Genomic DNA, 57,671 nt, shown 5'->3' on the forward strand with positions numbered 1-57,671 from the left:
AAAAAATTAGCTCAAGCCGCTACGCCAAAGGTTTATTAAAGCATGTTAGAACCTATGAACCGGCTGCGATGGTAGATAAACTTATTTGTGGCGCCTATATTGAAGCACGGTCATGCGAGCGTTTTGCCAAGTTAGCTCCGTTATTGCCAGCAAAGATTGCGGAGTTTTATATCTCATTATTACGTTCAGAAGCGCGGCACTACCAAGATTATTTAGCATTAGCCAATCAGATAGCACAACAAGATATTAGTGAGCGGATTGCGTTTTTCGGTAAAGTTGAGGCCTTACTTATTACCGATCCAGATACTGATTTTAAGTTCCACAGTGGTACGCCCATATAAAGGTATTGGGTGATTAATCTGCTAGGTTAGTAAAGTGCAACTGCCAGTGATTAGCTGTTACGGTTAAGTAACTGCTTTGCGTATACCAATCACCCAATACATAGCGTTCGGCGTTTTGGCCGTTAACGCTAAGTTGATGTACCGCTGGCCTATGTGTATGGCCATGAATTAGTTTTAGCACACCGGCGTTGGCCATAACTCGTGGCACTTCGTCTGGCGTAACATCCATTATTTGCGGTGCGGTTTGATTTATATACTGCTGTTTATGTTTTGCACTTTTCGCTCTAGCTTTACGCGCTAAATGCTGGCGATACGATAATGGTGTACGTAATAACAACCACTGCCACCAAGGCTGGTTCCACCATTTACGAAATTTCTGATAGGCAATATCTAAGGTGCATAGGCTGTCACCATGCATGATTAAAGTGGGTGTGCCGTATAGATTTATCACTTGTTGCGGCGGCAACAGCCGCATACCACAACGCTTAGCGTAAGCGTCGCGCAGCACAAAATCGCGATTACCATGAATAAAATAAACCGGAACACCGCTATTTGATAATTCATGTAGTGCTGCGGCAACTTCAGCCACTAAGGGTTCGGGGTTGTCATCGCCAATCCAGACTTCAAATAAATCGCCCAAAATATATAAAGCATCAGCATGTATTGCTTGCTGCTGCAAGAAGCGCATAAATGCTGCAGTAATATCAGGCCGGTCTGCAGCAAGGTGCAGATCGGCTATAAAGAGCGTATGCGCTTCAGGCGTTAGCATATTAATTAAGCGTGTAATTCAGCTTTTTCGATAATAACCGGTGTTACCGGCACATCGCTATGGCCATTAGTGCGGCCTGTTGCTACTTTTTTGATGCTGTCGATAACATCCATGCCTTCAACCACTTCACCAAATACACAGTAACCCCAGCCAGAGCTTGTTTCTGAACTGAAATTCAAAAAGTCGTTATCGGCAATGTTAATAAAGAACTGACAAGTTGCTGAATGTGGATCGTTAGTGCGTGCCATAGCTATAGTACCTTTAGTGTTAGGTACTTTATTGTTAGCTTCGTTTTTTATAGTAGCTTTAGTTTCCTTCTGTTCCATATCAGCAGTAAAACCACCGCCTTGGATCATAAAACCGTTAATTACACGGTGAAAAATAGTATTGTCAAAAAAACCATCTTTTACGTAACTAATAAAATTTTCTACTGTTATCGGTGCTTTATCAGCAAATAAGTTAAGTTTAATAATGCCGTGGTTAGTGTGTAAGCTAATCATAATTCGAGATCCTCAGTTAAAGTGGCGCTATTCTACCGCAGCTAAGGCAAATCATAAAGCAAGGATAGCCGCGTTAATGCGCTGGTGATACACTAACGGGCTGATCACACATCAGTATTTTGCTGGCTGACGCTCTAGGCCCTAATTAACCCGTTTCGAGGATGGCATGTTACAAATTTTTAATACCCTAAGCAGAAAAAAAGAACAATTCACGCCGATTGAACCTGGCAAAGTAGGGCTTTATGTCTGCGGTATTACAATCTACGACTATTGCCATGTTGGTCACGGCCGTACCTATGTTGCGTTTGATGTGATAAATCGCTATTTACGCTTTAGCGGCTACGATGTCACCTATGTGCGTAATATTACTGATGTTGATGACAAAATCATTAAACGCGCTGCAGAAAATAACGAAAGTTGCGATGCGTTAACTGAACGTTTTACCCAAGCTATGCATGCTGACTTTGCCGCGCTGGGTTTATTACCTGCAGATATAGAACCACGTGTCACTACACATATGGCCGAAATCATCAGTTTAATTGAGCAGCTGCTAGAAAAAGGCTTTGCTTATGTGGCTAAAGACGGTGATGTACTGTTTGATGTGAGTAAATACGCCGCCTATGGTGAGTTAAGTCAGCAAAATTTAGATATGCTTAAATCCGGTGCTCGGGTTGAAGTGGCTGACAATAAAGACGACCCACTTGATTTCGTATTGTGGAAAACCGCGAAGCCGAACGAGCCGTTTTGGCAATCGCCATGGGGTAATGGTCGCCCAGGTTGGCATATCGAATGTTCTGCCATGAGCGCTAAACATTTGGGCCAACATTTTGATATTCATGGCGGTGGTTCTGATTTACAGTTCCCGCATCACGAAAACGAAATTGCTCAGTCAACCTGTGCCCATAGTCATAAGTACGTTAATACCTGGGTACACACAGGTATGGTGCAAGTTGATAAAGAAAAAATGTCGAAATCTTTAGGCAACTTTTTTACCGTTAAAGATGTACTTGCGCAATACAATGCTGAAACCGTGCGGTATTTTCTCTTATCAAGCCATTACCGTAGCCAGTTAAATTATTCTACGGAAAACCTTGAGCAATCTCACGCCGCATTAGGTCGGCTATATACTGCACTGCGTAATGTGGTGCCAACCGAAAACGTAGATATGCATAGCGACTACGTTACGCGGTTTAAAGCGGCAATGGATGATGATTTTAATACACCAGAAGCTTTACCTGTGCTGTTTGAGTTATCACGAGAAGTTAACCGCTTTAAAGAAATCGAACCGGCCAAAGCAGCCGAGTTAGCGGCAGAATTAAAGCTGTTAGCTGGCATACTTGGCTTATTGCAAGGTGATGCCGAACAGTTTTTGCAATCCGGTACCTCTGATGATGATGTTGCTGAAATTGACGCACTTATTGTAAAGCGTAACGAAGCACGCGCCGCTAAAGACTGGGCGGCAGCTGACGCAGCCCGAGACGCATTAACGGCGAAAGGTATTATTGTTGAAGACAAAAATGGTGTAACTAGCTGGCGCAGAGCTTAAGTTGGGCACAACAAAAAACCGCCGTTAGGCGGTTTTTTGTTGTTAGTGTTTATCGTGATAAAGCTCGCAAGCTTCTAAGGTATTTTCAATTAAACTGGCGACCGTCATTGGGCCAACTCCGCCGGGTACGGGCGTAATATAGCGGGCGTGTTTTACCGCTGTTGCATATTCAATATCACCGACTAGCTTACCTGAATCTAACCGATTGATCCCAACATCAATAACTAACGCACCGGGTTTTACCCAGTCGCCGGGAATAAACTCAGGTCTACCCACTGCCACTACCAATAAGTCGGCACGACGCACTTGGGCCTCCAAGTTTTTGGTGAATTTGTGACATACCGTTGTAGTACAGCCGGCTAATAGCAGCTCTAATGCCATGGGGCGCCCCACTATATTCGACGCGCCAACTACTACGGCTTCCATGCCCTTAATATTAACCCCTGTGCTTTGTAGTAGCGTCATAATGCCTTTGGGAGTGCACGAACGCAGCGCGGGCATGCGCTGAGCTAAACGACCGATATTGTAGGGATGAAAGCCATCAACATCTTTATCTGGGTTAATACGTTCTAAAATAGCTGAAGAGTCTAAACCCGCGGGTAGGGGAAGCTGAACTAAAATACCGTCTATGGTATCGTCATTATTAAGCTCATTTATTAGATCGTTAAGTTGTTGCTCACTGGTGTCAGACGGTAAATCATAAGATACTGAGCGAAAACCTACCTCTTCACAGGCTTTACGTTTACTACCCACGTAAACCTGTGATGCTGGGTCAATACCCACTAGCACTACCGCAAGGCTTGGCGGTCGTTTTCCAGCGGCAACGCGCGCTCGAACTTGTGCGGCAACTTTATCTTTTGTTGCTTGGGCAACAGCTTTCCCATCAATTATTTGTGCGGTCATTTGCTTATATCTCTAGCCTATTTTATTACCACATATTTTCGCACAGCTATAAGCAGAACTCCATCTTGAGATGGTTTGGTTGCATTTATCAACAATAGGTTCAAATAATAGGCAATCGATTGCTTTGTGCAAAAAAAGGTTTGACGCTACAGCGACTCAGCTGTAATATCCTGCCCCGTTGCACTAGTGCAGCGAAGTCGGTGATTGGCGCAGCTTGGTAGCGCACTTGGTTTGGGTCCAAGGGGTCGCAGGTTCGAATCCTGCATCACCGACCAATAATAAAACAGTAAGTTTGTAGCTTGGTAGGGTTTTAGATTTTGCGCCCGTAGCTCAGTCGGATAGAGCAACGGCCTTCTAAGCCGTAGGCCATAGGTTCGAATCCTATCGGGCGCGCCATAACAAGTGTAAAAATGTTCAACGGTGGTTGTAGCTCAGTTGGTAGAGCCCCGGATTGTGATTCCGGTTGTCGTGGGTTCGAGCCCCATCATCCACCCCATCCCTTTGTTCTTGCAGTCGGTGATTGGCGCAGCTTGGTAGCGCACTTGGTTTGGGTCCAAGGGGTCGCAGGTTCGAATCCTGCATCACCGACCATTAGATACAGTCAAAAATAAACTTCTTTACTCAATTAAAATTTAAACCACAAAGTAGTTTCAATATGTGTCGCGCTTAATGTATGCTGAATTTAGCTAGTACATTAAGGATAATGTTTGTGGTTATTGCTGAAACTCCGCGTTTACGTATACGTCATTTGCTGGCTACCGATGCCGCTTTCACTTGTCAGTTACTCAATGAACCTTCTTTTATAGATAATATTGCTGATCGAGGCGTACGCTCCGAGCTTGATGCTATGTATTACCTAGCAGAAGGGCCAATTAAAAGTTATCAACAATATGGTTATGGCTTATTTTTAGTTGAAGAATGTGCAAGCCAAATGCCCATCGGGTTTTGTGGTTTGTTATACCGAGAAAAGTTACAAGAAACCGACATCGGTTTTGCTTTTGCGCCCGAATTTTGGGGTAAAGGCTATGCCTTTGAGGCCGCATCTGCGGTAATGCATTTTGGCTATGGCTCATTAAAGCTTAAACGCATAGTTGGCCTTACTAGCGCGAGTAATATTAGCTCAATTAAATTGCTTAATCGCTTAGGATTACGCTTTGAAAAAATGGTGAAAATGACGCCAGAAGACGACTATATTCAGCTGTATTCTTAATTTTGATTACCGGCTCGTTGCACTAGGCTCTCATGTTTTACTAACTTATGGTGGGTATTCATTATGCTTATTGTGCTATAAAATCAATTGTTTATGTGGCCAGATTGCAACCGTTCAAGGCAGACACTCCCGCCTTAAGTGGCACTGAAACGCCATTTTTGTTATTATACCCGCCGGAACAACCATTGGAGGAGTTATGATTAACCCATCCTGGCGTCGGGTCGTACTTAAAGTCGGTAGTGCCCTAATCGCGCCAGAAAACCAGGGGTGTAGTGAGCAATATTTGCGTCCCATAGCCGAATTTATCCGGCAGTGCCGACTAAAGGGTCTCGAAGTGATCCTTGTCTCATCAGGTAGTGTAGCCGCTGGCCGCCACCATTTTAACTTTCAACATCAACGTGTGCCCATAGCGTTAAAGCGCGCTATGGCGGCTGTTGGCCAAAGCGAACTTATGAATTTTTGGAGCAGATGCTTCGATTTCCCTTGCGCTCAGGTATTACTAACACACGGCGATCTTAGCGATCGGGTACGGCATCTTAATATTCAAAATACGCTGCGCCGATTGTTAGATCATCAAGTACTGCCCATAGTTAACGAAAACGATACGATAGCCACAGATGAAATAAAGGTTGGCGATAATGACAACCTTGCCGCAATGGTGGCAACGGTCGCAAACGCGGATGCATTGATAATTTGTTCAGATGTGGCGGGTTTATATACTGCTGATCCAAATAAAGATCCAAACGCCACTTTAATACCTACGGTGCAACATATTAGCCCTGAAATTTATGCCTTAGCGGGTGGGGCATCATCAAATGTCGGTACTGGTGGTATGCGAACTAAAATAGAAGCTGCAGAAAAAGCCGTCGCACATGGGATCGATACCTTAATTATTGATGGTCACCAAGAACAAAGTTTTCAACGTCTTTTAGCGGGTGAAAATCCGGGAACCATTTTTTACGGCCATGCTAATCCTTTGTCGGATAAAAAGCAGTGGGTGCGTCATACGTTAAGAGCTAAAGGCGAAATCTGGGTCGATGATGGTTGCATTGAAGCATTAAGCCAACACGGCGCTTCATTGTTATGCAGTGGTATTGTTAGCATCAAAGGTGAATTTGAATCGGGTGATGCGGTACTAATACGTTGTGCTTTGGGTAAGCGTAAAGTAGCTAAAGGTGTTAGCCGATTTAGCGCTAGCGAGCTATTTTCGATTAAAGGGCAGCAAAGCAGAGATATTGCCGCTTGTCTTGGCTATTGCCCTACCGGCAGTGATGCCGTAATCCATCGCAGCGAAATGATGTTATTGGAGAGAATATGAATACCGATATCGCGGCCAGCATTGCCGCTAAAGCGTCACAAGCTGCTAAAGCTGTCGCTAATTTAACTACCGAACAAAAAAATGCCGTATTACAGAGCATGGCTGACCATATTCGCTGTGCCACAGACAGTATTTTACAAGCAAATAAAGATGAAGTTGCTACAGCCAGTGCTAATGACACCAGTGCAGCGATGCTTGACCGTTTAACATTAACGCCAGAGCGTGTTGAGGCTATGGCTAAAGCCATAGAGCAAATAATCGCGCTACCCGATCCAGTAGGCGCAACTCGGCATATTGAGCAGCGGCCTAATGGCATCAATATTGAAAAACGTCGCATTGCGTTGGGCGTGATCTGCATGATTTACGAAGCACGGCCTAACGTTACCGCAGATGCGGGGGCGCTGTGTTTTAAATCGGGCAATGCGGTTATTTTACGTTGCGGCCGAGAGGCGATTCAAACCAGTTTAGTGATAGCACAAGCTATGCAGCAAGCACTTCGCGAACATCAGCTACCTGATGAGGTTGTTAGCATCGTGCCGGACCCAGACCGTGATTTAATGCTGGCTTTGTTAAAGCAAGCTCAGTATATCGATCTTGTTATTCCGCGCGGTGGAGAAGGTTTAATTCGCTTTGTCACTGAACATAGCCGTATTCCAGTAATTCAACATTTTAAAGGTGTCTGCCATCTGTATGTTGATCAATCAGCAAATTTAAACATGGCGTTAGAGCTACTGATTAACGGTAAGGTGCAGCGCCCAGGTGTGTGTAATGCATTAGAAGGGCTGCTGGTTAATAAGGTGATTGCAGCTGAATTTCTACCTCAAGTCGCCGCTGCATTTTCTCAGCACGACGTGATCGTGCACGCTTGTCAGCAAAGTATCGGCTATTTCGCTCAAGCTCAGCCTATTGCAAACAATGAGTTTGGCCAAGAATACTTAGCTGCAGAAATCGCAATCCGTATTGTTGATGATATCGATGGCGCGATGGCACATATTGACCAGTTCGGTAGCCAACATACCGAAGTTATTTGCACAGAAAATCACACTAATGCAGAGCGGTTTATTCGCCAAGTTGATTCTGCGGTGGTTATGCATAATACCTCTTCGCGATTTTCTGATGGCGGCGAGCTGGGTTTAGGTGCGGAAATAGGCATATCAACCAGCAAACTGCATGCTTATGGCCCAATGGGGCTAGAAGCGCTAACTACCGAAAAATATGTTGTGACCGGTAGCGGACAAACACGTCTTTAGTTGGTAAAAACCACAAAATAGCTAACGCAGTCTGGATAATTTACTGACTAGACTGCGTTTTTTTATGCCACAAAGTTTAGCTAAATCGAGCTTAAGCTAGGGCTCGACGTCAGACATTTACCCCGCTATAATGCCGCGTCCTTTTTTATAACAGGTCTGGTTAGGTATCGTTTTTTTATACTAGACCATACTGCTAAGGCGTTGATTACGCGCCCGTTTTTGAATTTGAGGTAACAAGATGCAAGTTTCTGTGGAAACCACTCAGGGTTTAGAGCGCCAGTTAACGATCACTGTACCGGCCAACAAAATTGATTCAGAAGTAAAAAACCGTTTACGTGATCTGGCAAAACGCCAGCGTATCGACGGTTTCCGTCCAGGTAAAGCGCCTGTAGCATTGATCCAGAAGCGTTATGGCATGGCAGTGTTGCAAGAAGTCGCAGGTGAGCAAATGCAGCGTCATTTCTATGATGCGATTATTGCTAATAAACTTGCTCCAGCTGGCACACCTACGTTTGCACCTGGTCAGTTAGAACAAGGTAAAGACTTAGAATTTAAAGCTACGTTTGAAGTTTATCCAGAAATAGAAGTTAAAAACTTAGATAAAATAGCCGTAGACAAACCAGTAGTAGAAATAGCTGACGCAGATATGGCGAAAATGCTAGATACCTTACGTAAGCAACACGCTACGTGGGAAGAGAAAAAAACTAAAGCCGCAAAAGGCGATCGCGTTGTTATTGATTTCGTTGGCTCTATTGATGGTGAAGAATTTGAAGGCGGTAAAGCCACAAACTTCAATCTAGATTTAGGCGAAGGCCGTATGATCCCAGGTTTTGAAGACGGTATCATTGGCAAAAAAGCCGGTGAGCAAGTTACGGTTGACGTTACTTTCCCTGAAGAATACCACGCTGAAAACTTAAAAGGTAAAGCGGCTAGCTTCGCTGTTACTGTAAATAAAGTAGAAAAGCAGGTACTGCCTGAGCTTAATGACGAGTTCGCAGCGTTGTTTGGTTTAGAAACCGCCACTATCGATGCGTTAAAAGTTGAAGTACGCAAAAATATGGAACGTGAGCTAAACCAAAACATTAAAGCAAAAGTAAAAGAACAAGTGATTAAAGGCTTATTAGCCAATAACGACATTGAAGTACCACAAGCTTTAATTAGTGGTGAAGTTGATGTGTTGCGTAAACAAGCTATGCAGCGCTTCGGTAACAATATGGACCCGAAACAATTACCAGAATTGCCAGCATCATTATTTGAAGAGCAGGCAAAAGATCGGGTTAAAATTGGTTTGTTGCTGGGTGAAATAATTAAAACTAGCGAATTGAAAGTTGACGACAAGAAAGTTCAAGAATTAATTGAAACGGTTGCGTCTGCTTATGAAGATCCGCAAGAAGTAGTGCAGTACTACAATAGTAATAAAGAGTTATTACAGAGCATGCGTAACGTAGCACTGGAAGAACAAGCTATTGAAGTTGTTTTAGCTAGCGCGAAAGTAACCGAACAAAAAGCGGCGTTTGACGAGATAATGAACCCGCAAGCCGCCAACTAATATTGACTTATTTGGGCTTGACGGCTTTAATGGCTCGGACAACAGTTCGGGCCATTTTATTTTCTGCGACAATAAAACCCAGCCATTTAGAGGGAATCCTACAACATGTCTATGCCGAATCATCTTAATGATATCGTAAACGCTTTGGTACCAATTGTTGTTGAACAAACTGCGAAAGGTGAGCGTTCTTATGATATTTACTCACGTTTATTAAAAGATCGTATTATATTTTTGACAGGCCAAGTTGAAGATCACATGGCCAATCTAATTGTGGCGCAATTGTTATTTTTAGAGTCAGAAAACCCAGAAAAAGATATTTATATTTATATTAATTCACCAGGCGGATCGGTTACTGCTGGCTTATCAATATACGATACCATGCAGTATATCAAACCAAATATTTCCACCATTTGTGTAGGTCAGGCGGCCAGTATGGGCGCATTCCTATTATCTGGTGGCGCTAAAGGCAAGCGTTATATTTTGCCAAATGCACGGGTAATGATCCACCAGCCTTTAGGCGGCTTTCAAGGCCAAGCTACTGATTTTGAAATACATGCTCGTGAAATTTTGGGCATAAAAGAAAAGTTAAACCGTTTAATGGCCGAGCATACTGGCAAGACTTATGAACAAGTATGTAAAGACACCGAGCGTGATAATTTCTTAAGTGCACAACAAGCCTTGGAATATGGCTTAGTAGATGCCATATTTACTAACAGAGACGCGAAGTAATCATTTTATGCAGTCAGTAATAGCTGACTGCTCCGTAGTAAAAGAGGTAGTTACATGTCTGATCACCGCACTGACGGCGATAAGAGCGGTAAACTGTTGTACTGTTCTTTTTGTGGCAAATCACAGCATGAAGTGCGTAAATTGATCGCAGGCCCACAGGTTTATATTTGTGATGAATGTGTTGATTTATGCAATGACATTATTCGCGAGGAAATTAAAGATATTTCTCCGAAACGCGACGCTGATAAATTACCAGTGCCGAAAGAGATCCGAGCGCACCTTGACGATTATGTAATCGGTCAAGAACACGCTAAAAAAGTACTAGCTGTTGCAGTTTATAATCATTACAAACGTTTACGTAGTGCACAGCACAAACAAGACGTTGAGCTAGGTAAGAGTAATATCTTATTAATTGGCCCTACGGGCAGTGGTAAAACCTTACTTGCTGAAACCTTAGCACGCTTATTGGACGTACCCTTTACTATGGCCGATGCCACAACCTTAACTGAAGCCGGTTATGTTGGTGAAGACGTAGAAAATATTATTCAAAAGCTGCTGCAAAAATGTGATTACGACGTCGAAAAAGCACAGCGTGGTATTGTTTACATTGATGAAATAGACAAAATTTCACGTAAATCAGATAATCCGTCTATTACCCGAGATGTATCTGGTGAAGGTGTGCAACAAGCGCTACTAAAACTGATCGAAGGTACTATTGCTTCAGTACCACCGCAAGGTGGGCGTAAGCACCCGCAACAAGAGTTTTTGCAGGTAGATACCTCTAAAATTTTATTTATTTGTGGTGGTGCGTTTGCTGGCTTAGATAAAGTAATCGAGCAGCGCTGTGCTAAAGGCTCAAGTATCGGTTTTGGTGCAGAGGTGCGCAGCAAAGAAAGCACACGTAGCATCAGCGAATCATTTCGCGATGTCGAGCCAGAAGATCTAGTTAAGTATGGCCTTATTCCTGAGTTTATTGGCCGCTTGCCGGTAGTGGCAACGCTAACTGAACTAGATTTAGCCGCGTTAGTTACTATTCTTAGCGAACCCAAAAACGCAGTGGTTAAGCAGTTTGCTGCCTTATTTGCCATGGAAGATGTTGAGCTTGAGTTCCGTGAAGATGCGTTAAAAGCGATTGCGCAAAAAGCGATGGAACGTAAAACCGGTGCTCGCGGCCTGCGCTCAATCCTAGAAGCTGTGTTGCTTGATACCATGTACGAGCTGCCATCAATGAAGGATGTTACTAAGGTTGTTATTGATGAAACGGTGATCCGCGGTGAAAGCACGCCGATTTTAATTTATCAAAGCAACGAGCCAGTTGTGGCTGAATCACACTAAAATAGTGTCAGAGCAACATTTTTTATAAAAAAGGAGCTGATTTAGCTCCTTTTTCGTATTGGTAATTGAAGTTTTTAAAACGAACCCCATATACTTAAATATATTCGCGCCTGCAGAAACTAAATTCGAGAGAGAATTCATGACATCAGAAAATGCTGAACGTTTGCATATGCCCGTGTTGGCACTGCGCGACGTTGTCGTATATCCCCATATGGTCATTCCATTGTTTGTTGGACGGGCAAAGTCTATAAAATGTTTAGATGCCGCGATGGACAACGATAAGCAAATCTTTTTGGTCGCGCAAAAAGATGCCACCTTGGATGATCCAGCCGCTACCGATTTATACCAAGTTGGTACCGTAGCGACTATTTTACAATTATTAAAACTGCCAGACGGTACGGTTAAAGTGTTAGTTGAAGGCAGTCGCCGTGCGCGGTTGGTTGAGTTTACTGAAACCGACGCCTCATTTGCCGCCTATGTCGATATTATTGAAACGGCTGAGGTTGATAGCAGCGAGCAAGAAGTATTCTTACGCTCAGCGATTAATCAGTTTGAAGGTTACATTAAGCTTAACAAGAAGATCCCACCAGAAGTGCTAACCGCATTAAGCGGTATCGATGAGCCTGCGCGTTTAGCGGATACTATGGCTGCACATATGCCATTGAAGGTCGAAGATAAGCAAAAAGTACTGGAAATTTTCGACGTAACCGAACGGTTAGAATTTTTAATGGCGATGATGGAAAGCGAAATTGATATTCTTCAAGTTGAGCGCCGTATTCGTAGCCGCGTTAAAAAGCAAATGGAGAAAAGCCAGCGCGAGTATTATCTGAATGAACAGATGAAAGCCATTCAGCGCGAGCTGGGCGAGCTAGAAGACGCGCCTGACGAATTTGAAACCCTAAGCAAGAAAATTGAAGAAGCACAGATGCCGGCCGAGGTTGCAGATAAAGCTAAAGCTGAACTGCAAAAACTAAAGATGATGTCACCGATGTCAGCTGAAGCTACCGTAGTGCGCAGTTATATCGATTGGTTGGCTAACGTACCGTGGAAAAAACGCAGTAAAGTGAAGAAAAACCTAGCGGTAGCCGAGCAAATTCTTAATGCCGATCACTATGGTTTAGAAAAAGTTAAAGAGCGTATTGTTGAGTATCTTGCCGTGCAACAGCGGGTAAACAAGTTAAAAGGGCCGATTTTATGTTTAGTTGGACCACCAGGCGTAGGTAAAACCTCGCTGGGGCAGTCTGTAGCTAAAGCCACTGGCCGTAAGTATGTACGCATGGCCTTAGGTGGTGTGCGAGATGAAGCTGAGATCCGAGGCCACCGTCGGACCTATATCGGTTCAATGCCAGGCAAAATTATTCAGAAGATGGCTAAAGTAGGGGTACGTAATCCGCTATTTTTACTCGATGAAATCGATAAGATGGCATCAGATTTCCGTGGTGATCCGTCAGCGGCGTTGCTTGAGGTACTTGATCCTGAACAAAATACCGCTTTTAGTGATCACTATCTGGAAGTTGATTACGATCTATCTGATGTAATGTTTTTTGCTACCTCTAACAGCCTAAATATTCCGGCGGCGTTACTCGATCGTATGGAAGTAATACGGCTGTCGGGTTACACCGAAGATGAAAAGTTGAATATTGCTAAGCAGCATCTTATCAACAAGCAAATCGGCCGTAATGGTTTAAAAGCCCATGAAATTGTTATTGAAGACAGTGCAATTATAGGCATTATTCGTTATTACACCCGCGAAGCGGGTGTGCGTAGTCTTGAGCGTGAAATTTCTAAATTATGCCGCAAAGCGGTAAAACAAATTCTGTTAACTAAAGGTTTAAAACAAGTCGTTATTAACCAGAAAAACCTCGAGGATTTCCTTGGTGTGCAGCGCTACGACTACGGCAAAGCCGAAGACAGTAATCGCATAGGCCAAGTAACAGGTTTAGCTTGGACCGAAGTTGGTGGGGATTTACTTACCATAGAAGCGGCATCGGTGGTAGGTAAAGGCAAACTAACCTTTACCGGCTCTTTAGGCGACGTTATGAAAGAGTCGATTCAAGCCGCGATGACTGTGGTGCGAAGCCGTGCCGAAGGCTTACGCATTAATGAAGATTTCTACGAAAAACGCGACATTCACGTACACGTACCTGAGGGCGCAACACCAAAAGATGGCCCCAGCGCCGGTATTGCCATGGTAACAGCACTGGTATCTAGCCTTACTGGTAACCCTGTGCGTTCAGATGTCGCCATGACCGGTGAGATAACCCTAAGGGGTGAAGTGTTACCTATTGGCGGATTAAAAGAGAAGCTGCTAGCGGCGCATCGTGGTGGTATTAAGCGGGTATTAATTCCTCACGATAACGTACGCGATTTAAAAGATATCCCTGATAACGTGAAAGGCGACATTGAAATTTGTCCTGTAAAATGGATAGACGAAGTGCTTGAACTGGCGTTGCAAGAGCCTTTGAGCCGTGTTTCAGTGCCAGAAACGGTAAAAAAATCAGCAAAAAGCAAAAAAACGGAAAAAAATCCTAATTAGGGGCTTTTCATTCCCGTTGGCTGTGCTAAGTTATGAAAAGTTTCGATAAAGCCCTTGCTATACAAGGGCTGCAGTCAAAGCAGGAAATATTGGTTTTGGCGCTTCTTTTGCTTGCAAGCTCATAAAATGCTTGTTATAACGAAGAAGCTCACTTACAAGACTAGTGAAGTGTAGCCGTTTAAAATAATAACAATTGAAGGGGATGATATTGTGAACAAGTCTCAACTTATCGACAAAATTGCTGCTGGTGCAGACATTTCTAAAGCAGCAGCAGGTCGTGCTTTAGATTCGTTCATTGATGCTGTTACCGAGGCTCTTAAGGAAGGCGACTCTGTAGCATTAGTTGGTTTTGGTACATACAGTGTACGTGAGCGTGCAGCCCGTACTGGCCGTAACCCGCAAACTGGTGCAACTATTCAAATCGCTGCTGCGAAAATTCCTTCTTTTAAGCCAGGTAAAGCATTAAAAGACGCCTGTAACTAATCTCGGTTTTGTTTTAACGACAAAACCTAGTTGGAAGCGCAATCAATCGGATCGGCTGCTTAGTCAAAACGGTTTAAAAGGCTTTAGAATATAATAGCCACTGCCTTCCAAGGCTTCTCTAAGAAAAGCGCATCTGTTAAGATGCGTTTTTTTTTACGGCAACAACGCAGCTGTAATGTTGTCTCCCAGCCGCTTAAAGTGAATAAAGAGATCGCGCTAAGATGTTAGAAAAAATCAGAGAAGGCTCACAAGGAGTTATTGCCAAGTCTATTTTAGGCTTAGTGATCCTCACATTTGCCCTAGCAGGTGTGGGCAGTTATTTAAGTACGCCAGCAGAAACTAATGTGGCTGAAGTTAACGGTGAAAAAATTAGCCGTGAAGACTTTGAGCAGGCGTTTCAAAATGGCCGTGCTCGTATGCAACAGCAATTTGGCGAAATGTACGCAGCATTATCCGCTGACAGTGCCTACATGAATAAGTTTCGTAGTGACATTCTAGAACGACTTATTGATGAAACCTTACAGAAGCAACTTGCTGCTAAACTGGGTTTACGTGTTAGTGATGAGCAAATACGCCAAACTATTCGCGGTATGGCTGAGTTTCAGGTTGATGGTCAGTTCAATAACGACCGCTACTTAGCGCTATTGCGCCAAGTTGGTTACCAGCCAGAACAGTTTCGCGAAATAATGCGAGTGCAATTGTCACGTAGCCAATTAATTAGCGGCTTAGTTGAAAGTGAATTTGCCACAGCTAAAGAAATGCAGATGTTGATTAAGTTACAACAGCAGCAACGTGATATCAGTTTTATCCGCTTTAGCGCTGCAAATTATGCGAATAAAGTGACATTAACTGAACAAATGCTACAGGATTACTACACGACAAACTTAGCTCCGTACGAAACAGAGCAAAAAGTAGCAGTAGAGTACATCGAAATTTCTGCAAATACGCTAGCATCTAATGAGAATGTAACGCCCGCTGAAATTGAAGCTTATTATCAAGCGAATAAATCGCGCTATATGGTTGAAGAGCGCCGCCAGGTTGCGCATATTATGCTTGAGTCTGAAGAAGATAACAGCGATATAAAAGCACAAGCTGACGCTTTATTAGCGCAAATTAAAGCCGGTGCAGATTTTGCTGAACTAGCTAAAACTAAATCAGCTGATACTTTTTCTGCAGAAAAAGGTGGTGTATTAGACTGGTTAGCTGTTGGTGATATGGACGCCGATTTTGAAAAAGCCGCGTTTGCGATGCAACAAATTGGTGAACTTAGTGGTGTTGTTAAAAGCGCTTATGGTTATCACATTATTAAGTTGGTAGCGTTAGAGCCTGCCCAAGTACAAGCCTTGGCTGACGTATCAGCAGAGATTGCTGAAAAAATAAAGCAAGACCGCGCTAGTACTGCATTTTATGAGTTACAACAGCGTTTGTCTGAAGTTAGCTTTGAAGTGCCAGATACGCTAGAAGATGCCGCAGAAGCAACGCAACAAAAGGTTATGAGTACGCCGTTGTTTAGCCGTAATGAGGCCACAGCGCCGCTGTCAGAGCCTGCAGTGATGAATAAGCTGTTTGATGCAGGTTTTATTCAAGAGCGATTAAACAGTGAGTTAATTGAGTTAGGTAAAGAACGGTCGATAGTCGTTCGAGTAAAAGATTATCAACCGGCACGTATCCAGAGTTTTGACGAAGTTAAAGCACAAGTTGAAGCAGCGGTTCGTGCAGAGCAAAGCGCGTTACTTGCGAAGCAACAAGCCGAAACCGCATTAGCCGATATTGCTGAAAACGGTTTAGCTAAGCAAGCAGAGCAGCTTGGTGTAACACTGGAACAGGCACTAGATACACCGCGCTTTGGCGGCACCTTAGATGCTGAAATTCGTGCGAAAGCCTTTGCCATGGCGCGCCCGGTTGATAAACCGACGGTTGAATTATTAACACTTGCCAATGGTGACAGTGCGCTGGTTTCTGTACTGGCTGTAAAAGATAGTGATGTTACGGTTGTTCCAGAGCCTGCTCAGCTAGATCGCTTAGCCCAGCAACAAGCTGAACAAACGTTTGCTGCCCTAATCGCATCGATGAAAGCTAAAGCAACTATTACGCGTAATTTACGCGCTGCGCAAAATGCAGAGATGTAATAGATAATAGTGAAAACAAAAAACCGTGGCTCGCCACGGTTTTTTTTATGCTGACGCGCTACTAATAAGTTTTTGAGTGTAATCATGTTGCGGGTTGGCAATAACATATGCTGTCGGGCCATAATCCAGTACTTTTCCATAATGTAGTACTAGTAAATCATCAGCGAGATGTTTAATTATGCGTAGATGGTTACTAATTAATAAATAGGCTAGGCCTGATTTTTGCTGTAACTCTAAGAGCAAATTAATAATCTGTGCCCGTAACGACGGATCAAGTGCGGTTAAGGCTTCATCTAAAATAAGCAACTTAGGATCAAGAATTAACGCCCTAGCCAGCGCTACTCTTTGTAATTGCCCGCCAGAGAACATGTGCGGATAAAACTCAGCATGATCGTCCAATAAGCCAAGTTGTTTTAATGTGAGACGAATTTTTTGTCGCCGTTGCTCAACATTCATTTGCGTGTTAAAGCGCAACGTATCGTCTAGCAGCTGTCCAACCTTTTGATGTGGATTAAGTGATGTAGTAGCGTCTTGAAAGATATAACGAATAATATGGTTATATTGACGATAGTGGCTAATTTGTACTGCCGTACCGGCAAGTATAATTTCCCCTTGATCAGGCTTTTCAATACCCACTAGCAATTTGGCAAGCGTACTTTTACCCGACCCGGTTTCGCCGACAATAGCTAGCGTTCGACCCTCTAGCAGGCTAAAGCTAATGTCGTTTAATGCACAGATACTACGCTGACGAAACAGCCCCGCTTGTTGGCTATACGTTTTACATAAGTTACGTACTTCAAGCAATATACTCATGGTGCTTTATTGCCTATAAGAGGAAAGTGACAACTGTAGTAATGATTGTGTAGCCGTTCTAATGCCGGTGTCTTTACACATTCTTTGCGAGCATTAGGACAGCGCGGGCCAAGCCGACAACCTATAGGTAGGTGCTGAAACACCGGAATACTGCCAGGTAGAGCGTATAGCGGCGTTTTGGGCGGTAAATTAGGTTGAAATCCAGGTACGCTTTTAATCAAGGCGTGGGTGTAAGGGTGATACGGTTGTTTAATAATGCTCGCTGTTTCGCCGGCTTCTACTAATTGTCCGCAATAAAGCACACTAAGGCTTTGCGTATAGCGAGCGATAAGTTCTAATTCGTGGCTGATCAGCAATATCGACATACCCTTTAGCTGGTTAAAGCTAGCAAGTAATCTAAATAGCTGAGCTTGTGTGGTCGTTTCAAGCGCCGTTGTTGGTTCGTCAGCAATAAGTAATTTAGGATCCTTAGCAATAGCCATCGCAATCATAGTTTTCTGGCAAATGCCTTCTGACAATTGATATGGGTAACTTTGCATAACGGATTGGTGATCCCGAATACCTACTTTGTGCAACAAAGCTATAGCTCTGCGCCGGCGCATATAGCTGCGTTTCCACCAAGGCCCTTCTAACCGATGATCGGGTATTGCTTCTTCAAGTTGATCTAAAATCGCAGCAGTCGGATCTAAACTTTTGCTGGGTTCTTGATAAATCATCGCCACATCGCGACCAATAATTTTACGCTGTTGCTCGTAGGGTAGGTTGCTAAGTTCTTGTCCGCGCCAACCAAAGCTATCTGCTGTTACGCGCCAGCGTTTATTCAACACACCAACAATTGCTTTTGCAATTAAGCTTTTACCCGAGCCTGATTCTCCGACTAAACCCCGAGTTTCGCCTTCGCGCATGCTTAGGCTTACTCGGTCAACTGCGCGAATTAGGCCGTCAGGTGTAGTTAATTCAATGGTTAGGTTTTTAATATCCAGTAGCTGCATTAGTTTTCTCGCCGCTTTTTAACTGCATTACGCAAGCCATCACCAACTAAATTAATTGATAACGCTGCTAAAAAAATCAGTAAGCCCGGCACAGCTACACTTACAGGGGCTATATAAATAAGATCAAGTGAGTCGGCCATAATAGTACCCCATTCCGCGCTGGGTGACTGTGCACCAAGCCCTAAAAAGCCAAGTGCAGCGATATCTAATGTTGCAGTAGATAATGCCATGGTAGCCATTAGGGTTAGGCTCTCCCAAATATTAGGCAAAATAACCCGGGTAAATACATACCAATTATTTGCGCCGTCTAGTCGGTAGGCTATAACGTAATCTTGGCTTAGTTGCTCTGCTATCACGTTGCGGATACCGTGCACAAATTGTGGCAGCATTGCCAGCATAATGGCCCAGGTGGTGTTTTGTAGGCCCGGGCCTAGTATCGCTACTATTATGATTGCTAACAGCAGTGACGGGATGCTAAGCGCTAAATCTAGTACGTGATTAAAAATGCTCGACTTTAGGCCTTTGCTCATGCCCGCCAATGTACCTAGCAATAAGCCCATAATTAATGCGCCTATTACTGTAATCATAGCAATACCAAAGGTATAACGAGCGCCAACGAGCAAACGTGAAAACAGATCTCGACCTAAATCGTCTGTACCAAAAGGGTATTGTACCAAGCCTTGTTCAGACCATGATGGTGGCAACAGCAGCATGGCATCATTTTGTATATAAGGATCATGTGGGGTTAAAAGCGGTGACAGTATGGCTAAAAATACAAATACGCTAAACAGCAGTAAGCCGCCAACCGCGCTGTGCTGGCGGGCAAACTCACGCCATAACTGCCGAAAAGGTGAGCGTGCAAGTTGCTCGTCAGGCAATAAACGAAACTTTGCCATATCAGCGTTTCCTTGCCAATGGATTAAATAGCGTATGTAAAATTTCTGTCAGCATATTTACGCTGATCACTAAGGTTGATATCACTAACAAACCTGCTTCAATGGCTGGATAATTACGCTGATAAATACTGTCAATAAGCCAGCGGCCGATACCTGGCCACGAAAAAATAACCTCGGTAATCATTGCTAACGTAATCAGCGTACTAAATTGTAAGCCAATTTGCCGGATCACGGGTAATAACGCATTGCGTAAGGCGTGACGGTACAATACTTGACCCCGGCTTAAGCCTTTTGCTCGTGCGGCTTTAATGTAGCTTTGCTCCCAAACCTCTAATATAGAATCTCGGGTAAAACGCACCATTACTGTGGTGGGAAAGGTAGCTAGTACTAGTGTTGGTAAAATTAAGTGGCTAAGAGCATCTAGTAAAGCTTCATGTTGGTGCTGTGTTGCAGCTAATAAAATATCTAGCAGCATAAAGCCGGTGACATGATTAATCTCATACAAAACCCCGATTCTACCGGCGGTGGGTAGCCAACCTAAGCCTAGTGAAAATAGCATAATCAGTAATAACGCCCACCAAAATATGGGGATGGAATAGCCAGCAACAGCAACTGCAGACACCAACTTACTGAACACGCCATCGGGTTTAATAGCCGATAAAATACCAATAGGAATACCAATAAAAAAAGAAATAAGTAACGCATAGGAGGCCAGCTCTAACGTGGCAGGCAGCAACATTTTCATTTCTTGTAGTAACGGTTGTTGGCTAGAAAATGACATGCCCCAGTTACCACTAAATATTCGGCTAAGATAAGCTAAATATTGCAGAATATAATTTTTATCAAGCTGATATTCGCTAGTTAGTAATGCATATTGCTCGGGCGAAATATGTCTTAACCCAGTAAAGTTTTGTAGTGGGTCGCCGGGGAATAAATACGCTAGGCTAAAAGCAAAAACACTTAAAGCGATAAAAACAAAGGCAAGCAAAAATAACCGACGTAGCAAATACATAATCATTTACTATCCCTCTGCGCATTAGCCAATGCAATGCCACCATAGGGGTTAATTTTCACACCTTTAATGTCGCTACTAATAGCTTGAAAGCGCTGTGAATGAGCAATGCTAAGTAACGGCATTTGCTCTGCCAGATATTGTTGTGCTGCGAAATAATAGCTGCGGCGCTGGTTTTGATCTGCCGTTAGCAACGCTTGGCTAATGAGATTATCAAAATTAGCATCGCACCAATTGGCGCGATTAGAGCCAGTAAGTGCCGCGCTGCAGCTTAGTAATGGCCGAAAGAAGTTGTCAGGATCGGCGTTATCTGCTGACCAGCCAATCAGTACCGAGTCGTGCTCGTAAGCGCCAAGTTTACGGCGAAAACTATTCCATTCATAAGATACAATGCGCGCCTTTACACCAATTTGGGCTAAATCAGCCTGCATTAACTCAGCCATTTTTAGCGCGTTAGGGTTATATAAGCGCTGAACCGGCATTGCCCATATATCCATACTAAAGCCGTTTGGATAACCGGCTTCAGCTAATAATACTCTGGCTTGAAGCGGATTATAGCTTTGCGGTTCAACATTCGGATTATAGGCCCAAGAGGTAGGTGGTAATACCGAGTTAGCGGCGGTAGCATGGCCAAAATACACCGCTTGTAAAATAGCGTCGCGGTTAATGGCGTAAGCTAATGCTTGGCGCACTTTGACATTATCAAAAGGCGGTTTTTCGGTGTTAAATGCCCAAAAACCAATATTCATACTGGTACTTTCTTGTACGTCAACATCGGCCCGTTTACTAATTAACCCTAGTTCAGCCACGCGCGGAAAAGCAACAATATCGCATTCATGGGTAAATAACTTGGCCATGCGACGTGCATTATTGGGAACAATATCAAAGACAAGTTGCTCGGGTTTAGCAAGTTCGCGCCAGTAGTTTTTATGCCGGTAATACCGGATTAATACGTCTTTTTGGTATTCTTTAAAGCGAAATGGCCCGGTACCAATTGGCAGGCTATCCATCAGCGATAATTTACCTGATTTAACTAGCTGTGAGCCGTATTCGGCAGACAAAATAGCGGCAAAATCGGTAGCTAAGTTAGACAAAAATGAGCTATCCGGCCGGCTAAGTTCAAACCTAATCCGATCGGGTGTTTCTGCAACCACGTTTTTAACTAAATCGGCCCAGTCAACACTTTGAAAGTACGGGTAGTTTGCACCACCTTGTTGATGAAATGGATGGCTTTTTTGCATAATGCGGTTAAAGGTAAACACCACATCTTCGGCATTAAGGGGACGAGATGGCTGAAAATATTCAGTTTGATGAAACTGTACCTCTGAGCGCAGGGTAAAGTGATACACCCTACCGTCATCACTCACTTGCCACTTTTGTGCTAAGCCCGGTATTAGTTCGCCGTTGTTAGCATCAATATCTAATAAGCGGTCGTACAATTGCTGGCTAATGGCGTCGATAGTGGTGCCTGAGGTAACTAACTGTGGGTTAAAGGTTTCTGGTGACCCCTCAGAACAATATACTAATCCGCTGCGTACCGTTTCGGGTAAATCGTTATTACAGCCGCCAACAAAAACACTCGTGCATAACAAGAGTAATAAGTGGCGTGTTTTTAAGTTCATGCTTGTTGGCTTTCCAGTAACTGATACTTTTTCATATAGCCACGTAGCTGATGATAGGTCAGGTTCAGCAGCTCTGCCGTTCTTTTTTGGTTATATTGACTGGCGGCCAGAGCTTGCTTAATTAAGCTCACTTCAAAATCTTGTGACAGTGTTTTAAAGTCTTGCACTTGGTTAAAATTAAACTGTTCTGGTTTTGTTGTTGGCATTAATAACGCGGCAGGTGCTGTTGGTGTCTGCGCAGTTGAATCAGTCTCTATAACCGTTGGTTGCGTTGTACGTATTGCTTTTATCCGTTGTTGTGGGCGGTACGGTGAGTCAAATGGGTCAAGCAAAATATCATGTACTGGTACATAGGCATTATTAGTGCGGTAAACACTGCGCTCTACTACGTTTTTTAGCTCACGGACATTACCCGGCCAATGATAATCAAGCAGTATGCGCTTAGCTTTCTCACTAAAACCACTAAATAACTCAAAACCTAATTCGCGTGCCATATTAATAGCAAAATGCTCGGCGAGTAGCAGAATATCGTCGCGGCGCTCGCGCATAGGTGGCAGCGTTATAACATCAAACGCCAACCGGTCAAGTAAGTCGGCGCGAAACTCGCCTTGTTCTGCCAGTAGCGGCAAGTCTTCATTGGTAGCGCAAACTAACCTGACATCGGTTTTTATCGCTCGACTACCACCAACACGTTCAAATTCGCCGTATTCTATTACTCGAAGCAACTTTTCTTGCACTAAACTTGGCGTATTTGCTAACTCGTCTAAAAATAAGGTGCCACCATGTGCGCGCTCAAAGCGGCCTTCATGGCGCTTGCTCGCACCAGTAAACGCCCCTGATTCGTGACCAAATAACTCGCTTTCTAGCAAGTTTTCATTTAAAGATGCGCAATTTAACGTTAAATATTGCTGATCCCAGCGTTGCGATAAAAAGTGCAGCCGTGCGGCAATTAACTCTTTGCCGGTACCTCGTTCACCAATAATTAATACCGGCTTATCTAAAGGGGCAACTTGTGACACCTGATCTAGCACATTAAGAAAACTGTTAGACTGACCAACCAGATTATCTTGTTGAAATTTTCTGCTCATAGACTGCTATTAGTTAGTTAATTTCGCTAATTAGTAGTGTATTTCATAATGACTGATAGCTAAAGTATTAAAGCGAAATAAATAAAAAACGATATTAATCATTGTGTTAAATTAACATGAAAAGTTGGCAAGAAAACTGAATAGGTTAGGGTGTACTACACCAGTCAATTATGAGGTAAATATTATGGGTATTTTTTCACGCTTCTCAGATATTGTGAATTCAAATATTAACGCATTGTTAGATAAAGCCGAAGATCCAGAAAAAATGGTGCGTTTGATAATTCAAGAAATGGAAGACACCTTAGTTGAGGTTCGGTCTTCTTCTGCTAAAACTATTGCCGAGAAAAAAGAACTGCAGCGCTTAGTTAATCGGTTACACGAAGAAGTAGCTGATTGGCAAGCTAAAGCCGAATTGGCGTTAAGTAAAGAGCGAGAGGATTTGGCACGTTCTGCGCTTATTGAACGACAAAAAGCGTCGGACCAAGCAAATGCAGTAGCGGCAGATATTGCTAATTTAGATGAGCATGTTAGTAAGCTGCAAGATGAAGTGTCGCAGCTGCAAGAAAAATTAGCTGATGCTAAAGCACGGCAAAAATCGATGTTAATGCGCCAAAAAACGGTGTCGTCACGCTTGGAAGTTAAAAAGACGTTAGACAGCAACCGTATTAATGATGCGATGTATAAATTTGAGCGTTACGAGCAGAAAATTGATACGTTAGAAGCGCAGGTTGAAGCCTATGATTTAGGCAAGAAAACCCTTAAGGATGAGTTTGCTGAACTGGCCGCTCAAGATAAAATTGATAACGAATTAGCCGCATTAAAAGCTAAAGTTAATCAGACAGGTAAAGATGCCTGATCGTCAGGCATTTAGGAGTCTACAATGAGCATTGCTGAAGTCATAGGTGTACCCTTTATTCTGTTTATGATTTTTGTTGCACCTATTTGGGTCATCATGCATTACCGTAGTAAACATAAAATGGGCCAAGGGTTATCAGATCAAGAGTTAGGGCAGTTAAATGATTTAGCCCACAAAGCAGAAAAAATGGCTGACCGTATTAAAACTCTTGAAGCTATTTTAGATGTAGAAAGCCCAAAGTGGAGAAGCCAACATGACTAAGTTTAGGCGTGAACTACTGCGCGACGACGCGAACGCAAAAATTGCCGGTGTCTGTGCAGGTGTGGCAGATTATTTTGGCTGGGAACTATGGTTAGTGCGTATTATTACCGTATCGGCTTTTTTTCTAGGTGCGGGTGGTTTAATACTCGTGCTATATATCGCTGCTTGGGTGGTGTTAGAAAAAAAGTCGAAAGCTGCGCTTAAAACCGCAGCCAATAGTACACTAAGCCCGCCAACAGAAAAGGCCATAGAAGTTAAAACACGACTTTGGCAGCGAGGCGAGGCGCCCAAGCAAGCGCTACAACATTTAACCAATCAGTTTAATGGTTTGGAACTGCGGTTAAGAGACATGGAACGCCATGTCACTTCAACTAAGTTTCAGTTAAACCGCGAATTTAATAGCTTATAGGGCGGTATACCCCAGCTTATGGATCTTTTAAATAAGCTTCAACATCAAGGACACGAGCTAACCAGTCGTGCCCTTGATCGTCATTTGCGCATTGGCGTTACCGGTTTAAGTGGATCGGGTAAAACTGCTTTTATTACGTCTTTGGTTCAGCAATTAACGGTCGGTGATCAGCCAGATAATTTGCCTTTTTTTGATGTTGTGCGCCAGCAACGTTATCTTGGTGGTCGGTTAGCGGCACCTTTACTTGATGTACCACGGTTTCCACTTGAAGCAAATTTGCGGGCGTTGCAGCAAACGCCACCAATTTGGCCACCATCAACTCAAGGTTGGAGCCAACTTAGTTTAAAGCTGCGCTATAAAGCGGCTTCAGGGCTTCGCGCTCATTTACAGTCGCGTAGCGAACTGGCGCTAGATATTATTGATTATCCCGGTGAGTGGTTACTCGATTTACCCTTGCTTGATTTAAGCTATACGCAGTGGTGTGAATTTAGCTGGCAATTATTTGCTAAAACCCATCGTAAAGATATTGCCGCGCCCTTTGCTGCGTTGTTAAGCAGCGTTGACCCACAAAATGCAACCGAACTGCAATTACAAACGCTAACCGAGCAATATAAACAGCTATTACAACAGTTTCATCAAACCCCAGGCGCTTACTTAAACCAGCCGGGCCGCTTGCTAGTGCCTGGTACGTTAGCGGGCGCACCCATGTTGCAACTGTTTCCGTTGTTACCGGTACAAGCCAATGCGGCATCACCACTGAGTAATAAGCTGGCGCAGCATTACGATAGTTACCGTAAACATGTTATCAAACCATTTTATCAGCAGCATTTCTCAGGTTTAGACCGACAAGTTATTTTAGTTGATTGTTTATCGGCATTAAATGCGGGCCATGCTGCAGTTAGCGAGCTACAGCAGGCATTACAGCTTATTTTACAAAGCTTTAATTACGGCCCATCAAGTATCTTAGGCCGTTTGTTTAAGCCTAGCATCAGCAAAGTGTTATTTGCTGCCAGCAAGGCAGATCATGCTACGCCAGAACAACATAAAGCCTTAACTTTGTTATTACAGCAATTATTACAACAGCCACTGAAACAAAGTCAGTATCAAGCCGCAACTACCGAGGCGATGTCCATTGCGGCTATTCGTGCCAGCAAAAGTGGTTTTGTCCAAGTTGATGGCTTGGCTCAGCCGTGCATTAGCGGTGTTGGTATTAATGCGCAAGCCTTAACTTACTTTCCGGGAGAGGTACCGGCAAAACTGCCTGCGGCTAGTACATTTAATCAGCATAAGTTTGGTTTTCTGCCACTTCGACCATTACCTTGGCAAGAGAATCAGCTAATACCGCATGTCCGCATGGACCATGTGCTGCAGTACATTTTAGGAGATAAACTACGATGAGCGAACTAAAGCCCGCGCAGCACTTTTCTGCCCAAGCACTTGATGCTGCGGAGCCGCTGAAACAGGCTACACATTTTCAAGAACAGCATTTTGTAGCGCAAGAACCAACTGCAATAATAGTGTTAAAGCAACCAACCCGTTGGTGGTGGCGCTTGGCCGGTTTTACCTTGCTGGCAATCGTTGTGTTATCTATTTGGCAATGGTTTTACACCTTACAGCACAGCTGGCAACAAAGCCTGTGGCAAGGTGCCGCGCTTAGCGTAATTAGTGCGGCGGTTTTGGTATTAATTGGTTCATTATTGTGGCGCGAGCTGAAACTGTGGCGGCGCTTAGCGCGTAACCGGCAATGGCAACAAAATGCTGAACGTATTCGTCATAGTGTGCAATATGGTGAAGCCGCTGTATTGTGCAATTCAGTAGCCGATAGTTTGCCAGCATCAGCCAGCTTAACTGCGGCAAAGGCCGAATGGCTCAGCGCGGTTAAAGATGAACACAGCGATGAAGAGCAATTGCAGCTATTTGAACACTTTGTACTTACTGAGCTAGACAAGCAGGCGCAGCAGCTAATTTATCGTGCCGCAACGGATACCAGTTTAGCTGTTGCCATTAGCCCTTTTGCTTTAGCCGATATGTTGCTAGTGCTATGGCGCAGTAGTCGCATGGTGCGTGAGCTAGCGCAGCTATACGGCGGCGCTATTGGCCAGCTGCGTAGTATGCTGGTGCTAAAACGCCTATTGGCGGCGTTACTTTGGGCTGGTGGTTCAGAGCTGGCGTTAGATATGGCATCAGATGTATTAAGTGGTGAATTAACTGCAAAGGTATCGGCGCGCGCTGGGCAGGGGGTTATTGCTGGGCTGCTGGTGGCACGCTTAGGTAATTTGGCACAACAACAACTTAGGCCATTGCCAGCAACGGCAACGACAAAAATTAGTGTTAAAGTATTGACTGCCAGTTTGTTAGAACGTTTTAAAAGCGCAGTGCAAACTAAAGCTGACAGAGGTAACATAATCTAAGTTTACATAAGCAGACTGCAAGATGTCTGGCTTGCTTCCATTAATTATCAATTCTGCTATTTGTTAATGCAATATTAACTTCAGCAGTAATAACACTATGCACAAAACTCATAAAAATGCCGAAACCCTATGTATTCATGCCGGAAAAGAAAAAAACCAATTCGGCACTTTAGTAACGCCGTTATATCAAAGCTCTACCTTTATCTTCGACAATGCCGAGCAGGGCGCAGCGCGCTTTGCTGGTGAAGAAGAAGGTTATATTTATACGCGCTTGGGCAACCCAACCACCCGCGAGTTAGAACTTAAAATTGCTGCGCTAGAAAACATGGATGATGCTGCGGCTACAGCAACCGGCATGGGGGCAGTAGCGGCGAGCACCATGGCATTTCTGCAACACGGCGATCATTTAATTGCCAGCAAAGCTATTTATGGTTGCAGCTTCGCCTTATTTAACCACCAGTTTGCTCGCTATGGTATTGACGTTAGTTTTGTTGACATGACAGACCACGGCGCAGTAGAAAAAGCCTTAAAACCCAATACTAAAATGCTATTTGCTGAAACGCCAATAAACCCCAATATGGTGGTGTTAGATTTAGCCTTTTTAGGTACTTTCTGTCGTCGTAATAAATTAATTTCGGTGATCGATAACACCTTTATGACGCCCTTGCTGCAAAAGCCAGCTGATTATGGCATTGATATTGTGATCCACAGCGCGACCAAGTACTTAAACGGTCATGGCGATGTGGTTGCCGGTTTAATTGTCGCTGACGCTGAAACCATTAAAACCATTAAGCTAACCACATTAAAAGATATGGGCGCAACTATCAGCCCGCACGATGCTTGGTTAATTATACGCGGCCTAAAAACCCTTGCAGTACGTATGGAGCGGCATTGCAGTAATGCGCAACAGGTTGCTGAGTACCTTGAAGCGCACCCTGCAGTAAGCGAGGTGTTTTATCCCGGTTTGCCCTCGCACCCTGGTTATAAGTTTATTGGTAAACAAATGAAAGCCGCCGGTGGCGTGCTTGCGTTTGAACTAAACGCGAGCTTAGACGATAGTCGCTTCTTTATTAATCAGGTGCAGTTATTAAGCTTGGCGGTAAGTTTAGGGGATGCTGAATCGCTTATTCAACATCCGGCGTCGATGACACATAGCCCTTACACCGCGGAAGAGCGACAAATGGCGGGCATTAGTGATGGCTTAATTCGCGTATCAGTTGGGCTAGAGCATATAGATGACATTATTGCTGATTTAGCGCAGGCGCTTAATAAGATACAACAGCGGCAAGGCAAAAAATAGCCGTTGTAAGTTAATGTTTACGCGTAGCTAACTGACTATAGGTCGCAGTAAGGTTAACTCTTGCTGCGCTATCGCTTAGTATCCGTGCTAACTAGATGTCTGCCCATTATTCATCATTATAAATTGCCGGCAGATAAGCCCATATAACAAAAAAATCAACAGGTTGTTTATGAGTAAGTACGTATCTCGACAGTCAGATGACACAGGCTTTATTGCTTGGTCTGAAGAAGAAAATCAGATTTGGCATGAGTTAATTACTCGGCAGTTGGGTGTTATTAGTGGTAAAGCCTGCGATGAGTATATGGCGGGACTAGAAAAGTTGCAGCTGCCAACTGATCGTATTCCGCAACTGGAAGAAGTAAGTAGTGTGTTGCGTGCCACTACCGGCTGGGAATGTGCAGAAGTGCCCGCACTAATTAGCTTTGACAAATTTTTTGAACTGCTGGCTAACAAACGCTTTCCCGTCGCAACCTTTATACGTTCGCGTGAAGAGTTTGACTATTTACAAGAACCGGATATTTTTCACGAAATATTTGGTCACTGCGCCATGTTAACCAACCCCGCATTTGCTGAGTTTACGCATCAGTACGGTAAAATTGGCTTAGCGGCCAATAAGCAAGACCGAGTTTATTTAGCCCGGTTATATTGGTTTACTATTGAGTTTGGCTTATTAAATACCGCAGATGGCCTGCGTATATACGGAGGTGGTATATTATCATCGCCTGGCGAAACCCAATATGCACTTGGCTCAGATATACCAGAACGTAAGCTGTTTGATGCGGTTGACGTGCTACGTACACCTTATCGTATCGATATTATGCAGCCTATTTATTTTATGATTGAGCGGATTGATCAGCTGTTTGATATTGCACAGCTGGATATGATGGCGCTGGTTGAACAAGCTAGAGCATTAGGCTTGCATGCCGCAAAGTTTCCACCAAAAGAAAAACAAGTTAGCTAGGAATAAATAATGTCTGAATTAAAAGCAATGCAATGTGAAGCTTGTCGTGCAGATGCACCTAAAGTAAGTGATGCTGAACTACCTGAGTTAATGCGGCAAATTCCCGATTGGACCCCCGTGGTGCGTGATGGCATTTTGCAGTTAGAACGCGAATTTAAGTTTAAAAACTTTAAGTTAGCCTGGGCGTTCCATAACAAAGTAGCCGAGTTAGCTGAAGCCGAAGGCCATCATCCGGCATTGTTACTTGAATGGGGAAAGCTTACGGTAACTTGGTGGTCGCATTCAATTAAAGGTCTGCATAAAAACGATTTTATTTGTGCGGCCAAAACTGACAGCCTACTGTTAGCCTAATTCTTCGCATACATATAGCTGCGTATCTGAGTGGCGGTAACGCGCCACTCGTCGCAGTCATCAGTTAAATAAACGTCTTGTTCATATTTCTTTACAAATTCACTAGTCTGATTTGCGGCTTATGCCGTATCATGCTGTCTATTGAATGGTTTTGGGGCAGTTTGCGGTATGCGTTTAGAAATTCAATGCCAGAACAGATTAGGTCTGGCGCAAGAAGTATTAAATGTATTAGTGAGTTACGAGCTAGATTTACGCGGCATCGAAGTTGATCGCAGCTTAAGTCGTATATTTGTGTCATTTCCTTCGGTAAATTTTGAAAAGTTTCAGGAGCTAATGGCCAAAATGCGCCGAATTTCTGGCGTAGAAGACGTTAAAACTACCGCTTTTATGCCATCTGAACGAGAGCACAACGAACTATCGACCTTACTGCGCACTTTACCTGATGGCCTGATTGCTATCGATCTTAAAGCTAATGTTACTGTAATTAATGACGCCGCGTTAGAAGTGTTAGAGGTATCAAGAGACGCGATCGCCGGTCAGTCGTTGCAAAGCATGGTAAAGGGCTTTAATTTTCAGCGTTGGTTAGAAGCCGATGAAGTATTAGCACAAACTCGGCGCTTAGAAATTCATGGCAAACGCTTTGTCGCCGATGTACTGCCAGTAATGGTGCCTGATGATACCGGCGCAGAAATTTTGGCCGGTGCAGTCATTAATTTGAAATCAGAAAGTCGCCTAGGCCAGCATATGGTGGTGTTTAAAAAAGGCGATCAAGAAAGCTTTAATACGTTGCAGGCGCACAGTAACTTGATGCGCAAAGTAGTACGTGAAGCCAAAAAGATGTCTCAGCTTGATGCGCCTATTTTAATTATGGGTGAAACCGGTACTGGCAAAGAACTGTTAGCTAAAGCCTGCCATGCTGCAAGTAGCCGCACTGGTAAGCCATTTTTGGCACTTAACTGCGCATCGTTACCGGATAACGTTGCCGAGTCAGAATTATTTGGTTACGGCGCTAATGCCTTTCCTGGCACAAGCGAAAGTAAAAAAGGTATCTTTGAGCAAGCCAACGGCGGCACGGTATTTTTAGACGAAGTTGGTGAAATGTCGCATCAGTTACAAACAAAGCTGATCCGTTTTTTACAAGACGGTAGTTTTAGACGTGTGGCCGATGAGAACGAAGTAAAAGTGGATGTGCGGGTAATTTGCACCACACAAAAAGATTTACCTCACATGGTGCAGGAAGGTAAGTTTCGTGAAGATCTATATTACCGCTTAAACGTACTAACACTGGCCTTGCCAGCACTGCGTGAACGCAAGCAGGATGTTATTTCGTTAGCTGAGTTTTTTCTGGCACGCTTTGCAAATAGGTTAGGCAGAAAAGCACCAAAACTTACCGATAACTGTGCGAGTTTTTTACAAAGTTATCCTTGGCCGGGCAATGTGCGCCAGCTAGAAAACGCACTGTATCGCGCCATTACTTTATTAGACGGTGCGGAATTAGATCGAGAGCATCTGCAATTACCTAGCTACAATAATGATTTTGGTTATTTAGAGCAGGACTTTGACGGCACATTAGACGAAGCGGTAAAACGGTTTGAAGCTAATTTGTTGCGAAAATTGTTTCCGGCTTACCCCAGCTCCCGCCAGTTAGCGAAAAAACTTGGTTTAAGCCATACCGCTGTAGCGAATAAATTGCGTGATTACGGTATTAATCGCAAGAGTGTAAAAATTTAATTACACTTTGTTTATAAATTTGTACTTGTATCGGGCTGCTAACATGATTTAGTGGCCCTTTTTGTTCTGTTTTGCACTAAACCTCATTTTCGTATTGCCATCTTTACAAAACAGCCTGTTTAGCTGCTTTTCGCTGTCGCTCAGTGGCCTCTAGCTTTTTTTTATTGCAAGGGCATTATTGCTGCTATCAAAGACGTAATAGGGAATAGGCGAATGTTAGATAAAATAAACCCACTGGGTACTGATGGTTTCGAATTTGTTGAATACACCGCGGCTGATGCTGAAGGAATTCAAAAATTAAAAGATTTATTTTACTCGTTGGGTTTTACTGAGGTTGCAAAGCATCGTTCTAAGCAAGCTTGGTTATATAAGCAAGGCGATATTAATTTTATTATTAATGCTGAGCCAAATTCTCAAGCCGAAGAGTTTGCCCGTAATCATGGCCCAAGCGTATGCGCAATGGCGTTTCGTGTTAAAGATGCTGCCGCCGCATTAAGCCATGCTTTGGCTAATGGCGCCAAAGAATATAAAAATCAAATTGGTCCTATGGAGCTAAACATTCCAGTGGTTTACGGTATTGGCAGCAGCCTGTTGTATTTCGTTGACCGTTACGGCGCAAGCTCGGTATATGACATTGATTTTAAATTCTATGACAACTGGCAAGCGGATATGGCCAAGCACAGTGTTGGCTTAGACGTGCTAGATCACCTAACGCACAACGTAATGCGCGGTAATATGAACGTGTGGGCTGGGTTTTATGAAAACATCGGAAACTTCCGTGAAGTTCGTTATTTCGACATTGAAGGTAAGTTAACCGGTTTAGTCTCTAAAGCGATGACCGCGCCTTGCGGTAAAATTCGTATTCCAATTAATGAATCGTCAGACGATAAATCGCAAATTGAAGAGTTTATTCGCGAATACAAAGGCGAAGGCATTCAACATATTGCGTTAACCACCGAAAATATTTACGAAACTGTACGTACGCTACGTAACCGTGGTATGGAGTTTATGCCAACGCCAGAAACCTACTACAACAAGGTAAACGAGCGTGTAGTAGGCCATGAAGAAGATTTAGATCAGCTTCGTGATCTGCGAGTGTTAATTGACGGCGCGCCAATGAAAGACGGTATTTTACTGCAAATATTTACTAAAACCGTAATTGGCCCAGTATTTTTCGAGATCATTCAGCGCAAAGGCAACGAAGGTTTTGGCGAAGGCAACTTCAAAGCGTTGTTTGAATCTATAGAAGAAGATCAAATTCAACGTGGAGTATTAAGCAATGCGTAAATGGGCATCGTTTCCGTTAAAGGAAGGGGATGTATCGCGCCAAGCTCATGCTGATTTTCCAGAGCAAGCCATATACGAGCGGGAAACCGGTCGTAATGGCTTCTTTGGCCCCGCCACGCACTTTCATCATCAGCACGCGCCTACCGGTTGGACTGATTGGCAAGGCCCACTGCGGCCACACCTGTTTAACTTTAACGACATTGGTGTTGATAACACCAATTCGCCTTGGTCAGTGCCAAACCTGTTATTTAATGCGCATTGTAAAATGCGTACGTGGCGTTTAACTGAGGGCATGACCAAGTTAGTGCGTAATGGCGATGGTGATGAGCTATTATTTATTCACGAAGGTAGTGCTGAGTTGTATTGTGACTATGGTCATATGACCGTTCGCGATGGTGATTATATTGTCATTCCGCGTTCGACCATGTGGCGCTTAGAGCCAACCTCACCGATGTTTATTCTACTAATAGAAGCAACCAATGATAGTTTTCAATTACCAGAAAAAGGCTTAGTGGGTAATCACGCTATTTTCGATTTAGCGATGTTAGATACGCCAAAAATTGATGCTGCGTTTAAAGCCCAATACAGCGAGCAACAATGGCAGGTAGAAATAAAACGTCACGGTGAAGTGTCGGTAATTACGTATCCGTATAACCCGCTAGATGCTATTGGTTGGCATGGCGATTTATCGGTAATGCGCATTAACTGGCGTGATATTCGGCCATTAATGAGCCATCGCTATCATTTACCGCCATCGGCACATACCACCTTTGTTGCACAGCGGTTTGTGGTCTGTACTTTTGTACCGCGGCCAATAGAAAGCGACCCCGGAGCATTAAAGGTGCCGTTTTATCATAATAATGACGACTACGATGAAGTGCTATTTTATCATGCAGGTGATTTTTTCAGCCGTGATAATATCGAAAAAGGCATGGTAACTTTCCACCCCGCTGGTTTTACCCATGGCCCGCACCCTAAAGCTTTTGCTGCTGCGCGTGAGTACAAAAAGAAATTCACTGATGAAGTTGCAGTAATGCTAGATACTCGCGATGCGCTTGAAATGGGTGCTGCAGCGCTTGCAACAGAAAACCATGAGTATATTAACAGCTGGAAAGTTAAACCCTAAACAGGCTTAGTTAAGGATCATAAATGAAGTTAGCAAGTTTAAAAAATGGTAGTCGCGATGGTTTGCTAGTGGTAGTAAGCCGAGATTTAAGCCGTTGTGTTGCCGTACCAACAGTAGCCACTACCATGCAGCAGCTATTAGATAACTGGGCCTTATTAGCTAGCAAGTTAGAGCAAGTTTATCAGGCGCTGAATCAAGGTAAGGTTGATGGTGAGATGGCGTTTGAACCAGTAAATGCAGAGTCACCCTTACCTCGTGCATATCAATGGGCTGATGGCAGCGCCTACGTTAATCACGTAGAGTTAGTGCGTAAAGCGCGTAATGCCGAAATGCCACCAAGTTTTTGGACCGATCCATTAATGTATCAAGGTGGTTCAGATGACTTTATCGGCGCTTGCGATAATATTGACGTTAGCTCTGAAGATTACGGCATCGATTTTGAAGGTGAAGTGGCCGTTATAACTGACGACGTACCAATGGCGTGCAGTGCAGACGAAGCCCGTAGCAAAATTCGCTTACTGATGTTAGTTAATGACGTGTCACTGCGTGCTCTTATTCCGAATGAATTAGCCAAAGGTTTTGGTTTCTTTCATTCCAAACCCTCATCAGCCTTCAGCCCGGTAGCGGTAACTCCCGATGAGCTAGCCGATAAATGGCATGATGGTCGCGTGCACTTGCCGCTATTGTCTACGTACAACGGTAAGTTATTTGGTAAGCCAAATGCTGGTATAGATATGACTTTTGATTTTGGCCAGTTAGTAGCACATGCAGCTAAAACGCGTAAACTTGGCGCTGGCGCAGTTATTGGTTCAGGCACGGTATCTAATAAACAGGGTACCGATCATGGTACAGCAGTTGACGAGGGCGGTGTCGGTTATAGCTGTATTGCTGAAATTCGTATGATTGAAACTATTCGTGACGGTAAACCAGCAACCTCTTTTATGAAGTTTGGCGATACCATTCGTATTGAAATGCTAGACGAGCAGGGCAACAGCGTGTTTGGTGCAATAGACCAGAAGGTTGTAAAGTATAACGCCTAAAGTACAGCGTCTGTGGGCAGTGCCTCACAGATGCTTATTTATATGGTAACGCTATGTTTAAACTACAGTACTAACAGGATCTTTATGAAACTCTATGGTTACTGGCGCTCATCGGCCGCATATCGGGTACGCATTGCGCTTAATTTAAAACAACTGAGTTTTGATAGCGTGGCTGTACATTTAATTAAAAATGGCGGCGAGCAGCATAGCGAAAATTATAAAACACTTAACCCTGCGCAGCTGGTGCCTACTTTTGTTGACGAAGATGTGAGCGTTAATCAGTCACTGGCTATTATTGAATACTTAGATGAAAAGTACCCAGAACCGGCTTTCTTACCAAAAAGTTTAGCGGCAAAAGCGCAAGTACGGGCTGCTGCATTAGATATTGCCTGCGATATTCACCCGTTAAATAATTTACGAGTTTTACAATACCTGACAGGGCCGTTAGCATTGTCTGAAGAACAAAAGCTGGGCTGGATTAAGCATTGGCTTAACGTCGGTTTTACTGCGTTAGAGCAACGTTTAGCGCTAACATCGGGGCAATATTGCTTTGCCGATGAAGTAACGTTAGCGGATATCTGTTTAATACCGCAGATATACAACGCACAGCGTTTCTCGTTAGATATGACGGCTTATCCTAACCTTAATCGTATTTATCATAATTGCCAACAACTTGCTGCGTTTGCGTTAGCTGTACCTGAACAGCAGGCTGACGCACAATAATCCACTGTATTAAATGCTGCCATTAACGGCAGCATTTTTTCTCTGTTGCTAGACGATTAGCTATAGCCGCCTATGCTTAAACAATATTTTATATACTTGCTCGCTAGCGCATTGCGTTATAAGCAACAAAATGCTGTAGTGTGTAACATGCATAACGCCGTTATTGGCAACGTTAGCCCCCAGAGGTAATGCAATATGAGTAAACTAATGGCCGCAGTAAACCAGCGGACCAACCTTGTTGGTAACAATCGGTTAGAGTTATTGTTATTTCGCCTGCATGGTAAACAACCTTTTGGTATCAACGTATTTAAAGTACGCGAAGTATTGCAGTGCCCTGAATTGACGGAAATGCCCGGATCAAGCCCGCATGTACGAGGTATTGCCCATTTACGTGGTGTGCCGGTGATGGTTATTGATTTAAGCCAAGCTACCGGTGGCAAGCGTATTGAGGACTTATCAACAGCCTTCGTGTTGGTAACGGAATATAACCGGCATACGCAAGGGTTTTTAGTAAACGGCGTCGATCGTATTGTTAATACTAATTGGGACCAAATTTTGCCGCCGCCAAAGGGCGCAGGTGCCGGTCATTATCTTACTGCAGTAACCGAGATAGACGGTAAGCTGGTACAGATAATCGATGTTGAGAAAGTATTTGCTGAAATTACCCCAGTTAATGAAGATGTTAGTGAAGATATAAAAACCAAAGCAGCAGAGCGCAGTTTTAAAGATGTTATCGTATTAGTTGCCGATGACTCGGCAGTGGCGCGCAATCAGGTGAAGCGTGCACTTACCTCTATTGGCATTAATGTTGAATTAGTAAACGATGGCAAGCTTGCATTAAATTGGCTAACAGCAAAAGCCGCGGAGCTAGGAGGCGATATTTCAACTAAGGTGCCATTGCTTATTTCTGATATAGAAATGCCAGAGATGGATGGCTACACGTTGACGGCTGAAATTAAAGCTGATCCACTATTAAAAAATATGCACGTTGTGCTGCACTCTTCATTAAGTGGTGTGTTTAACGAAGCCATGGTTAAAAAGGTAGGCGCAGATCAATTCATTGCTAAATTTCACCCCGATGAATTAGTTTCTGCAGTACAAAAGTGGATGAATGCTGACTAAGTAATAAATGGTGTAGTAGAAGGTGTTATGAATAAAATATTTACCTTACCCAAACGACCTGTAAATCGGTTATTAACCTATATTGGCCTGTTTGGTGTGTGTTTTCAGTTAACAGCAGCAAGTTATGCTTGGTGGCATGATGTAAGTTTACAAGCCGGATGGGTTTTTACCTTGGTTGCGCCGCTGTTGTGCATTGCTTCTGGCACTATCACTGCATTACAGTTACAAAAAGAACCCAGTTAACGTTTATTTTTTCGGTTTAAACATACCTTCAACCCGAACATTTTTAATACCGTCTTCGGTAAAGTAGAAGTTAATTTGACCTGGGCCACGGCTAAAGTAAAACTGCTCGTCGTTAATTTGTAAAACAAAATTTCCGCTAGCATCTTTTGCTTTAGCATCTTTAAACAGCTTGATACGGTAATCGTCCAGCTGTAATTCAAAGCCGTTTAAGGGTTCGTTGATAAAATCTGTTACCCAAATTTGTTTTTCGCCTTGTAGTACTAAAGCCAAAGAATATTTTTTAGGTACCTTATGTACTGCTAGGTTATGGCGGCCAACGATAAAGCGATAACGGCCTTCTTGGCGAAAATAACTAAAGCCAAAATCAAACTCTTGGGTAGAGCCGTTGGTTAAGTAAACTTTACCTTCGCCAGAGATATCAAACTGCGCCTGACTTACTGTTGAATAGAGCGACAGAGCCAAAAACAAAAATAAATATCTCATTGGTTAACTCCTTGGTATAGCGGTTTGCTTATACTTGAGTTGCATTGACTACCAGTTTAAGTTGTTGTCCTGGTTGCAGATAATTATCGGTTTCAATTTTGTTCCATTTCACAATGTCGGAAACACTGATGCTAAAACGTTGTGCAATACGAGCCAGTGAATCGCCTTTACGTACTTTGTAGTTAACAGTGCGCGATATGCCACTAGGCTGTACAGCTGCATCTTGCTGCCATATAACCAGCTGTTGCCCCTGTTTTAACGTTGAGCGCTGGGCAAGGCTATTCCATTTCGTCAGTTGTTCTACCGTAACCTTGTGCTCACGACTGATATCCCAAAGCGTGTCGCCTTGTTTTACAGTATAACTCAACTTGTTACCACTACCGCTTTTCTGCGCTTTAGCACTGCGGTTTGCAGCGCTAAGTTCATAGTTACTGGTACTTTGCGCTGCAACAGGGATTAGCAATGCTTGACCAAGGCGAATGGTGTTACCAGATAACTTATTTATCCGCTGCAGATCGCTAACATTGGTATCGTGTTGCTGGGCAATTTTACCAATGGTATCGCCTTTTGCCACAATATAGCGCTTCCAACGCAATAATTGTTGGCTCGGTGTACTTGCTAGCTTCTCGGTAAACACAGAGCTAGTGTGTTTTGGCACTACTAGATAGTTAGGACCTTGCGGATCCGTAGCCCACTGGTTAAAGCCAGGATTAAGCGCCTGTAGCTCGGCCACGCTGATCCCCGCCATTTCTGCGGCAATCATTAAATCAATTTGGTCTTCAACACTTACCAAGTCAATTTGGGGTTCATTAGCAATGAATTTCCAAACAATATCAAACTCATCTGGGCGTTTAAGAATGTCAACTAAAGCTAGAAGCTTTGGAACGTAAGCCGTTGTTTCTGCGGGTAAGTCAAGTGACCAAAAGTCGGTGGGTAGGCGTTTTTGTTGATTACGTTTAATGGCTTTTGAAATTCTGCCTTCGCCAGAGTTGTAAGCGGCAATGGCATTAAGCCAGTCGCCTTCTAACTTGTCGTGTAAGTACTGCAAATAGTCCAGTGCGGCACGCGTAGAGGCGACGACATCGCGGCGGCCATCGTACCAAAAGTTTTGTTTTAGGCCAAAACGAGTGCCGGTTGCGGGCATAAATTGCCACATACCCGCTGCGGCAGCGGTTGAGTAAGCAAAGGGATCAAAGGCGCTTTCAACGATAGGTAACAGCGCCAGTTCTAACGGCATGTTACGTTTTTCTATTTCTTGAACAATAAAATGTAAAAATGGCTGCGCTCGAGCGGCAACGCGATCTAGGTATGCTTGATTATTCGTGTAGTAATTACGTTGTTCTACAATAGGCCGAGTTTGCGGCACATTAAAAGTTAATTGGAGCTGGATACGTTCCCATAAATCTTCCAACTCTGCGGCATCTGGTGGTGCAGGCTCCGCATTTACGTCTAGGCCTTGTTGCCATAAACGCATTGCAATTTTTTCTGCGCTAGCAGTTTGTTTATGAAAATCTGCTGTTTGCGGTTTAGTGGTTGCCGTATACGCAGTGTTAGTTACATTGTTTGACTCAACAGGTGAGGAAGTACTTACACAGCCTGCGAGTAACACCGCGCTAGCCACAGCAGAGATTTTTATAAACATTACTTCGTTCCACGTTCAAAAATAAGAATGTTACCTATTCATCACTCGATTGCAAGTCAGCTTTTAAACTGATCTTTTGCTGCCCTTAACGCTGTAAATAAGCCTAAAGCAGAATCTTGCTGCCATTTTTCCTGTAACGTTTTGTTATCACAGCGTAAAAATGGATTAATCGCTTTTTCAGTAGTAAGCGATGATGGTAACGTTGGTAAATTTTGCTGGCGTAAACTAGCACAATGAGCTGCATATTCGACTAAGGCCGAATTGTTTGGCTCAGCGTATAACGCAAATTTAATATTGGCTAGAGTGTATTCGTGGGTGCAGTAAATCTGCGTATCGTCAGGTAAACCTCTAAGCTTTTGCAGCGATTGCCACATTTGCTTTGGGCTACCTTCAAATAATCTGCCACAACCTGCGCTAAATAAGGTATCACCGCAAAACAGAACCGGCGCTGAATAAAAAGCAATATGGCCAAGAGTGTGGCCGGGCAGGCTGATTACCTTAAAGCTAAGGTCAAACGCAGACAAAATAACGCTATCACCGTCAGTTACTGTTTGTGTTAAGCCAGAAATACGCTGTTGTTCGGCTGTAGGGCCAATAACATTTACTGTCGGGAACCGTTTTCGTAATGTATTAATACCTGCAGTATGGTCTTTATGGTGGTGAGTTATTAGGATGGTATGCAACTGTAGCTTATGGCTTGTTAAATAGTGCATTACGCTATCGGCGCAACCTGGGTCAACAACGAGGCAATTAGGGCTATCTGGCACAGATAAAGCCCAAATATAGTTATCATCAAAAGCGGGTATAGGTGTAACCTGATACATAGTGCAAACTACGTTAATCTATTTGGAACCTAATTTAGCATGAAACCGGCGTTAAGCGAAAAAGACCGCACAATTCCATCAGGTTGGTGGGAATTCAATCAAGGTGATGCTTTGTCACAGGCTATTTCTGTGCAATTGCAACCTTGGTGGGAACGTATTTTTGGTTACTATTTACTTAAAATCGGCGATTTAAGCGCTGAAATTGACACCTCAGGTTGCAAGGTTAGCCAGCACATTAACGTAGGTCGTTTTGGTGCTAACTTAATGTTACAAGCCGATGCTGATGCTTTACCCTTTAGTTGTAATAGCATAGATGCCGTATTGCTAAGTCATAATTTAGAGTTTACTGCTGATCCACACCATGTAGTGCGTGAAGCCTACCGCGTGTTGCGTTCAGATGGCTATTTATTGCTAACCGGAATTAATCCTTTTAGTGTAGTAGGTATACTGCGATATTGGCCTGCACTGCAACAGCGCTATCCTTGGCAAGGGCGATTTTTTAGTACCTCTCGGGTAAAAGACTGGTTGCATCTGGTTGGCTTTGAAGTGTTATCAGAAAAACGATTTTTTTGCTCGACAATGTTAGGCAAAGAATATCGAGACAATGCGGTGCAGCAATGGTTAGAACGCTATCTAAATTATTTTGCCAGCAGTTATATTATTGTTGCCCGCAAACGCGAGTTACCCCTTACGCCAATTAAACCTAAATGGCAGTTAAATACCGGATTTTCACAACAAGTTAAAGGCGTTAGCGCTAGAGAGCGTAGTAATAATATTTAGTTGTACGGTGTAATTACGCATTTTCGCTGCTAGATGCCAAGTAGGTATTTGCCAGAGTTAACGCTTGCTCAAACGGCAGACGCATAAAATATACTCTGTTGTTTATCGGTTCTGGCGGTGATGAAGTACGAAAACCAATACTTTTGTAGCAGGTTAATGCAATGTCGTTATGTCGATGCACATATAGCGAAATATCGCGACGTTGCTGTTGTAACGCTTCGATAATTAGCTCGTTAATTAGTATTTTTGCTAAACCTTGGCCACGACATGTCGGTAAAATGGTTAAACGCGCAAGATGGTGACAGCCAAAACGGTCACAAAGCTGGCCAAAACCAATCAGTTGTTGATGATCTTCAGTTAGCAGGCTGTAACCTGTTGTGCCAGAGCGACATAATAATTCTAAAAAATGCTGTTCTGTGCACGGGTAGTCAAAATCGTCGCCGCCCCAGCTTTGCTGTTGCGCGGCGCTGTTAAACCAACCACGCAACTGTAGCATCTCGCTAATGTTCGCTAATACCAACTGTAAAGCCATACTGGTGCTCCTTACGCATCTACCACATTAAATCATCCGGAATTTTAAAATCAGCATAAGGATCATTTTCATCTAATTGTTGTTGCTTAGCATTAAGTACAATAATGCTATCACTTTGGCGCTGCGTTATTTTTTCTGCTACCGCAGCTGGCACTAGGTAATATTGCTCATCTTGCTTCGCTATGGCGAGTAAACCACGGCTTAATTCATCGTGCTGCTTTGCGCTGACGTATAAACGCTTTACGACTTTACCATCAGTAAAATTATAAGCGACGTCACCTTGCGCTCGAATGGTGTTATTGCCAATAAGTTGCTTAACTTGAGCTGCAATGGCTTTTTGCTGCACCAGAGCTTGCTTTTCTATGTTTAACTGTCGATCTCGCTCAATTTGCTGTTGGCGTTTTTGCTCGGCTAAGACACTGGCTTCATTTACCACGGTGTGCTTTTTACCCGCTTGTACTTTTTCTTGGTGCTTAGCCTTTTTAACGGCTTTTAGTTTTTTAGCATCAGCTAAACCGGCTTTTAATAGCTGTTCTTTTAGGGCGTTACTCATAATTTATTGCACTCGTTTAGGCTATTTATACACTTACTATAATAAGCCTATAGTAGCGCAAATATGCTGAGTTAATAAATCAAACTAACTCAATTTGTCAGCATCGGTTATCATATAGCGGTAATTTAGGGTTTAAGAGGTTCACTTTGCCATTTAATGATTTATCGCTTGATCCGCGCTTGATGCGTTCAGTGCAGCACCTTGGGTTTGATAAGCCTACAGAAATACAACGAGAAGCCATACCTGCTATGATGGTAGGGCGAGATTTAATTGTATCTTCACAAACCGGCTCAGGCAAAACACTGGCCTATTTATTGCCAATGATGCAGCGCTTGTTAAAAAGCCGAGCCTTGTCAAAACGAGATGCGAGAGCGCTGATCCTTGCGCCAACCCGCGAGCTTGCTAAGCAGGTATATGCGCAGTTGCGTTTATTTGTTTCTAATACACCGCTAACCTCCGCATTGATTGTTGGTGGCGAAAACTTTAACGATCAAGAAAAAATACTGAAGCGTCAGCCAAATATCATTGTTGCGACGCCAGGACGTTTTGTCGACCATCTTGAGCATAAATCAGTATTTATTAATGGTTTAGAAATGCTGATCCTTGATGAAGCCGACCGAATGTTAGATTTAGGCTTTATGACACAGTTAACGGTGATTAATAAAGCCGCTGACCATCGTTTGCGCCAAACGTTGTTGTTTTCGGCGACCCTAGATCATGCTGAAGTAGATGAGTTAGCGTTAGCGTTATTGAAAACCCCATTTCGGTTAGCCGTGGGTGCAGGGCATCAGCCGCATCAAGATATTAGCCAGAACTTTTATTTAGCTGATCACCTAACCCATAAAGAAGCCTTACTAAAGCACTTTTTGCAGCAAGACGATATTAATCAATTGATTATTTTTACCGCAACGCGAGAAGATGCCGAACGCCTAGCTCAGCTATGCGAACAACTAGGTAAAACTGCAGTAGGCCTTAGCGGCAAGCTATCACAAAGTGGTCGTAATACTGTAATGCAAGCCTTCGCCACGGGTAAACATAAGGTGCTGGTTACCACCGATTTAGCCTCTCGAGGCTTAGATTTACTGCAAGTATCGCATGTTATTAACTTTGACTTACCCAAGCATGCTGAAGAGTATGTGCATCGTATTGGCCGTACGGGGCGTGCTGGTGCTAAAGGGCAAGCTATTTCTTTGGTTGGGCCTAAAGATATTGCAGCACTAGAGCGGATTGAAGCTTTTTTACGCCAACCAACCAGTTACAGTGTTATTGCCGGTTTAGAAGCGAAGTTTGATGGTAAGCCTAAATCACAAACTGCAGCAGTAAAACCGACCACGACTAAAAAAGCCATAAAGGCTAAGGTAAAACCAAAACAAAAATCGGAAAAAATCGCTGCGTCTAAACCGGTATTCTTTGAAGGCGGCGATGATGGTTCAGCACCAATTCGGCGCAAACAAAAATAAATGTTGCGTTGGTTAAATTTCCAACATTATTACTGCTACACTAAATACGTTGTTAGTCGCGAGTTTAACAACAGGGTAATTAGCAATATTGTTTAGGTTGCTGATCCGGCTAGAAAGAACATTGTGTTCTAGGTGCTGAACATGTGTATTGACCCCTTATTAGGCTTACTTGATAATGAGGAAGAAAATAGGTACTTGTCAGCTACTATGGCCGGTAATATTTAAGTCGCCAGCTCGCTGGCAAAATTAGTTAATGTAAGAGAGTGTTATGTCACAGTTAATTTCCGGTTCAGTTAAGTGGTTCAACGAAGAAAAAGGTTATGGTTTTTTAGAACGTGAAGGCGGCAAGGACGTTTTTGTTCATTTTCGCTCTATTAACGGTACCGGCCGTAAAACTTTAGTTGAAGGTCAGAAAGTTACTTTTGAAGTAACTGAAGGCCAAAAAGGCCCGCAAGCTGAGAACGTAACTCCTATCGATTAATTTCGGCCCAGCTTGTATAAAACCGGCTAAAGCCGGTTTTCTGTTATCTGAAGGTGAGTAAATCTACAAATATTTGGTGTTAAACGTCCGGTTTTAAAAAGCCAATGTTAGCTGCTGTGCTGTGGTTGTTTTAAAGCCTATTTGTAAGCCTACTAACCTTACGCCTTGTTGCTCGCGACGCTGCCATGCTTCATCAAGTAGCGGTAATAAGTGGTCTAGCTGCAGTGGCTGGCCTTGTTTTTCTACGGTAGTTTGACGAAAGTCACTAAATTTTAATTTAACACCTACTTTTTGCATTGGCGTGCTGCGCCCAGCCGGTGTGTTGCTGTAGTGTTCTAGCCGTTGTTGTAGCTTGGGCAGTAATTGAGTTAATGCGCTAACACAATCGTCATAGCTTAGTAAGTCGTGCTCTAGTGTTTGCTCAACACCCAGTGATTTTCGCTGTTCTCGGTTACAAACCAGCCGCTCATCAATACCCTGGCTGCGCTTTATTAAACTATCCGCTAAACCGCCAAAATTTTTTACCAGCAAGGGTAAAGGTGCGCTGCTGATGTCAGAGCAATAATGTAGCCCTAACTGACTTAACCGCTCTGCGGTTTTTGCACCTACGCCTGGTAAACGGCGCAGTGGTAGTGTTTTAACAAAATCATCAACCTTAGCGGGTGTAATTACAAACAAGCCATCAGGTTTATTTTCATCACTAGCAATTTTGGCTAAAAATTTGTTCGGTGCAACGCCCGCAGAAGCGGTTAATCCTGTTTCACGCAATATACTCCGGCGAATATCTTGGGCAATCAGTGTTGCACTGCCCTGAAATAACGAGCAATCAGTCACATCAAGATAAGCTTCATCAAGTGATAGTGGCTCAACATGGTCGCTATAGCGGGCAAAAATTGCTTGAATTTGCCTGCTGGCAATGCGGTATTTTTCCATGTTGCCATTTAGCAAGGTAAGATGTGGACAGAGTTTTAACGCTTGACCGGTTGGCATTGCTGAGCGCACACCAAAGGCACGCGCAGGATAGTTACAGGTTGAAATAACGCCACGGCTTTGTCTGGCACCGCCAATAGCTATAGGAATATGCCGCAGTATAGGGTTATCGCGCATTTCTACTGCGGCAAAAAAACAGTCCATATCTATATGTATGATTTTTCGCACCGAGCAACCCAAAGCATAATTCATAATTGTTAACTGTTATTATATACAGCATTTTGTTTATTGTTGCAAAGGCGAGTTATCGTTTCTTTTACTCAGGTAATGCTGAATTTTTGTGCTTTAGCTATTTAGATGTCTGAAATCTTAATGCATAAATTTTAAATTAGCGTTAGAATGGCGCCAATTTTTACCAGCCAGTTTTGATTTACCAACATTATATTAATTAAAACGATGCGTGAAAGCCGCGCCAGGAGAAAGCATGTTAAAGCGTGATATGAATATTGCCGATTTTGATCCCGAATTATGGCAAGCCATAACAGATGAAACGAACCGTCAGGAAGCACATATTGAGCTTATCGCGTCAGAAAACTATGCCAGCCCGCGTGTATTGCAGGCGCAAGGTTCACAGTTAACCAATAAATACGCTGAAGGTTACCCACATAAGCGTTACTACGGTGGTTGTGAGTATGTTGACGTTGCTGAAGACTTAGCCATTGCTCGGGCGAAAGAGCTATTTAGTGCTGATTATGCTAACGTGCAACCACACGCTGGCTCACAAGCTAATGCCGCGGTATTTTTAGCGCTGTTAAATGCGGGCGATACTATTTTGGGTATGAGCTTAGCCCACGGCGGCCATTTAACGCATGGCTCACATGTTAGCTCGTCAGGTAAGTTATACCACGCAGTGCAGTATGGTTTACATCCTGAAACTGGCGTTATTGATTATGATCAAGCCGAAGCGTTAGCGATTGAGCACAAGCCTAAAATGATTATTGCTGGTTTCTCTGCCTATTCAGGTATTGTTGATTGGCAGCGGTTTCGTGATATCGCCGATAAAGTTGGCGCCTATTTATTTGTTGATATGGCTCACGTTGCCGGATTGGTAGCCGCGGGTTTATACCCGAATCCAGTACCTATTGCTGACGTTGTAACTACTACCACGCACAAAACCTTAGCTGGCCCACGTGGCGGTTTAATTTTAGCGCGTAAAAATGAAGAAATTGAGAAAAAGCTAAATTCAGCGGTATTCCCAGGTTGCCAAGGTGGCCCGTTAATGCACGTTATTGCTGCTAAGGCTGTTGCTTTTAAAGAGGCGTTACAGCCAGAATTTAAAGTATACCAGCAGCAAGTGTTAAAAAATGCAGTTGCTATGTGTGATGCCATGATTGCGCGCGGCTATAAAATTGTTTCTGGCGGTACTAAAAATCACCTGTTCTTAATGGACTTGATTGATAAAGAGATCACCGGTAAAGAAGCGGATGCATGGTTAGGTCAAGCGCATATTACGGTAAACAAAAACTCTGTACCAAATGATCCGCGTTCACCGTTTGTGACCTCTGGTTTACGTATTGGTACACCGGCTATTACACGCCGTGGCTTTAATGAAGCCGAAGCACGCGCTGTTGCTAACTTAATTTGTGACGTGTTAGATAGCCGTGGTGATGCTGCGGTAATTGACACTGTACGTGGTAAAGTTACTGAGCTATGCAGTCGTTTCCCAGTTTATGCTTAAGCACTAATTAAGTGTTATCATGGCCGCTATTGCGGCCATTTTTTTATCTGACGTTTTAAACGTCTTAGCGAGATGTTTTATGTATTGTCCGTTTTGTAATGCAGATGACACCAAGGTTATAGATTCACGTTTAGTCGCTGACGGGCACCAAGTGCGGCGTAGGCGTGAATGTCTAGCTTGCCATGAACGTTTTACTACCTTTGAAGCGGCCGAGTTGGTGATGCCACGCATTATAAAGCGTGATGGTTCAAGAGAGCCGTTTAATGAAGATAAGTTACGCAGTGGTTTATTGCGCTCGTTAGAAAAACGTCCGGTGTCTACTGAGCAAATAGAGCTATTAATTCAAAAAATCAAGTCATTACTGCGGGCTACCGGCGAGCGCGAAGTCGGTAGTCATTATCTGGGCAACCTGATAATGGATGAACTGGTAAAAGTTGATAAGGTTGCCTATGTTCGCTTTGCCTCGGTGTATCGTTCATTTAAAGATATTCGCGAGTTTGGTGAGGAAATAGCCCGTTTAGGCGAAAAATCCTGATGTTTAGCTGCGCCGATTATACGTTTATGGCCGAAGCTATTCAGCTAGCCGAGCGCGGTTGTTACACCACTACGCCCAACCCAAATGTGGGTGCGTTAGTGGTGAAAAAAGGGCAAGTAATTGGGCGGGGCTATCATCAGCAAGCGGGCGGGGCGCATGCCGAAGTGTTTGCGTTACAGCAGGCCGGTGCGGCGGCAAAGGGCGCAACCTGTTATGTTACGCTAGAACCCTGTAGTCACTATGGTAAAACGCCACCTTGTGCTCAGGCGCTTATCGACGCCGGTGTCGCACAGGTTATAGTTGCTATGACTGATCCTAACCCCAGTGTTGCAGGTAAAGGCATAGCCATGTTGCGCGCAGCTGGTATCAAGGTAGAGGTTGGCTTACTTGAAACTCAAGCTCGGGCGCTTAACCCTGGGTTTTTAAGTCGAATGGAGCGCAACCGGCCTTATGTGCAGCTAAAGCTAGCGGCCAGTTTAGATGGGCGCACCGCGTTGGCTAATGGTGATAGTAAATGGTTAACTGGCGAAGCGGCGCGTGCCGACGTGCAACATTACCGGGCGAAAAGCTGCGCGGTGTTATCCACTGCCACCACAGTAATGGCCGATAATGCCCGATTGACACTACGCAAAGAGCAGCTACTGCAAGACGTTACGCACTTAAAAGATGGCACACTGCGTCAGCCGAAACGGGTTATTTTGGACCGTAACGGTATATTGGACCATAAACAAGCCCTATTTACCGATGGTGGTGAAGTGCTGTTATGCGTAAGCAAACTTGAAAACGATCGACAATTACCCAATATAGCTAGACAAATTCATTGCCAGTTAAACAACCAAGCTCAGTTTGACTTAGGTTTGTTGCTAACGCATCTAGCGGTACATGAGGGTATAAGTAACCTATGGGTTGAAGCCGGTGCCACCTTGGCTGGCACTTTACTGCAGCTTAACTTAGTCGACGAGCTGATTGTGTATATTGCGCCTAAGCTGCTAGGTAATACAGCACAGCCACTAGCAGTGCTACCAGAATTTACCGCACTGTCACAGGTGCCTGAACTGAGCTGGACTGATATACGTATGGTGGGGCAGGATATTCGCCTTACAGCCAAATTAACTTAAGCCACTACGCCACGAGAGATTATGTTTACAGGTATTATTGAAGCCACAGGCAAGTTAAGTGCTGTTGTACAACGCGGTGGCGATATCAGCATTACTATTAGTACTACAGAATTAGATTTTTCTGATGTGAAGCTCGGCGACAGTATTGCCAGTAACGGCGTATGTTTAACGGTAACTCAGCTTGGCGCCGCAAGTTTCTCTGCTGACGTTTCATCGGAAACGTTGGCACACACGTTATTTGGTCAGTATCAACTTGGTCAGCTTATCAACTTAGAAAAAGCCATGTTAGCTACCACGCGAATGGGTGGCCATATGGTAAGTGGGCATGTTGACGGCGTTAGTTATGTTACCCGCATGGAAACGAGTGGTAGGGCCAAGCATGTTTGGTTAGCGTTGCCCAAAGCACTAGCGCACTATGTTGCCAGCAAAGGCTCGATTACTATCGATGGCATAAGCCTAACGGTAAATGAGCTAACAGCCGATGCGTTAAGGTTAACCATAGTGCCGCACACTGCCGCACAAACAACAATTTCACAATTAAAAGTCGGGGCTAAGGTTCACTTAGAAGTGGATTTAATTGCCCGTTATCTTGAACGTTTACTCAATAAAGATACTGCTAATACAACAGCGGGTGTCAATATGGCGCTGCTGTCACAGCGCGGTTTCTTATAAATAAGGTTTGTTATGCAACTGAATACTCCTGCTGAAATAATCGAAGATATGCGTCAGGGCAAAATGGTAATACTGATGGACGACGAAGATCGCGAAAACGAAGGCGATCTGGTCATGGCGGCAGAGTATGTTACGCCAGAGGCTATCAATTTTATGGCCACTCATGGCCGTGGTTTAATTTGTTTAACGCTCACTAAAAAGCGCTGTGCGCAGTTGGCATTACCCTTAATGGTAGATGCAAATAAATCACCGTTTTCAACTAATTTTACCTTATCAATTGAAGCGGCCGAGGGCGTAACGACGGGTATTTCTGCCGCAGACCGCGCTCGCACTGTTAAAGCGGCGGTTGCCCGAGATGCCAGACCAAGTGATATTGTGCAGCCGGGGCATATTTTTCCGTTGATGGCGCAAGATGGTGGTGTATTAGTGCGTGCCGGCCATACTGAAGCCGGTTGTGATCTGGCACGTTTGGCAGGGTTAGAACCTGCTGCGGTTATTGTTGAGATTTTAAACGACGACGGCACTATGGCACGTCGGCCTGATTTAGAAGTTTTCGCTAAAAAGCACGGTGTTAAAATAGGCACCATTGCTGATTTAATTGAATACCGTAACCTGAACGAAACCACTATTGAACAAGTAGCGCGCTGTCAGTTACCAACTGAAGTTGGCGATTTTGAATTAGTAACCTTTAAAGACACCATTGATAACCAAATTCATTTCGCGCTGGTAAAAGGCGAGATAAAAGCGGATGAGCCAACGTTAGTTAGAGTGCATTTGCATGACACTTTTAGCGATTTGCTAATGGCAAACCGCGCGGCTAACCGCAGTTTTCCGCTACATACTGCTATGGCGCGTATTGCCCAAGACGGTGGTGTATTAGTGTTATTGGGTAAGCACGAAAGTTCAGACGCTCTGGTTCGCACAGTACAAAGCTTTGAAGCTGAAGATAAAGGCGAGAAACCACGCACTGCACCTTGGGTTGGCACATCACGTAATGTTGGCGTAGGTTCACAAATTTTAGCCAGCTTAGGCGTGAAAAAAATGCGCTTACTTAGCCAGCCGAAAAAGTATCATGCGTTATCAGGTTTCGGTTTAGAAGTTGTCGATTACGTTAGCGAATAAAGACAAATTAATAACGAAATTAAGCCGGTGTTGGTGCTATAAACACTATGCCGGTTTAGTGAGTGTTGTGCTATTATGCACCGCTAATTTTAAGCGGTCAGATTGTAAGGGCGACTTATGCAGGTAATAGAAGCGGGTTTTTCTGCCAACGGTAAGAAATTTGCGTTAGTAGTAGCGCGGTTTAACAGCTTTATTGTTGAGAGTTTATTAAGCGGCGCAACCGATACCTTACAGCGTATTGGTAATGTAGCAGAGCAAGATATTACTATCATTCGTGTACCTGGTGCATTTGAGCTGCCGTTAGCAGTGCAGCGTGTTGCTGCTAGTAAAAAATATGATGGTATTATTGCCCTTGGCGCAGTAATACGTGGTGGCACACCACACTTTGAATATGTATCAGGCGAGTGTACTAAAGGTATTGCTCAAGTGATGATGCAGTACGATATTCCGGTAGCCTTTGGCGTATTGACCGTAGACAGTATTGAGCAAGCTATTGAGCGAGCTGGCACTAAAGCAGGCAATAAAGGCTGTGAAGCGGCTATGTCAACGCTGGAAATGGTAAACCTGCTAACCAAGCTGTAACAAGAAGAGACACAGAAAATGAAACCTAATGCCCGTCGTCAGTCACGGTCTCTTGCAGTGCAGGGAATTTATAGCTGGCATATTAGCCATAACCCGATTGCAGATATTGAGCAACAATTGCTGCTCGAAACTAATGTTAAGCATGTTGATGTTGGTTATTTTCAAGATTTAGTCCGTGGTGTGGTAAAAAACCACGCTACCTTGGACGAGGCGTTAAAGCCCTATTTAGATCGGCCATTTGATGAAATTGATTTTGTTGAAAAGGCAATTTTACGTGTTTCTGCGTATGAGTTGAAATATCGGCTAGACGTTCCTTATAAGGTAGTCATTAACGAAGCTATTGAATTGGCAAAGGCTTTTGCCGCCGACGATAGTCATAAATTCGTTAACGGCATCCTTGATAAAGCAGTACGCGTACTGCGTCCAAGCTAAAGGAGAGCCGACATTTGTCGGCTTCTTAATTTTATGGATGAATTCGAACTCATTTCCCGCTATTTCTCTAATTGTGGTGCTAAGCGCCATGATACCGGTATTGGTGTGGGTGATGATGCTGCCGTGTTACAAGTGCGGGATGGTTGTGATCTGGTTATAACTACCGATACCATGGTTGCCGGCACACATTTTTTTCCTGATGCTGACCCTCGAGCGCTTGGCCACAAATTAGTTGCGGTCAATGTTAGTGATATCGCCGCTATGGGTGCAGAGCCCGCTTGGTTATCACTGGCGATAACCTTGCCATCGATAGATGAAGCGTGGCTCAGTGCGTTTGCAGCTGGCTTGCATGAAACGGCTGAGTATTATAATTGTCAGCTAGTTGGTGGTGACACGACACGTGGGCCAATGAGCCTAACCATGGTTGCCAAAGGCATAGTGCCGCGAGGCAAAGCTATTACCCGCAGCGGCGCTAAAGTGGGTGACTATATTTATGTTACCGGCACTTTAGGCGATGCAGCACTAGGTTTGAAGCTGTGCCAAGGTTTGCATGAAGTAAGTAAAAAACACCAAACTCATATTCTACAACGCTTTCATTTTCCATCAGCAAGAGTGGCGCTAGGCCAAGCGCTGCGCAATATTGCTAGCAGTGCAATGGACTTATCAGATGGCTTATATAGCGATATTCAGCACATTTTAAAACGTTCAGGCGTGGGGGCCAGTATTGATGTGTCGCGCCTGCCTTTATCGCAAGCGGTAAAAGATAGTTGTGATAATGCGACCGCAATGCAGTTGGCGTTGTCCGGTGGTGAAGACTACGAATTACTCTTTACTGTGCCAGAAGCAAAGCGGGGTTCGCTTGATGTACTGCTTTCACCTTATGGTATAGCCATTACCTGCATTGGCCGTATTACTGGCGTGGCCGGTAAGCTCGAGCTAAAACAAGCCGAGCAGCCCTTTAACTATGTGCACTCAGGTTTTATTCATTTCTGATGAGCAAACTGCAATTTAATTTAAAAAAGTGGTACCAGTTTCTGGCGTTGGGCTTTGGTAGTGGTTTATCGCCCAAAGCACCTGGTACTTTTGGTACGTTGGTTGCGGTGCCACTTGTCGCCTTGTTGTTGTGGGCGGGTAATGCTTATTTATTAGCTTTTGTATTAATAGGCAGCGTGCTGGGCGTATATGTATGTGGTCAAACGGCACGCGATGTTGGCGAGCATGATCATGGTGCTATAGTCTGGGACGAAATTATTGGTTATGGCATTACGTTACTTTGGGCACCACTGCACTGGCAAACACTATTAATCGGTTTTGTTTTATTTCGCCTATTTGATATTGTAAAACCTTGGCCTATTAGTGTGCTGGATAAATCGGTGCATGGTGGTTTGGGTATTATGCTCGATGATGTAGCCGCGGGTATTGCCGCTTTAGTTGCGTTGCAACTATTAATACCTTATTTGCCGCTAAATTAATCAATAGACAATTATAGAAGGCTATAATGAAAAACATCGTACTGTTGCTTTTGTTGGTTTGCTTTGTTCGCGCACAGGCAGCTGAGCAACAGTCGGTTTATGATTTTGATATTAAGCACTGGGGCAGCAGCGAAGGCTTAGCCAGTAATTCTGTGCGCTCAATTAGCCAAGACAGTCAAGGCTATATCTGGTTAGCAACGCAACATGGCCTAGATCGTTTTGATGGCACCCAGTTTGAACATTTCACCAAAGAAACCCATCACCAATTAGCCAGCAACGGTACAACACGATTATTTCGCGATAGCTCGGGCTATATGTGGGTGGGCACTAAGTCTGGTTTGTCAGGTTTTGACCCTATAAGCTTGAAGTTTGATCGCTATCAGGTCTTGTCAGAAGTGTCTTCTATTATCGAAGTCCGCCCGGGTGAAATTTGGGTGGCGGCAGATAATTTATTTCGTATCCGAGATGGCAAAGTGAGCAAGGTTGAACAAATACGCGCATCAGTTAGTCAGCTAGAGTTGGTTAACGAGCATATTTGGGCTAGCAGTGCCGAAAGCCTATTTCGTGTAGATCTTGATGGTAATGTACAAAGCTATTCGTTACCTGCTGAATTAATGCAAACGCCTATCTACGATCTGTATTGGTCGGAAAACACCTTACACATTGCTGGTGAAGCAGGGTTATACCATATTGATGAGGCCGAGCAGGTTAAACGCTGCCAGCTGCCAGATCATAATAATACCGCAGTATATAAGTTGCTAAATGACAGCTTAGGTAATACCTGGATCTCAGCTCATCGCAAACTATTTCATCGACACCCTAACCAAAGCTGGCAACATATAAATGGCGATGAACTAGGTAGTTACCCGTGGTTTAGCGATATTTTTGAAGATAAAGATAAAAACATCTGGTTGAGTAGTTTTAGTGATGGTATCTACCGAGCCTCGGTCGGTCATATCCGCCGTGTGGTGCCTAGCCAGACTGATCCGGTTATTCGCAGCTTAGGTGTTACGCCAGCTAATACGTTATTGGTTGCCGCCCAGTCAGAATTAGGCGAACTTAATGCTGATGGCAGTTACACTGAACTGCTTAACTCGGCGCAGCTAGGTGCTATTACCGTGCACGACGTTTATTGGCCTAACGCGCAGCAACTGTGGTTGGCGACAGATCATGGCGTACTGCGTTACCAACGTGGCAAAACTGAACTTAGCACGCAGTTTGCTAATTTAACCGGATATACCGTTCGGGTGTTACAACCGGATAATGCTGATGGCTTATGGATTGGCGGTGTGATGGGATTGTTTCACTATAATAATAACTCACTACTCCCCTTTGCTTTAAATAATGAGCTTGAATCACGCCATATTACTGCATTACAACAGCAGCAACAAAAAGTGGTGTTTGGTACAACACGAGGCCTATATCAATATCAGGCGCAAGCTCTGACTCGGCTTGGTGTCGGCACCGCGCTATACAATAGTTATATATCGGCTGTACTGATTTTGCCTGACTCAACCATAATTGCGGCTACTTTAGATGACGGTATATTTGTTGCGTTAGCTAACAGCACAAAATGGCTGCAATGGCACACCGCGAATGGCTTACCCCATAGCCCAGTGGTTAGCTTAGCCTATGATGCCGATAGCGAAATGCTTTGGGTAAGTAGTAATAAAGGTATCTTTCGTTTAAACCTAGCGCAATTACCACTACTTGCTAGCCAGACGGTGGAGGCGGATGAAATTCTTGGTCCTTATGATCGACAACTAGGCACAGTGCCAGGTCGCTGCTGTAACGGTGCAGGGCAGGCCAAGGTTGCACACTGGCAGCAACAGTACTGGTATCCAACCTTAAAAGGCTTAGTGGCTGTGCCAGTGAAGCTAGAGGATAAACCCGAGCACGTTTTACAGCCGGTGATTAAAGGCGTTCAAGGGCTACGTAACTATATTGTTGAAAGCCAACAAAACAGTTTAGTGCTGGATTTGGATGACCGTAGCTTAAGCGTAAAGTACTCGGCGTTAGAATACATTAAACCTGCTGCGTTACAGTTTCGTTATCGATTAAAAGGCTTTGAACAGCAATGGCACGACGTTGGTCAGCGGCGCGAAGGTGTCTATACCAATTTAAGCCCCGGCCGTTTCGTATTTCAAGTGCAAACTCGCTTTGATAATAGCCCATGGCTGCACGCTAAGTCTGCCGAGCTAGAGCTGGTTATCCCTAAACGGTTTAACGAAACCCTTGTTTATCGGGGTTTATGGCTTATTTTGTTATTATTTTGCCTATACGGTATTTTGTGGCTGTTAAGGCGCAATACTATTAACCAACAACAACAACTAGAGCGTTTGGTGCGACAACGTACACAAGAGTTAGAAAACAGTAATTTACAACTGAATGAGCTTAATGAACAACTAGCCTTGCAAACACATAAAGACAGTTTAACCGGCTTGCGTAATCGCCGATTTATGTTTGAACAGTTACCAAAAGATATTGAGCATTTTCAGCGTAACCGCGAGTTTATGCAATCGCAGGGCAAATGTATTGCGCTTGTTCACCTTGATTTAGATAACTTTAAACAGGTTAACGATCAATATGGTAATAGTGCTGGTGACAGTTGTATTCAGCAGGTTGCCGGTTTACTTATTCGTGAAACACGAGGCTCTGATTACGTCGTGCGATTTGCTGGCGAAGAGTTTATTTTAGTGCTACGAGATATTCAAACCAACTTGGTAGCGCAATTTAGTCATCGTTTAAACGAACTAGTGGGTGAAGCCGTATTCAATTTACCTGATGGTAACCGCACCCGGCTAACTTGCTCAGTAGGCTACGCTGTTTATCCATTAGAACTATTAGGTGGCCAACTTATTAACTGGGAAATATCGCTACAACTAGCCGAAATAGCGCTATATCACGTTAAGCATGCCGGTAAAAATGGCGTTGCCACGCTTAAATTTGATCAACAGGTTGATGCGTTTGAATTTGAAGATTCGTCACACATTGAGGCACAGATAGAGCGACTTTTAGCCGCAGGTTTAGCACATTTTGAACTTGAGAATACTCATTTTTAATCCAGCCTGCATTTTTGCAGGCTGGATTAACAAAACTATTTAGCCTGAATAATATTATTGCAATGCATTAATACTATTAAGAATACCTTCGGTATTTAGGCCAAGTTCGGCATAAATTTCTTCTTGGCTACCATGTTTAATAAACTGGTCAGGTAAACCCAAGTTTATACATTTTACGCTAAGTTGTAATTTTGCAACAAATTCATTCACCGCAGAGCCGGCACCGCCCATAATGGCGTTATCTTCTACTGTAACAAAGTACGAATGGCTGGCAGCCAGCTCAGTTAATAACGCCTCATCAAGTGGTTTTACAAAGCGCATATCTACTAGTGTGGTGTTTAACTGCTCTGCAGCCTGTTTGCAGGCGTTTAATAACGGGCCAAACGCGAGTATGGCAATGCGTTCGCCGTTACGTACTAGCCTAGCTTTACCTATTGCCAGTAGTTGCATGTCGTGCTGTGCAGCAACGCCTGTTGCCGAACCTCGAGGATAGCGCACCGCAGCAGGGCCCTGGTATTGATAACCGCTATATAGCATCTGCCGGCACTCGTTTTCGTCAGATGGCGCCATAATAACCATATTGGGAATACAGCGCATAAAGCTGAGATCAAAAGAACCTTGATGAGTTGGCCCGTCAGCACCAACTACACCTGCGCGGTCAATGGCAAACAGCACATCTAAATTTTGTAGCGCGATATCATGAATTAACTGATCATAGCCGCGCTGTAAAAAGCTGGAGTAAATCGCTACTACCGGCTTTAAGCCCTCAATTGCCATACCCGCAGCGAGCGTTACCGCGTGCTGTTCGGCAATAGCTACGTCGAAGTAACGTTTAGGGTAGGTTTTAGAAAAGCGTACCAGATCAGAACCTTCACGCATGGCCGGCGTAATTGCCTGTAAGCGCTCGTCTTGGGCTGCCATATCGCAAATCCAGCTGCCAAAGATATTTGAAAACGTAGGTAACCCGGCCTTTTTCTCTGGTTGTTTGGTATCGTCAGGGTTGAATTTAGATACCGCATGATAACCAATAGGATCCGCTTCTGCAGGTGCATAGCCTTTACCCTTTTTGGTAACGATATGAAGTAACTGTGGTCCTTTTAAATTGCGCATATTGCGGATGGTATTTACCAAGCCGACCACATCGTGACCATCAATAGGGCCAATATAGTTAAAACCGAGCTCTTCAAAAAATGTACCTGGTGTCACCATGCCTTTAAAATGTTCTTCAGCACGGCTTGCTAGCTCGTGCAGTGGTGGCACGCCACGTAGAATTTTTTTGCCGCCCTCGCGTAAGCTGGTATAAAAGCTACCCGATAAAATTCGCGCAAAATACTGGTTTAGTGCGCCAACGTTTTCAGAAATAGACATTTCATTATCGTTTAAAATAACCAGCATATCTGGGCGTACTTCACCAGCATGGTTTAGCGCTTCAAACGCCATACCTGCGGTAATTGCACCATCACCAATTACAGCAACGACTTTACGATTATTACGTGCTTGCTGCGCGGCGATAGCCATACCCAAAGCCGCACTAATTGAGGTGCTAGAATGCCCCACAGACAAGATGTCATATTCACTTTCTTCACGAAACGGAAAGGGATGTAAACCATCTTTTTGTCGGATAGTGTGCATGCGATCGGCACGACCGGTTAAAATTTTGTGCGGATAAGCCTGATGACCTACGTCCCAGATCACCCGATCAAAAGGCGTGTTATACACATAATGTAATGCTACGGTTAGCTCAACTGTGCCTAAACCCGAAGCGAAATGCCCGCTACTTTGACTAACACTTTTTAGCAGGTAACTACGCAGCTCATTACTTAGCGCCGGCAGTTTTTCTTGCGGTAGCTGTCGTAATTGCTCGGGTAAATTAGCCTTGGCTAACAACGGGTAATCGTGAAGATCTAACGCCATAATTCTTGCCTGTATTAAAATCTGCGTTCGATAATATACTGCGCGAAAGCGCGTAACTCATCAGTATTATACGGTAAGCTATCTAAAGCACTCAGCGCATCTACATATAATTGCTGTGCTTTAGCTTTAGCATTATCCAGCCCCAACAGAGCAGGATAAGTTGATTTGTTTGCCTTGGTGTCTGAGCCTTGCGGCTTGCCAAGAATGACGGTATCACTTTCTATATCGAGAATATCATCCCGCACCTGAAATGCTAGCCCTAATGCACTAGCAAAGCGCAGTAAGGCGTCTAAATCGGCTTGCTTAGGGTTTGGGCTACATAGCCAAGCCAACTGCACCGCACATTCTATTAATGCACCGGTTTTCAACTGATGCATGCGTTCTAACTGCGCCACGCTGGTGCTGTGATTAGTTTGCGCTAAATCTATTGCTTGGCCGCCACACATACCATTGTAACCTGATGCTGAAGCAAAGCATCGCACCATATTTAGCACAGC

56 protein-coding genes and 4 tRNA genes (2 of these 60 cut by a window edge) are annotated in these 57,671 nt (G+C 43.9%); 43 read left to right on the plus strand and 17 right to left on the minus strand.

The window, feature by feature from the left end; genetic code table 11:
* Window positions 1-341: the end of a tRNA isopentenyl-2-thiomethyl-A-37 hydroxylase MiaE gene (miaE, locus tag MN199_RS03645; protein ID WP_335738441.1), read on the plus strand. The gene continues 424 nt to the left of window position 1, outside the view; only the last 341 of its 765 coding nucleotides appear in the window; its start codon lies off the left edge, out of view; it ends in the stop codon at window positions 339-341.
* 13 nt (window positions 342-354) lie between these two features.
* Here the strand turns inward: miaE and MN199_RS03650 are convergent, their stop codons facing one another.
* Both MN199_RS03650 and MN199_RS03655 read right to left on the minus strand, forming a co-directional pair.
* Window positions 355-1,110: a UDP-2,3-diacylglucosamine diphosphatase gene (locus MN199_RS03650; protein ID WP_335738442.1), complete on the minus strand. Its 756-nt coding sequence runs from the start codon at window positions 1,108-1,110 to the stop codon at window positions 355-357.
* A 5-nt stretch (window positions 1,111-1,115) separates the two neighbouring features.
* Window positions 1,116-1,610 carry a peptidylprolyl isomerase gene (locus MN199_RS03655; RefSeq protein WP_335738443.1) on the minus strand — a complete coding sequence of 165 codons (495 nt, stop codon included), beginning with the start codon at window positions 1,608-1,610 and terminating at the stop codon, window positions 1,116-1,118.
* A gap of 166 nt (window positions 1,611-1,776) precedes the next feature.
* Here MN199_RS03655 and cysS point away from each other — a divergent pair, with 166 nt between their 5' ends.
* Window positions 1,777-3,156, plus strand: coding sequence for a cysteine--tRNA ligase (gene cysS / locus MN199_RS03660; RefSeq protein ID WP_335738444.1), 1,380 nt, complete (start codon window positions 1,777-1,779; stop codon window positions 3,154-3,156).
* A gap of 42 nt (window positions 3,157-3,198) precedes the next feature.
* Here the strand turns inward: cysS and folD are convergent, their stop codons facing one another.
* Window positions 3,199-4,059, minus strand: coding sequence for a bifunctional methylenetetrahydrofolate dehydrogenase/methenyltetrahydrofolate cyclohydrolase FolD (gene folD / locus MN199_RS03665; RefSeq protein WP_132582487.1), 861 nt, complete (start codon window positions 4,057-4,059; stop codon window positions 3,199-3,201).
* A gap of 198 nt (window positions 4,060-4,257) precedes the next feature.
* Here folD and MN199_RS03670 point away from each other — a divergent pair.
* The 13 genes from MN199_RS03670 (at window position 4,258) to MN199_RS03730 (ending at window position 16,598) form a co-directional block, all read left to right on the plus strand.
* Window positions 4,258-4,334: transfer RNA gene (locus MN199_RS03670), tRNA-Pro, on the plus strand.
* Window positions 4,335-4,378: 44 nt separating this feature from the next.
* Window positions 4,379-4,455 (plus strand) — tRNA-Arg (locus MN199_RS03675).
* Between the two features lie 24 nt (window positions 4,456-4,479).
* Window positions 4,480-4,555 (plus strand) — tRNA-His (locus MN199_RS03680).
* A gap of 18 nt (window positions 4,556-4,573) precedes the next feature.
* Window positions 4,574-4,650 (plus strand) — tRNA-Pro (locus MN199_RS03685).
* 118 nt (window positions 4,651-4,768) lie between these two features.
* Entirely contained in the window at window positions 4,769-5,269 is a 501-nt protein-coding gene (locus MN199_RS03690) for a GNAT family N-acetyltransferase (RefSeq protein ID WP_207903145.1), read from the plus strand.
* A gap of 196 nt (window positions 5,270-5,465) precedes the next feature.
* Window positions 5,466-6,587: a glutamate 5-kinase gene (gene proB, locus MN199_RS03695; protein ID WP_132582491.1), complete on the plus strand. Its 1,122-nt coding sequence runs from the start codon at window positions 5,466-5,468 to the stop codon at window positions 6,585-6,587.
* Window positions 6,584-7,837 carry a glutamate-5-semialdehyde dehydrogenase gene (locus tag MN199_RS03700; protein ID WP_335738445.1) on the plus strand — a complete coding sequence of 418 codons (1,254 nt, stop codon included), beginning with the start codon at window positions 6,584-6,586 and terminating at the stop codon, window positions 7,835-7,837. Before proB ends, MN199_RS03700 begins: the two co-directional genes overlap by 4 nt.
* Before the next feature lie 238 nt (window positions 7,838-8,075).
* A complete protein-coding gene (gene tig, locus MN199_RS03705; protein WP_132582495.1) occupies window positions 8,076-9,386 on the plus strand; it encodes a trigger factor in 1,311 nt (436 codons plus the stop codon).
* Window positions 9,387-9,491: 105 nt separating this feature from the next.
* Complete coding sequence (gene clpP / locus MN199_RS03710; protein ID WP_207903146.1) at window positions 9,492-10,115, plus strand: ATP-dependent Clp endopeptidase proteolytic subunit ClpP; 624 nt, start codon at window positions 9,492-9,494, stop codon at window positions 10,113-10,115.
* A 54-nt stretch (window positions 10,116-10,169) separates the two neighbouring features.
* Window positions 10,170-11,450, plus strand: coding sequence for an ATP-dependent protease ATP-binding subunit ClpX (clpX, locus tag MN199_RS03715; protein ID WP_132582497.1), 1,281 nt, complete (start codon window positions 10,170-10,172; stop codon window positions 11,448-11,450).
* A gap of 139 nt (window positions 11,451-11,589) precedes the next feature.
* On the plus strand, window positions 11,590-13,986 hold the full coding sequence (gene lon, locus MN199_RS03720; RefSeq protein ID WP_335738446.1) for an endopeptidase La: 2,397 nt from the start codon (window positions 11,590-11,592) through the stop codon (window positions 13,984-13,986).
* A 210-nt stretch (window positions 13,987-14,196) separates the two neighbouring features.
* Window positions 14,197-14,469 (plus strand): nucleoid-associated protein HU-beta, encoded by a 273-nt coding sequence (gene hupB / locus MN199_RS03725; protein WP_132582501.1) that lies wholly within the window; start codon window positions 14,197-14,199, stop codon window positions 14,467-14,469.
* A gap of 221 nt (window positions 14,470-14,690) precedes the next feature.
* The gene (locus MN199_RS03730; protein ID WP_335738447.1) at window positions 14,691-16,598 is read left to right on the plus strand and encodes a SurA N-terminal domain-containing protein; all 1,908 of its coding nucleotides are present in this window, start codon (window positions 14,691-14,693) and stop codon (window positions 16,596-16,598) included.
* A 45-nt stretch (window positions 16,599-16,643) separates the two neighbouring features.
* Here the strand turns inward: MN199_RS03730 and MN199_RS03735 are convergent, their stop codons facing one another.
* From MN199_RS03735 to pspF, 6 genes are read right to left on the minus strand one after another with little or no spacing between them, the layout of a single operon-like run.
* A complete protein-coding gene (locus MN199_RS03735; RefSeq protein WP_335738448.1) occupies window positions 16,644-17,411 on the minus strand; it encodes an ATP-binding cassette domain-containing protein in 768 nt (255 codons plus the stop codon).
* On the minus strand, window positions 17,408-18,403 hold the full coding sequence (locus MN199_RS03740) for a peptide ABC transporter ATP-binding protein (RefSeq protein WP_132582507.1): 996 nt from the start codon (window positions 18,401-18,403) through the stop codon (window positions 17,408-17,410). Before MN199_RS03740 ends, MN199_RS03735 begins: the two co-directional genes overlap by 4 nt.
* Window positions 18,403-19,299, minus strand: coding sequence for an ABC transporter permease subunit (locus tag MN199_RS03745; protein WP_132582509.1), 897 nt, complete (start codon window positions 19,297-19,299; stop codon window positions 18,403-18,405). Before MN199_RS03745 ends, MN199_RS03740 begins: the two co-directional genes overlap by 1 nt.
* 1 nt (window position 19,300) lies before the next feature.
* Complete coding sequence (locus tag MN199_RS03750; RefSeq protein WP_335738449.1) at window positions 19,301-20,317, minus strand: ABC transporter permease; 1,017 nt, start codon at window positions 20,315-20,317, stop codon at window positions 19,301-19,303.
* The gene (locus MN199_RS03755) at window positions 20,314-21,933 is read right to left on the minus strand and encodes an ABC transporter substrate-binding protein (RefSeq protein WP_335738450.1); all 1,620 of its coding nucleotides are present in this window, start codon (window positions 21,931-21,933) and stop codon (window positions 20,314-20,316) included. Before MN199_RS03755 ends, MN199_RS03750 begins: the two co-directional genes overlap by 4 nt.
* Complete coding sequence (gene pspF, locus MN199_RS03760) at window positions 21,930-23,021, minus strand: phage shock protein operon transcriptional activator (protein ID WP_132582515.1); 1,092 nt, start codon at window positions 23,019-23,021, stop codon at window positions 21,930-21,932. The genes MN199_RS03755 and pspF overlap by 4 nt, the downstream gene beginning before the upstream one ends.
* Before the next feature lie 184 nt (window positions 23,022-23,205).
* On the opposite strand from pspF, the gene pspA reads away from it, so the two are divergent.
* The 15 genes from pspA to MN199_RS03835 all read left to right on the plus strand — a co-directional run bounded on the left by pspA (window position 23,206) and on the right by MN199_RS03835 (window position 36,842).
* Window positions 23,206-23,877: a phage shock protein PspA gene (gene pspA, locus MN199_RS03765; protein ID WP_132582517.1), complete on the plus strand. Its 672-nt coding sequence runs from the start codon at window positions 23,206-23,208 to the stop codon at window positions 23,875-23,877.
* Window positions 23,878-23,901: 24 nt separating this feature from the next.
* Entirely contained in the window at window positions 23,902-24,138 is a 237-nt protein-coding gene (gene pspB / locus MN199_RS03770) for an envelope stress response membrane protein PspB (RefSeq protein ID WP_132582519.1), read from the plus strand.
* Complete coding sequence (gene pspC / locus MN199_RS03775; RefSeq protein ID WP_132582521.1) at window positions 24,131-24,547, plus strand: envelope stress response membrane protein PspC; 417 nt, start codon at window positions 24,131-24,133, stop codon at window positions 24,545-24,547. The genes pspB and pspC overlap by 8 nt, the downstream gene beginning before the upstream one ends.
* A gap of 18 nt (window positions 24,548-24,565) precedes the next feature.
* Window positions 24,566-25,945 carry a YcjX family protein gene (locus MN199_RS03780; protein WP_335738451.1) on the plus strand — a complete coding sequence of 460 codons (1,380 nt, stop codon included), beginning with the start codon at window positions 24,566-24,568 and terminating at the stop codon, window positions 25,943-25,945.
* Window positions 25,942-26,958: a TIGR01620 family protein gene (locus MN199_RS03785; RefSeq protein ID WP_132582525.1), complete on the plus strand. Its 1,017-nt coding sequence runs from the start codon at window positions 25,942-25,944 to the stop codon at window positions 26,956-26,958. Before MN199_RS03780 ends, MN199_RS03785 begins: the two co-directional genes overlap by 4 nt.
* A 97-nt stretch (window positions 26,959-27,055) precedes the next feature.
* Window positions 27,056-28,258, plus strand: a complete 1,203-nt coding sequence (gene megL, locus MN199_RS03790) for a methionine gamma-lyase (RefSeq protein ID WP_335738452.1) — start codon at window positions 27,056-27,058, stop codon at window positions 28,256-28,258.
* Between the two features lie 169 nt (window positions 28,259-28,427).
* On the plus strand, window positions 28,428-29,219 hold the full coding sequence (gene phhA, locus MN199_RS03795; RefSeq protein ID WP_132582529.1) for a phenylalanine 4-monooxygenase: 792 nt from the start codon (window positions 28,428-28,430) through the stop codon (window positions 29,217-29,219).
* 9 nt (window positions 29,220-29,228) lie between these two features.
* Window positions 29,229-29,570 (plus strand): 4a-hydroxytetrahydrobiopterin dehydratase, encoded by a 342-nt coding sequence (locus MN199_RS03800; protein WP_132582531.1) that lies wholly within the window; start codon window positions 29,229-29,231, stop codon window positions 29,568-29,570.
* 168 nt (window positions 29,571-29,738) lie between these two features.
* Window positions 29,739-31,301 carry a transcriptional regulator TyrR gene (tyrR, locus tag MN199_RS03805; protein ID WP_335738453.1) on the plus strand — a complete coding sequence of 521 codons (1,563 nt, stop codon included), beginning with the start codon at window positions 29,739-29,741 and terminating at the stop codon, window positions 31,299-31,301.
* Window positions 31,302-31,514: 213 nt separating this feature from the next.
* The gene (gene hppD / locus MN199_RS03810) at window positions 31,515-32,588 is read left to right on the plus strand and encodes a 4-hydroxyphenylpyruvate dioxygenase (RefSeq protein ID WP_132582535.1); all 1,074 of its coding nucleotides are present in this window, start codon (window positions 31,515-31,517) and stop codon (window positions 32,586-32,588) included.
* Window positions 32,581-33,714, plus strand: coding sequence for a homogentisate 1,2-dioxygenase (locus tag MN199_RS03815; RefSeq protein ID WP_132582537.1), 1,134 nt, complete (start codon window positions 32,581-32,583; stop codon window positions 33,712-33,714). The genes hppD and MN199_RS03815 overlap by 8 nt, the downstream gene beginning before the upstream one ends.
* Before the next feature lie 23 nt (window positions 33,715-33,737).
* Window positions 33,738-34,754, plus strand: coding sequence for a fumarylacetoacetate hydrolase family protein (locus MN199_RS03820; protein ID WP_132582539.1), 1,017 nt, complete (start codon window positions 33,738-33,740; stop codon window positions 34,752-34,754).
* Window positions 34,755-34,838: 84 nt separating this feature from the next.
* Window positions 34,839-35,477 (plus strand): maleylacetoacetate isomerase, encoded by a 639-nt coding sequence (maiA, locus tag MN199_RS03825; protein ID WP_335738454.1) that lies wholly within the window; start codon window positions 34,839-34,841, stop codon window positions 35,475-35,477.
* 195 nt (window positions 35,478-35,672) lie between these two features.
* Window positions 35,673-36,599, plus strand: a complete 927-nt coding sequence (locus tag MN199_RS03830) for a chemotaxis protein CheV (RefSeq protein ID WP_335738455.1) — start codon at window positions 35,673-35,675, stop codon at window positions 36,597-36,599.
* Between the two features lie 27 nt (window positions 36,600-36,626).
* Entirely contained in the window at window positions 36,627-36,842 is a 216-nt protein-coding gene (locus MN199_RS03835) for a hypothetical protein (RefSeq protein ID WP_132582545.1), read from the plus strand.
* 3 nt (window positions 36,843-36,845) lie between these two features.
* Here MN199_RS03835 and MN199_RS03840 read toward each other — a convergent pair whose 3' ends face one another.
* The 3 genes from MN199_RS03840 to gloB are packed head-to-tail and all read right to left on the minus strand — an operon-like array spanning window position 36,846 to window position 39,791.
* Window positions 36,846-37,325: a hypothetical protein gene (locus MN199_RS03840; RefSeq protein ID WP_335738456.1), complete on the minus strand. Its 480-nt coding sequence runs from the start codon at window positions 37,323-37,325 to the stop codon at window positions 36,846-36,848.
* Between the two features lie 28 nt (window positions 37,326-37,353).
* On the minus strand, window positions 37,354-38,967 hold the full coding sequence (locus tag MN199_RS03845) for a LysM peptidoglycan-binding domain-containing protein (RefSeq protein WP_335738457.1): 1,614 nt from the start codon (window positions 38,965-38,967) through the stop codon (window positions 37,354-37,356).
* Window positions 38,968-39,023: 56 nt separating this feature from the next.
* A complete protein-coding gene (gene gloB, locus MN199_RS03850) occupies window positions 39,024-39,791 on the minus strand; it encodes a hydroxyacylglutathione hydrolase (protein ID WP_335738458.1) in 768 nt (255 codons plus the stop codon).
* A gap of 39 nt (window positions 39,792-39,830) precedes the next feature.
* Here gloB and MN199_RS03855 point away from each other — a divergent pair, with 39 nt between their 5' ends.
* The gene (locus tag MN199_RS03855; RefSeq protein ID WP_335738459.1) at window positions 39,831-40,571 is read left to right on the plus strand and encodes a class I SAM-dependent methyltransferase; all 741 of its coding nucleotides are present in this window, start codon (window positions 39,831-39,833) and stop codon (window positions 40,569-40,571) included.
* Window positions 40,572-40,584: 13 nt separating this feature from the next.
* On the opposite strand, the gene MN199_RS03860 is transcribed toward MN199_RS03855, so the two are convergent.
* Window positions 40,585-41,103 (minus strand): GNAT family N-acetyltransferase, encoded by a 519-nt coding sequence (locus tag MN199_RS03860; protein ID WP_165907373.1) that lies wholly within the window; start codon window positions 41,101-41,103, stop codon window positions 40,585-40,587.
* A 19-nt stretch (window positions 41,104-41,122) separates the two neighbouring features.
* Window positions 41,123-41,656, minus strand: coding sequence for a DUF2058 domain-containing protein (locus MN199_RS03865; RefSeq protein WP_132582557.1), 534 nt, complete (start codon window positions 41,654-41,656; stop codon window positions 41,123-41,125).
* Window positions 41,657-41,802: 146 nt separating this feature from the next.
* On the opposite strand from MN199_RS03865, the gene MN199_RS03870 reads away from it, so the two are divergent.
* Together MN199_RS03870 and MN199_RS03875 are read left to right on the plus strand one after the other, a co-directional pair.
* The gene (locus MN199_RS03870) at window positions 41,803-43,116 is read left to right on the plus strand and encodes a DEAD/DEAH box helicase (protein ID WP_335738460.1); all 1,314 of its coding nucleotides are present in this window, start codon (window positions 41,803-41,805) and stop codon (window positions 43,114-43,116) included.
* A gap of 268 nt (window positions 43,117-43,384) precedes the next feature.
* Window positions 43,385-43,597 (plus strand): cold-shock protein, encoded by a 213-nt coding sequence (locus MN199_RS03875; RefSeq protein ID WP_132582561.1) that lies wholly within the window; start codon window positions 43,385-43,387, stop codon window positions 43,595-43,597.
* Between the two features lie 93 nt (window positions 43,598-43,690).
* Here the strand turns inward: MN199_RS03875 and dinB are convergent, their stop codons facing one another.
* On the minus strand, window positions 43,691-44,755 hold the full coding sequence (dinB, locus tag MN199_RS03880; RefSeq protein ID WP_335738461.1) for a DNA polymerase IV: 1,065 nt from the start codon (window positions 44,753-44,755) through the stop codon (window positions 43,691-43,693).
* 256 nt (window positions 44,756-45,011) lie between these two features.
* Here dinB and glyA point away from each other — a divergent pair, with 256 nt between their 5' ends.
* From glyA to MN199_RS03930, 10 genes are all read left to right on the plus strand, one after another.
* Window positions 45,012-46,265, plus strand: coding sequence for a serine hydroxymethyltransferase (gene glyA, locus MN199_RS03885; protein WP_132582565.1), 1,254 nt, complete (start codon window positions 45,012-45,014; stop codon window positions 46,263-46,265).
* Window positions 46,266-46,344: 79 nt separating this feature from the next.
* Window positions 46,345-46,800 (plus strand): transcriptional regulator NrdR, encoded by a 456-nt coding sequence (nrdR, locus tag MN199_RS03890; RefSeq protein WP_132582567.1) that lies wholly within the window; start codon window positions 46,345-46,347, stop codon window positions 46,798-46,800.
* A complete protein-coding gene (ribD, locus tag MN199_RS03895; RefSeq protein ID WP_335738462.1) occupies window positions 46,800-47,918 on the plus strand; it encodes a bifunctional diaminohydroxyphosphoribosylaminopyrimidine deaminase/5-amino-6-(5-phosphoribosylamino)uracil reductase RibD in 1,119 nt (372 codons plus the stop codon). Before nrdR ends, ribD begins: the two co-directional genes overlap by 1 nt.
* Before the next feature lie 21 nt (window positions 47,919-47,939).
* On the plus strand, window positions 47,940-48,590 hold the full coding sequence (locus MN199_RS03900) for a riboflavin synthase (RefSeq protein ID WP_335738463.1): 651 nt from the start codon (window positions 47,940-47,942) through the stop codon (window positions 48,588-48,590).
* Between the two features lie 12 nt (window positions 48,591-48,602).
* The gene (gene ribBA, locus MN199_RS03905) at window positions 48,603-49,712 is read left to right on the plus strand and encodes a bifunctional 3,4-dihydroxy-2-butanone-4-phosphate synthase/GTP cyclohydrolase II (RefSeq protein ID WP_335738464.1); all 1,110 of its coding nucleotides are present in this window, start codon (window positions 48,603-48,605) and stop codon (window positions 49,710-49,712) included.
* 117 nt (window positions 49,713-49,829) lie between these two features.
* Window positions 49,830-50,294, plus strand: coding sequence for a 6,7-dimethyl-8-ribityllumazine synthase (gene ribH, locus MN199_RS03910; RefSeq protein WP_132582583.1), 465 nt, complete (start codon window positions 49,830-49,832; stop codon window positions 50,292-50,294).
* An 18-nt stretch (window positions 50,295-50,312) separates the two neighbouring features.
* On the plus strand, window positions 50,313-50,726 hold the full coding sequence (nusB, locus tag MN199_RS03915; RefSeq protein WP_132582585.1) for a transcription antitermination factor NusB: 414 nt from the start codon (window positions 50,313-50,315) through the stop codon (window positions 50,724-50,726).
* A 33-nt stretch (window positions 50,727-50,759) separates the two neighbouring features.
* On the plus strand, window positions 50,760-51,719 hold the full coding sequence (gene thiL / locus MN199_RS03920; RefSeq protein ID WP_335738465.1) for a thiamine-phosphate kinase: 960 nt from the start codon (window positions 50,760-50,762) through the stop codon (window positions 51,717-51,719).
* Complete coding sequence (locus tag MN199_RS03925; protein ID WP_132582589.1) at window positions 51,719-52,198, plus strand: phosphatidylglycerophosphatase A family protein; 480 nt, start codon at window positions 51,719-51,721, stop codon at window positions 52,196-52,198. Before thiL ends, MN199_RS03925 begins: the two co-directional genes overlap by 1 nt.
* 26 nt (window positions 52,199-52,224) lie before the next feature.
* Complete coding sequence (locus MN199_RS03930; protein ID WP_132582591.1) at window positions 52,225-55,260, plus strand: ligand-binding sensor domain-containing protein; 3,036 nt, start codon at window positions 52,225-52,227, stop codon at window positions 55,258-55,260.
* 54 nt (window positions 55,261-55,314) lie between these two features.
* On the opposite strand, the gene dxs is transcribed toward MN199_RS03930, so the two are convergent.
* Entirely contained in the window at window positions 55,315-57,174 is a 1,860-nt protein-coding gene (gene dxs / locus MN199_RS03935) for a 1-deoxy-D-xylulose-5-phosphate synthase (RefSeq protein WP_132582593.1), read from the minus strand.
* 14 nt (window positions 57,175-57,188) lie between these two features.
* Window positions 57,189-57,671: the 3' portion of a (2E,6E)-farnesyl diphosphate synthase gene (ispA, locus tag MN199_RS03940; protein WP_132582595.1), read on the minus strand. The gene runs 405 nt beyond the window's last position; the window shows 483 of its 888 coding nt (coding positions 406-888); the start codon falls outside the window, past its right edge; it ends in the stop codon at window positions 57,189-57,191.

Origin of the sequence: Rheinheimera metallidurans (genome assembly GCF_036983985.1) — a bacterium.
Lineage (GTDB): Bacteria > Pseudomonadota > Gammaproteobacteria > Enterobacterales > Alteromonadaceae > Alishewanella > Alishewanella metallidurans.

Bases quoted from the DNA above. Each gene is read 5' to 3' on its own strand.
- MN199_RS03840 (WP_335738456.1), bottom strand. From the start codon at position 37,325: ATGAGATATTTATTTTTGTTTTTGGCTCTGTCGCTCTATTCAACAGTA.
- phhA (WP_132582529.1), top strand. From the start codon at position 28,428: ATGAGTAAGTACGTATCTCGACAGTCAGATGACACAGGCTTTATTGCT.
- MN199_RS03820 (WP_132582539.1), top strand. From the start codon at position 33,738: ATGAAGTTAGCAAGTTTAAAAAATGGTAGTCGCGATGGTTTGCTAGTG.
- folD (WP_132582487.1), bottom strand. From the start codon at position 4,059: ATGACCGCACAAATAATTGATGGGAAAGCTGTTGCCCAAGCAACAAAA.
- ribH (WP_132582583.1), top strand. From the start codon at position 49,830: ATGCAGGTAATAGAAGCGGGTTTTTCTGCCAACGGTAAGAAATTTGCG.
- MN199_RS03800 (WP_132582531.1), top strand. From the start codon at position 29,229: ATGTCTGAATTAAAAGCAATGCAATGTGAAGCTTGTCGTGCAGATGCA.
- pspA (WP_132582517.1), top strand. From the start codon at position 23,206: ATGGGTATTTTTTCACGCTTCTCAGATATTGTGAATTCAAATATTAAC.
- clpX (WP_132582497.1), top strand. From the start codon at position 10,170: ATGTCTGATCACCGCACTGACGGCGATAAGAGCGGTAAACTGTTGTAC.
- MN199_RS03835 (WP_132582545.1), top strand. From the start codon at position 36,627: ATGAATAAAATATTTACCTTACCCAAACGACCTGTAAATCGGTTATTA.
- proB (WP_132582491.1), top strand. From the start codon at position 5,466: ATGATTAACCCATCCTGGCGTCGGGTCGTACTTAAAGTCGGTAGTGCC.
- clpP (WP_207903146.1), top strand. From the start codon at position 9,492: ATGTCTATGCCGAATCATCTTAATGATATCGTAAACGCTTTGGTACCA.
- MN199_RS03855 (WP_335738459.1), top strand. From the start codon at position 39,831: ATGAAACCGGCGTTAAGCGAAAAAGACCGCACAATTCCATCAGGTTGG.
- dxs (WP_132582593.1), bottom strand. From the start codon at position 57,174: ATGGCGTTAGATCTTCACGATTACCCGTTGTTAGCCAAGGCTAATTTA.
- tyrR (WP_335738453.1), top strand. From the start codon at position 29,739: ATGCGTTTAGAAATTCAATGCCAGAACAGATTAGGTCTGGCGCAAGAA.
- MN199_RS03730 (WP_335738447.1), top strand. From the start codon at position 14,691: ATGTTAGAAAAAATCAGAGAAGGCTCACAAGGAGTTATTGCCAAGTCT.
- MN199_RS03930 (WP_132582591.1), top strand. From the start codon at position 52,225: ATGAAAAACATCGTACTGTTGCTTTTGTTGGTTTGCTTTGTTCGCGCA.
- MN199_RS03650 (WP_335738442.1), bottom strand. From the start codon at position 1,110: ATGCTAACGCCTGAAGCGCATACGCTCTTTATAGCCGATCTGCACCTT.
- tig (WP_132582495.1), top strand. From the start codon at position 8,076: ATGCAAGTTTCTGTGGAAACCACTCAGGGTTTAGAGCGCCAGTTAACG.
- pspF (WP_132582515.1), bottom strand. From the start codon at position 23,021: ATGAGCAGAAAATTTCAACAAGATAATCTGGTTGGTCAGTCTAACAGT.
- hppD (WP_132582535.1), top strand. From the start codon at position 31,515: ATGTTAGATAAAATAAACCCACTGGGTACTGATGGTTTCGAATTTGTT.
- MN199_RS03745 (WP_132582509.1), bottom strand. From the start codon at position 19,299: ATGGCAAAGTTTCGTTTATTGCCTGACGAGCAACTTGCACGCTCACCT.
- gloB (WP_335738458.1), bottom strand. From the start codon at position 39,791: ATGTATCAGGTTACACCTATACCCGCTTTTGATGATAACTATATTTGG.
- nrdR (WP_132582567.1), top strand. From the start codon at position 46,345: ATGTATTGTCCGTTTTGTAATGCAGATGACACCAAGGTTATAGATTCA.
- MN199_RS03865 (WP_132582557.1), bottom strand. From the start codon at position 41,656: ATGAGTAACGCCCTAAAAGAACAGCTATTAAAAGCCGGTTTAGCTGAT.
- MN199_RS03700 (WP_335738445.1), top strand. From the start codon at position 6,584: ATGAATACCGATATCGCGGCCAGCATTGCCGCTAAAGCGTCACAAGCT.
- MN199_RS03755 (WP_335738450.1), bottom strand. From the start codon at position 21,933: ATGAACTTAAAAACACGCCACTTATTACTCTTGTTATGCACGAGTGTT.
- MN199_RS03655 (WP_335738443.1), bottom strand. From the start codon at position 1,610: ATGATTAGCTTACACACTAACCACGGCATTATTAAACTTAACTTATTT.
- MN199_RS03740 (WP_132582507.1), bottom strand. From the start codon at position 18,403: ATGCAGCTACTGGATATTAAAAACCTAACCATTGAATTAACTACACCT.
- thiL (WP_335738465.1), top strand. From the start codon at position 50,760: ATGGATGAATTCGAACTCATTTCCCGCTATTTCTCTAATTGTGGTGCT.
- cysS (WP_335738444.1), top strand. From the start codon at position 1,777: ATGTTACAAATTTTTAATACCCTAAGCAGAAAAAAAGAACAATTCACG.
- MN199_RS03875 (WP_132582561.1), top strand. From the start codon at position 43,385: ATGTCACAGTTAATTTCCGGTTCAGTTAAGTGGTTCAACGAAGAAAAA.
- lon (WP_335738446.1), top strand. From the start codon at position 11,590: ATGACATCAGAAAATGCTGAACGTTTGCATATGCCCGTGTTGGCACTG.
- pspB (WP_132582519.1), top strand. From the start codon at position 23,902: ATGAGCATTGCTGAAGTCATAGGTGTACCCTTTATTCTGTTTATGATT.
- nusB (WP_132582585.1), top strand. From the start codon at position 50,313: ATGAAACCTAATGCCCGTCGTCAGTCACGGTCTCTTGCAGTGCAGGGA.
- pspC (WP_132582521.1), top strand. From the start codon at position 24,131: ATGACTAAGTTTAGGCGTGAACTACTGCGCGACGACGCGAACGCAAAA.
- maiA (WP_335738454.1), top strand. From the start codon at position 34,839: ATGAAACTCTATGGTTACTGGCGCTCATCGGCCGCATATCGGGTACGC.
- MN199_RS03900 (WP_335738463.1), top strand. From the start codon at position 47,940: ATGTTTACAGGTATTATTGAAGCCACAGGCAAGTTAAGTGCTGTTGTA.
- ribBA (WP_335738464.1), top strand. From the start codon at position 48,603: ATGCAACTGAATACTCCTGCTGAAATAATCGAAGATATGCGTCAGGGC.
- glyA (WP_132582565.1), top strand. From the start codon at position 45,012: ATGTTAAAGCGTGATATGAATATTGCCGATTTTGATCCCGAATTATGG.
- MN199_RS03815 (WP_132582537.1), top strand. From the start codon at position 32,581: ATGCGTAAATGGGCATCGTTTCCGTTAAAGGAAGGGGATGTATCGCGC.
- MN199_RS03780 (WP_335738451.1), top strand. From the start codon at position 24,566: ATGGATCTTTTAAATAAGCTTCAACATCAAGGACACGAGCTAACCAGT.
- MN199_RS03860 (WP_165907373.1), bottom strand. From the start codon at position 41,103: ATGGCTTTACAGTTGGTATTAGCGAACATTAGCGAGATGCTACAGTTG.
- MN199_RS03925 (WP_132582589.1), top strand. From the start codon at position 51,719: ATGAGCAAACTGCAATTTAATTTAAAAAAGTGGTACCAGTTTCTGGCG.
- MN199_RS03735 (WP_335738448.1), bottom strand. From the start codon at position 17,411: ATGAGTATATTGCTTGAAGTACGTAACTTATGTAAAACGTATAGCCAA.
- megL (WP_335738452.1), top strand. From the start codon at position 27,056: ATGCACAAAACTCATAAAAATGCCGAAACCCTATGTATTCATGCCGGA.
- MN199_RS03845 (WP_335738457.1), bottom strand. From the start codon at position 38,967: ATGTTTATAAAAATCTCTGCTGTGGCTAGCGCGGTGTTACTCGCAGGC.
- MN199_RS03785 (WP_132582525.1), top strand. From the start codon at position 25,942: ATGAGCGAACTAAAGCCCGCGCAGCACTTTTCTGCCCAAGCACTTGAT.
- ribD (WP_335738462.1), top strand. From the start codon at position 46,800: ATGTTTAGCTGCGCCGATTATACGTTTATGGCCGAAGCTATTCAGCTA.
- MN199_RS03750 (WP_335738449.1), bottom strand. From the start codon at position 20,317: ATGATTATGTATTTGCTACGTCGGTTATTTTTGCTTGCCTTTGTTTTT.
- MN199_RS03830 (WP_335738455.1), top strand. From the start codon at position 35,673: ATGAGTAAACTAATGGCCGCAGTAAACCAGCGGACCAACCTTGTTGGT.